Origin of the sequence: Paenibacillus periandrae (genome assembly GCF_022458865.1) — a bacterium.
Classification (GTDB): domain Bacteria; phylum Bacillota; class Bacilli; order Paenibacillales; family NBRC-103111; genus Paenibacillus_S; species Paenibacillus_S periandrae.
In genome coordinates this window covers 57,672-115,342 of the sequence record NZ_JAJNMU010000024.1, presented here as the reverse complement: position 1 = coordinate 115,342, position 57,671 = coordinate 57,672, and the positions used below count along the sequence as shown (strand labels likewise).

At 45.3% G+C, this 57,671-nt stretch carries 56 protein-coding genes and 2 pseudogenes (2 of these 58 cut by a window edge); 40 read left to right on the top strand and 18 right to left on the bottom strand.

Annotated elements, in window-relative coordinates:
• Positions 1–386, top strand: the final stretch of a protein-coding gene (locus tag LRL21_RS33750; protein ID WP_240420194.1) for an AraC family transcriptional regulator. 466 nt of this gene lie to the left of the window's left edge; the window shows 386 of its 852 coding nt (coding positions 467–852); its start codon lies off the left edge, out of view; the stop codon is at positions 384–386.
• 45 nt (positions 387–431) lie between these two features.
• Here LRL21_RS33750 and LRL21_RS33745 read toward each other — a convergent pair whose 3' ends face one another.
• Complete coding sequence (locus LRL21_RS33745) at positions 432–740, bottom strand: hypothetical protein (RefSeq protein ID WP_240420193.1); 309 nt, start codon at positions 738–740, stop codon at positions 432–434.
• A gap of 62 nt (positions 741–802) precedes the next feature.
• Here LRL21_RS33745 and infC point away from each other — a divergent pair, with 62 nt between their 5' ends.
• Together infC and trhA are read left to right on the top strand one after the other, a co-directional pair.
• Positions 803–1,279 carry a translation initiation factor IF-3 gene (gene infC / locus LRL21_RS33740; protein ID WP_240420192.1) on the top strand — a complete coding sequence of 159 codons (477 nt, stop codon included), beginning with the start codon at positions 803–805 and terminating at the stop codon, positions 1,277–1,279.
• A gap of 19 nt (positions 1,280–1,298) precedes the next feature.
• Positions 1,299–1,940: a PAQR family membrane homeostasis protein TrhA gene (gene trhA / locus LRL21_RS33735; protein WP_240420191.1), complete on the top strand. Its 642-nt coding sequence runs from the start codon at positions 1,299–1,301 to the stop codon at positions 1,938–1,940.
• Positions 1,941–2,017: 77 nt separating this feature from the next.
• On the opposite strand, the gene LRL21_RS33730 is transcribed toward trhA, so the two are convergent.
• Entirely contained in the window at positions 2,018–3,343 is a 1,326-nt protein-coding gene (locus tag LRL21_RS33730; protein ID WP_240420190.1) for a hemolysin family protein, read from the bottom strand.
• Positions 3,344–3,760: 417 nt separating this feature from the next.
• Here LRL21_RS33730 and pyrH point away from each other — a divergent pair, with 417 nt between their 5' ends.
• From pyrH to LRL21_RS33675, 11 genes are all read left to right on the top strand, one after another.
• Positions 3,761–4,501, top strand: coding sequence for a UMP kinase (gene pyrH / locus LRL21_RS33725; protein ID WP_240420189.1), 741 nt, complete (start codon positions 3,761–3,763; stop codon positions 4,499–4,501).
• Between the two features lie 24 nt (positions 4,502–4,525).
• Positions 4,526–6,052, top strand: a complete 1,527-nt coding sequence (locus LRL21_RS33720) for an NAD(P)H-hydrate dehydratase (RefSeq protein WP_240420188.1) — start codon at positions 4,526–4,528, stop codon at positions 6,050–6,052.
• A 113-nt stretch (positions 6,053–6,165) separates the two neighbouring features.
• Complete coding sequence (locus LRL21_RS33715; protein WP_240420187.1) at positions 6,166–7,011, top strand: STM4015 family protein; 846 nt, start codon at positions 6,166–6,168, stop codon at positions 7,009–7,011.
• Between the two features lies 1 nt (position 7,012).
• Positions 7,013–8,296, top strand: a complete 1,284-nt coding sequence (locus tag LRL21_RS33710; RefSeq protein ID WP_240420186.1) for an STM4014 family protein — start codon at positions 7,013–7,015, stop codon at positions 8,294–8,296.
• A gap of 7 nt (positions 8,297–8,303) precedes the next feature.
• Complete coding sequence (locus LRL21_RS33705; RefSeq protein WP_240420185.1) at positions 8,304–9,086, top strand: STM4013/SEN3800 family hydrolase; 783 nt, start codon at positions 8,304–8,306, stop codon at positions 9,084–9,086.
• An 18-nt stretch (positions 9,087–9,104) separates the two neighbouring features.
• A complete protein-coding gene (locus tag LRL21_RS33700) occupies positions 9,105–10,454 on the top strand; it encodes an STM4012 family radical SAM protein (RefSeq protein WP_240420184.1) in 1,350 nt (449 codons plus the stop codon).
• Complete coding sequence (locus tag LRL21_RS33695; RefSeq protein ID WP_240420261.1) at positions 10,448–11,326, top strand: STM4011 family radical SAM protein; 879 nt, start codon at positions 10,448–10,450, stop codon at positions 11,324–11,326. Before LRL21_RS33700 ends, LRL21_RS33695 begins: the two co-directional genes overlap by 7 nt.
• A complete protein-coding gene (cysC, locus tag LRL21_RS33690; protein ID WP_240420183.1) occupies positions 11,323–11,889 on the top strand; it encodes an adenylyl-sulfate kinase in 567 nt (188 codons plus the stop codon). The genes LRL21_RS33695 and cysC overlap by 4 nt, the downstream gene beginning before the upstream one ends.
• Positions 11,886–12,605: a metallophosphoesterase family protein gene (locus tag LRL21_RS33685; protein WP_240420182.1), complete on the top strand. Its 720-nt coding sequence runs from the start codon at positions 11,886–11,888 to the stop codon at positions 12,603–12,605. The genes cysC and LRL21_RS33685 overlap by 4 nt, the downstream gene beginning before the upstream one ends.
• Positions 12,606–12,631: 26 nt before the next feature.
• Entirely contained in the window at positions 12,632–13,198 is a 567-nt protein-coding gene (locus LRL21_RS33680) for a beta-class carbonic anhydrase (protein WP_240420181.1), read from the top strand.
• 78 nt (positions 13,199–13,276) lie between these two features.
• Positions 13,277–14,209 carry a manganese-dependent inorganic pyrophosphatase gene (locus LRL21_RS33675; protein ID WP_240420260.1) on the top strand — a complete coding sequence of 311 codons (933 nt, stop codon included), beginning with the start codon at positions 13,277–13,279 and terminating at the stop codon, positions 14,207–14,209.
• A gap of 91 nt (positions 14,210–14,300) precedes the next feature.
• On the opposite strand, the gene LRL21_RS33670 is transcribed toward LRL21_RS33675, so the two are convergent.
• Together LRL21_RS33670 and LRL21_RS33665 are read right to left on the bottom strand one after the other, a co-directional pair.
• Positions 14,301–15,155 (bottom strand): 1,4-dihydroxy-6-naphtoate synthase, encoded by an 855-nt coding sequence (locus tag LRL21_RS33670; protein WP_240420180.1) that lies wholly within the window; start codon positions 15,153–15,155, stop codon positions 14,301–14,303.
• Positions 15,152–15,793, bottom strand: a complete 642-nt coding sequence (locus tag LRL21_RS33665) for a futalosine hydrolase (protein WP_240420179.1) — start codon at positions 15,791–15,793, stop codon at positions 15,152–15,154. The genes LRL21_RS33670 and LRL21_RS33665 overlap by 4 nt, the downstream gene beginning before the upstream one ends.
• Before the next feature lie 166 nt (positions 15,794–15,959).
• Between LRL21_RS33665 and LRL21_RS33660 the strand changes: the two genes are divergently transcribed.
• The 9 genes from LRL21_RS33660 (at position 15,960) to LRL21_RS33620 (ending at position 25,858) form a co-directional block, all read left to right on the top strand.
• Positions 15,960–16,550, top strand: coding sequence for a TVP38/TMEM64 family protein (locus LRL21_RS33660; RefSeq protein ID WP_240420178.1), 591 nt, complete (start codon positions 15,960–15,962; stop codon positions 16,548–16,550).
• A gap of 52 nt (positions 16,551–16,602) precedes the next feature.
• Complete coding sequence (locus LRL21_RS33655) at positions 16,603–17,469, top strand: aldo/keto reductase (RefSeq protein WP_240420177.1); 867 nt, start codon at positions 16,603–16,605, stop codon at positions 17,467–17,469.
• Between the two features lie 112 nt (positions 17,470–17,581).
• Positions 17,582–18,106 carry a DinB family protein gene (locus LRL21_RS33650; RefSeq protein ID WP_240420176.1) on the top strand — a complete coding sequence of 175 codons (525 nt, stop codon included), beginning with the start codon at positions 17,582–17,584 and terminating at the stop codon, positions 18,104–18,106.
• Between the two features lie 242 nt (positions 18,107–18,348).
• On the top strand, positions 18,349–19,686 hold the full coding sequence (locus LRL21_RS33645; protein WP_240420175.1) for an ABC transporter substrate-binding protein: 1,338 nt from the start codon (positions 18,349–18,351) through the stop codon (positions 19,684–19,686).
• Between the two features lie 69 nt (positions 19,687–19,755).
• Positions 19,756–20,625: a carbohydrate ABC transporter permease gene (locus tag LRL21_RS33640; protein ID WP_076237915.1), complete on the top strand. Its 870-nt coding sequence runs from the start codon at positions 19,756–19,758 to the stop codon at positions 20,623–20,625.
• A gap of 58 nt (positions 20,626–20,683) precedes the next feature.
• Positions 20,684–21,532 (top strand): carbohydrate ABC transporter permease, encoded by an 849-nt coding sequence (locus LRL21_RS33635; protein WP_420832522.1) that lies wholly within the window; start codon positions 20,684–20,686, stop codon positions 21,530–21,532.
• Positions 21,533–21,662: 130 nt separating this feature from the next.
• Positions 21,663–23,450, top strand: a complete 1,788-nt coding sequence (locus LRL21_RS33630; protein ID WP_240420174.1) for a cache domain-containing sensor histidine kinase — start codon at positions 21,663–21,665, stop codon at positions 23,448–23,450.
• Between the two features lie 254 nt (positions 23,451–23,704).
• Positions 23,705–24,982, top strand: coding sequence for a BNR-4 repeat-containing protein (locus tag LRL21_RS33625; protein ID WP_240420173.1), 1,278 nt, complete (start codon positions 23,705–23,707; stop codon positions 24,980–24,982).
• A gap of 93 nt (positions 24,983–25,075) precedes the next feature.
• Entirely contained in the window at positions 25,076–25,858 is a 783-nt protein-coding gene (locus LRL21_RS33620) for a response regulator (protein ID WP_240420172.1), read from the top strand.
• 151 nt (positions 25,859–26,009) lie between these two features.
• Here the strand turns inward: LRL21_RS33620 and LRL21_RS33615 are convergent, their stop codons facing one another.
• From LRL21_RS33615 to LRL21_RS33605, 3 genes are all read right to left on the bottom strand, one after another.
• On the bottom strand, positions 26,010–27,668 hold the full coding sequence (locus LRL21_RS33615; protein WP_240420171.1) for an S-layer homology domain-containing protein: 1,659 nt from the start codon (positions 27,666–27,668) through the stop codon (positions 26,010–26,012).
• A 1,541-nt stretch (positions 27,669–29,209) separates the two neighbouring features.
• Positions 29,210–29,602 carry a hypothetical protein gene (locus LRL21_RS33610; RefSeq protein ID WP_240420170.1) on the bottom strand — a complete coding sequence of 131 codons (393 nt, stop codon included), beginning with the start codon at positions 29,600–29,602 and terminating at the stop codon, positions 29,210–29,212.
• Between the two features lie 543 nt (positions 29,603–30,145).
• Positions 30,146–30,343 (bottom strand): hypothetical protein, encoded by a 198-nt coding sequence (locus tag LRL21_RS33605; protein WP_240420169.1) that lies wholly within the window; start codon positions 30,341–30,343, stop codon positions 30,146–30,148.
• A 169-nt stretch (positions 30,344–30,512) separates the two neighbouring features.
• Between LRL21_RS33605 and bluB the strand changes: the two genes are divergently transcribed.
• The 6 genes from bluB (at position 30,513) to LRL21_RS33575 (ending at position 37,185) form a co-directional block, all read left to right on the top strand.
• Positions 30,513–31,160: a 5,6-dimethylbenzimidazole synthase gene (bluB, locus tag LRL21_RS33600; RefSeq protein WP_240420168.1), complete on the top strand. Its 648-nt coding sequence runs from the start codon at positions 30,513–30,515 to the stop codon at positions 31,158–31,160.
• Positions 31,161–31,305: 145 nt separating this feature from the next.
• The gene (locus tag LRL21_RS33595; RefSeq protein WP_240420167.1) at positions 31,306–32,700 is read left to right on the top strand and encodes a phospholipase D-like domain-containing protein; all 1,395 of its coding nucleotides are present in this window, start codon (positions 31,306–31,308) and stop codon (positions 32,698–32,700) included.
• Between the two features lie 209 nt (positions 32,701–32,909).
• Positions 32,910–34,031, top strand: coding sequence for an amidohydrolase family protein (locus LRL21_RS33590; RefSeq protein WP_240420166.1), 1,122 nt, complete (start codon positions 32,910–32,912; stop codon positions 34,029–34,031).
• A gap of 122 nt (positions 34,032–34,153) precedes the next feature.
• Positions 34,154–34,372, top strand: a complete 219-nt coding sequence (locus LRL21_RS33585; protein WP_338044715.1) for a helix-turn-helix domain-containing protein — start codon at positions 34,154–34,156, stop codon at positions 34,370–34,372.
• Positions 34,373–34,540: 168 nt separating this feature from the next.
• Positions 34,541–36,022 carry a protein adenylyltransferase SelO gene (locus LRL21_RS33580; protein ID WP_240420165.1) on the top strand — a complete coding sequence of 494 codons (1,482 nt, stop codon included), beginning with the start codon at positions 34,541–34,543 and terminating at the stop codon, positions 36,020–36,022.
• Between the two features lie 287 nt (positions 36,023–36,309).
• Positions 36,310–37,185 carry a DUF6612 family protein gene (locus tag LRL21_RS33575; protein WP_240420164.1) on the top strand — a complete coding sequence of 292 codons (876 nt, stop codon included), beginning with the start codon at positions 36,310–36,312 and terminating at the stop codon, positions 37,183–37,185.
• Positions 37,186–37,304: 119 nt separating this feature from the next.
• Here LRL21_RS33575 and LRL21_RS33570 read toward each other — a convergent pair whose 3' ends face one another.
• Complete coding sequence (locus LRL21_RS33570) at positions 37,305–38,477, bottom strand: GntR family transcriptional regulator (protein ID WP_275901036.1); 1,173 nt, start codon at positions 38,475–38,477, stop codon at positions 37,305–37,307.
• Between the two features lie 226 nt (positions 38,478–38,703).
• On the opposite strand from LRL21_RS33570, the gene LRL21_RS33560 reads away from it, so the two are divergent.
• The 8 genes from LRL21_RS33560 (at position 38,704) to LRL21_RS33525 (ending at position 49,184) form a co-directional block, all read left to right on the top strand.
• Entirely contained in the window at positions 38,704–41,538 is a 2,835-nt protein-coding gene (locus LRL21_RS33560) for an alpha-mannosidase (protein WP_240420163.1), read from the top strand.
• Positions 41,539–41,707: 169 nt separating this feature from the next.
• The gene (locus LRL21_RS33555) at positions 41,708–42,544 is read left to right on the top strand and encodes a class I fructose-bisphosphate aldolase (protein ID WP_240420162.1); all 837 of its coding nucleotides are present in this window, start codon (positions 41,708–41,710) and stop codon (positions 42,542–42,544) included.
• Positions 42,545–42,566: 22 nt separating this feature from the next.
• Entirely contained in the window at positions 42,567–43,724 is a 1,158-nt protein-coding gene (locus LRL21_RS33550) for a Gfo/Idh/MocA family protein (protein WP_240420161.1), read from the top strand.
• A gap of 2 nt (positions 43,725–43,726) precedes the next feature.
• Positions 43,727–44,956, top strand: coding sequence for a carbohydrate kinase family protein (locus tag LRL21_RS33545; protein ID WP_240420160.1), 1,230 nt, complete (start codon positions 43,727–43,729; stop codon positions 44,954–44,956).
• Entirely contained in the window at positions 44,953–45,501 is a 549-nt protein-coding gene (locus tag LRL21_RS33540; protein WP_240420159.1) for a D-lyxose/D-mannose family sugar isomerase, read from the top strand. The genes LRL21_RS33545 and LRL21_RS33540 overlap by 4 nt, the downstream gene beginning before the upstream one ends.
• A 14-nt stretch (positions 45,502–45,515) precedes the next feature.
• A complete protein-coding gene (locus LRL21_RS33535; RefSeq protein ID WP_240420158.1) occupies positions 45,516–46,538 on the top strand; it encodes a DUF4432 family protein in 1,023 nt (340 codons plus the stop codon).
• 47 nt (positions 46,539–46,585) lie between these two features.
• Entirely contained in the window at positions 46,586–47,350 is a 765-nt protein-coding gene (locus LRL21_RS33530; RefSeq protein ID WP_240420157.1) for a DeoR/GlpR family DNA-binding transcription regulator, read from the top strand.
• 145 nt (positions 47,351–47,495) lie between these two features.
• Positions 47,496–49,184 (top strand): methyl-accepting chemotaxis protein, encoded by a 1,689-nt coding sequence (locus LRL21_RS33525; protein WP_240420156.1) that lies wholly within the window; start codon positions 47,496–47,498, stop codon positions 49,182–49,184.
• A gap of 14 nt (positions 49,185–49,198) precedes the next feature.
• Here the strand turns inward: LRL21_RS33525 and LRL21_RS46980 are convergent, their stop codons facing one another.
• From LRL21_RS46980 to LRL21_RS33505, 5 genes are all read right to left on the bottom strand, one after another.
• Positions 49,199–49,402, bottom strand: a complete 204-nt coding sequence (locus tag LRL21_RS46980) for a hypothetical protein (RefSeq protein ID WP_076234228.1) — start codon at positions 49,400–49,402, stop codon at positions 49,199–49,201.
• A 63-nt stretch (positions 49,403–49,465) separates the two neighbouring features.
• Positions 49,466–50,581, bottom strand: coding sequence for a GerAB/ArcD/ProY family transporter (locus LRL21_RS33520; RefSeq protein WP_240420155.1), 1,116 nt, complete (start codon positions 50,579–50,581; stop codon positions 49,466–49,468).
• 25 nt (positions 50,582–50,606) lie between these two features.
• Positions 50,607–50,849: a hypothetical protein gene (locus LRL21_RS33515; protein ID WP_240420154.1), complete on the bottom strand. Its 243-nt coding sequence runs from the start codon at positions 50,847–50,849 to the stop codon at positions 50,607–50,609.
• Positions 50,850–50,851: 2 nt separating this feature from the next.
• Complete coding sequence (locus LRL21_RS33510; protein ID WP_240420153.1) at positions 50,852–52,021, bottom strand: Ger(x)C family spore germination protein; 1,170 nt, start codon at positions 52,019–52,021, stop codon at positions 50,852–50,854.
• On the bottom strand, positions 52,018–53,601 hold the full coding sequence (locus LRL21_RS33505; protein ID WP_240420152.1) for a spore germination protein: 1,584 nt from the start codon (positions 53,599–53,601) through the stop codon (positions 52,018–52,020). The genes LRL21_RS33510 and LRL21_RS33505 overlap by 4 nt, the downstream gene beginning before the upstream one ends.
• 220 nt (positions 53,602–53,821) lie before the next feature.
• Here LRL21_RS33505 and LRL21_RS33500 point away from each other — a divergent pair, with 220 nt between their 5' ends.
• Positions 53,822–53,959, top strand: coding sequence for a DUF3502 domain-containing protein (locus LRL21_RS33500; RefSeq protein ID WP_240420151.1), 138 nt, complete (start codon positions 53,822–53,824; stop codon positions 53,957–53,959).
• Between the two features lie 33 nt (positions 53,960–53,992).
• On the opposite strand, the gene thpR is transcribed toward LRL21_RS33500, so the two are convergent.
• Positions 53,993–54,565, bottom strand: coding sequence for an RNA 2',3'-cyclic phosphodiesterase (gene thpR, locus LRL21_RS33495; RefSeq protein ID WP_240420150.1), 573 nt, complete (start codon positions 54,563–54,565; stop codon positions 53,993–53,995).
• A 183-nt stretch (positions 54,566–54,748) separates the two neighbouring features.
• Positions 54,749–55,153 carry a CBS domain-containing protein gene (locus LRL21_RS33490; protein WP_240420149.1) on the bottom strand — a complete coding sequence of 135 codons (405 nt, stop codon included), beginning with the start codon at positions 55,151–55,153 and terminating at the stop codon, positions 54,749–54,751.
• 299 nt (positions 55,154–55,452) lie between these two features.
• On the opposite strand from LRL21_RS33490, the gene LRL21_RS33485 reads away from it, so the two are divergent.
• Positions 55,453–56,202 carry a YheC/YheD family protein gene (locus tag LRL21_RS33485; protein WP_240420148.1) on the top strand — a complete coding sequence of 250 codons (750 nt, stop codon included), beginning with the start codon at positions 55,453–55,455 and terminating at the stop codon, positions 56,200–56,202.
• A gap of 77 nt (positions 56,203–56,279) precedes the next feature.
• Here LRL21_RS33485 and LRL21_RS33480 read toward each other — a convergent pair.
• The 3 genes and pseudogenes from LRL21_RS33480 to LRL21_RS33470 form a co-directional block, all read right to left on the bottom strand.
• Positions 56,280–56,405: pseudogene (locus tag LRL21_RS33480) on the bottom strand (DUF4260 family protein); the annotation flags it as partial.
• A gap of 84 nt (positions 56,406–56,489) precedes the next feature.
• Positions 56,490–56,594 (bottom strand): annotated as a pseudogene (locus LRL21_RS33475) (tRNA-binding protein); the annotation flags it as partial.
• Entirely contained in the window at positions 56,581–57,492 is a 912-nt protein-coding gene (locus tag LRL21_RS33470) for a DMT family transporter (RefSeq protein WP_240420147.1), read from the bottom strand. The gene LRL21_RS33470 and the pseudogene LRL21_RS33475, both read right to left, overlap by 14 nt.
• 149 nt (positions 57,493–57,641) lie before the next feature.
• Here LRL21_RS33470 and LRL21_RS33465 point away from each other — a divergent pair, with 149 nt between their 5' ends.
• On the top strand, positions 57,642–57,671 hold the 5' portion of the coding sequence (locus tag LRL21_RS33465) for an AraC family transcriptional regulator (RefSeq protein WP_240420146.1). It continues 867 nt past the right edge of the window; 30 of the gene's 897 nt are visible here — the first part of the coding sequence; it begins with the start codon at positions 57,642–57,644; the stop codon falls past the right edge of the window.

Genomic DNA, 57,671 nt, shown 5'->3' with positions numbered 1-57,671 from the left:
TGCTGTTCTCCAGCCGTTATGCGGAGCGCAATGAAGCAGCGCCTTTCGAGCATGCAAGCCCCTTGCATCGCAAAATCTCGGAGATTGTCCAATACATTAATAAAAACTATGCGCAGCCGATGACATTGTCAGGCATGTCGGAGCAGTTTTTTATGAGTCCGTATTATATGAGTCGTACCTTTAAAGAAATAACCGGCTTCACCTTTATTGAGTATGTAAATATGACCCGGATTCGTGAGGCTCAACATCTGCTTCGTGAATCTACCCGTAAAATCATTGATATCGCCGATAGTGTCGGCTTTGAGAATATCGCCCATTTTGGACGTATGTTTAAAAAGCTGACCGAACTGACGCCGCATGAATATCGTAAGCTGCATCGGCAATAATCATGAAAATGAAGGTTTATCAAAGTAAGCTAATTATGTAAGAAATCATTTGGAACGCTGACTGCGTTGTGCGATTTCTTCGGTTACAATAAAAGCAAGCTCTTCATTGCCAAACAACGATAAAACACCAAGTAAGGTTTCGTCGGGAATATCACCGGCTTCTTCCTTCGGTACGATCAAATCTTGAACTTGCTGCAATAAAGGATTCGCTTCTTGATCAGGATAGGCCCGTCTGTACAGATCGGCAGGGTCGAGGTCGTGATTAACGCACCATTGGGCAAATATATGAACCATCAATGATTCGTCGCGTTGGTAATTGCGGATAAGCTGCTCTTCCAATTCTTTTTGGCTCATGGATAAGCTCCCTTCAATTTGATATGCTTAATCATTATAACGAAAGTTCAGGTGGTTGCCTAATGATCATGAATGAAAAGATAAAAGCATCCGAGGTGCAGCTAACCGGAATCGATGGCGAGGACTTGGGCGTGATGCTAACCTCACAGGCATTGGCACTCGCCAAAAAGCTTAAAGTGGATTTGGTATGTACTTCCATGATGAGCAGTCCGCCGCCTTGCAGGCTGGTGGGTGCAGGTAAGGCGAGGGAAGAGGCGCAGCAGCAGCGTAAGCGCGAGCAAGCTCCCAAGGTGAAGGAAATCCGGCTGACTCCGCATATTGAAGCTCATGATTATGATACGAAAAAACAACAGGCGGAACGTATCCTCAAATCCGGTGATGCTGTGCTGCTGGTCGTACGTATTCAGGGTAAGGAAGGACCACTGGCCAAGACGCTGCTGGAGAGTCTAATAGACGATTTAAAGCTAGCGGGACGTAAGCAAACGGGAATTCAACTGAGCGGCAAGCAGGCCGCGGTTCAATTGGACCCTTTAACATAATAAAGGAGGCAATTCACGAATGGCAATGACACATACGTATAGCAAAAGAGAAGAGCTTGCAAATGCCGTTACACACGGTATCGGAAGTTTACTTAGCTTGGTTGGACTTGTCGTGTTGATTGTGTTTGCTGCTTCAAAGGGAACAGCCTGGCATGTAACCAGCTTCACTATTTATGGTGTAAGCATGCTGCTGCTGTATGTTGCATCGACCATGCTTCACAGTCTTCCTGCGGGTAAAGCCAAGGATGTATTTGAAGTGCTGGATCATTCCTTCATCTATGTATTCATTGCCGGGACATACACGCCGATCTTGCTAACAGTTATTCATGGAACGCTCGGCTGGGCATTGTTAATTATGATATGGGCAATCGCCGCGGCAGGGATCGTATTTAAAGCATTTTTCACTAAAAAGTTTTTGTTTACCTCGACCTTGATCTACATTGCGATGGGCTGGATTGTAGTGTTTCTCTGGAATCCGATGTCTGCGGCACTCCCCACGGCAGGTATGACCTTGCTTGTCATTGGCGGTCTGTTATATACGCTCGGCACGGTGTTTTATGTATGGAGAAGCTTTCCTTATCACCACGCTGTGTGGCATATGTTTGTGCTTGGGGGATCCATTCTGCATTTCTTTATGATTTTGTTATATTTGCTGCCTTAGTTAACCTGACAGGGCACCTGTCTGCACGCCTCAAAAAAAGAGCCGAATCTCAGTTGAGATCAGGCTCTTTTTGCCATCTATTCAAGACTCTTGTGATCAACAGTAATCGGTTCTTTTTTGCCAAGCGGCTTGATTTCAATTTTGCGGAAGCTCAGTCCGTCCTTTTTCAAAATCTTGAAGTGCAGCACATCAAATTCCCATTCCATGCCTTCTCTTAAAAGCGGATGCTTGGCATACAGCCAGCCGCCGATAGTATCCAATTCGCTTTGATCCAAATCACTGCCGAAAATGTCATTGATGTCTCCAATAGGTACCTTGCCATCGACAATAATACGCTGATCGCCCATACGCTCTATCTCAGGCCGTTCCTCCGAGTCGAACTCATCACGGATTTCTCCGACAATTTCCTCCAGCACATCTTCAATCGTAATCATACCTGCCGTCCCGCCATATTCGTCGAGCAGCATAACAATGTGGGCATTTTGCTTCTGCATCTCTTTGAGCAAAGATTTGACAGGCATGGATTCAGGTACAGACACAACAGGATTGATCAGATCAAGCAGGTTGATTTGGGGAGTATCGATATATTTTAAGAAAAATTGCTTCGTATTGATCATCCCAATAATATCATCCTTACTTTCTCCAGCGACCGGGAATCGAGTGTATTGCTCTTCTTTAATTATATTCATGTTTTCTTCAAGGGTATTATTCAGGAACAAGCAGACCATTTCAGTACGGGGGACCATGATTTCTCTGGCTTTCAGCTCATCAAACTCAAAGATCCTGCTAACGTAACCGTATTCGGTTTGGTTAATTTCTCCGCTTTCCAGACTTTCGCTCAAAATAATCCGCAGTTCTTCCTCAGAGTGGGCATCCTCATGCTCATTCGCAGGTCTCATGCCGAACAGTCTGATAAATTGAGTAGCGGAGCCATTCAGCAGCCATATAAACGGATACATGATTTTGTAAAACCCGATCATCGGTGCTGCCAGCAGAAAGCTGATGGATTCTGCTTTTTGAATGGCTATCGATTTGGGAGCCAATTCACCTAATACGACATGACAGTAGGTGACAAGACCAAAGGCGATCAGGAAGGATAGTGTGGCTTCGACCTGAGAAGGCAGCCCCATAGGTCCGATAAGCGGATGTAAAATTAATTCTACAGTCGGTTCACCGAGCCACCCGAGACCGAGTGCTGTGATGGTGATGCCCAATTGGCATGCGGATAAATACCCATCCAAATTACTAATTACACGTTTAACGGATAGAGCCTTCTTGTTTCCTTCGGTAACGAGCTGATCTACCCGGCTTGGGCGGATTTTGAGAAATGCAAATTCTGCGGCTACAAAAAATGCTGTTGCTAATAGTAAAACCAAAATCATGACCAAATTTAGACCTATCATCGTTGTCCCCTCATTAAGCTATTTTGAACAGATGGTACATTTCTTCGTATTAATCATAACATGGAGATTATCATATCTCAAAATCGAATGACAGGATTAGTTTATTGACATCGTGACTGGAAGATTCAATGCGACTATCAACACGCAAAATTTGACGTTTTATAAGCTTCAATTTACAATAAATAATATACGAATTCGTCAAGCGGGAAAGGTGTGGGACTATGGACAGCCTTCTGAAGCCATATGAGATAAAGTCGTGTGGAGCAAGGCTATTTGTATTCATATTCCTTTCATTCCCTTTTATATTCCATTGGAGACACTACAGGCATTTATTGCTTGAGTGTCTTTTATTTTTATGTACCCTTAACAATCAGCAGCGCCCGAGCAGTATGAAAATTTATTGGAGGTGCATGGTTAGTGAAGTATAAAAGAATTTTGATCAAGCTTAGCGGCGGAGCCGTAGCTGGCAAGAGTGAATTTGGTTTTGATCCTGAGCGGCTAGAACATATAGCCAATGAAATTTTGACGATATTGCGTATGGGCGTCGAGGTCTGCCTCGTGATTGGCGGGGGTAATATATTTCGTGGAAATATGGGCGAGAATTGGGGTATTGAACGAGCGGAGGCCGATAACATTGGTACTCTGGCAACCGTAATTAACAGTCTGATGCTCAGAGGCGTTCTTAAAGCCAAAACGAGGTCTGAAGTCAGAGTGATGTCAGCGATTCCGGTTACCTCCGTGGCCGAGCCTTATATTCGGTTAAAAGCCATTCACCATTTGGAAAAGGGTTTTATTGTGATTTTTGCAGGTGGTAATGGACAGCCCTATGTCACGACAGATTATCCCTCTGTGCAAAGAGCCATCGAGGTAAACTGCGAAGCGATTCTGGTTGCCAAGCAGGGTGTGGATGGTGTATATAATCAGGACCCGAAGCTGCATAAGGATGCGCAGAAGTACAAGTCACTGCATTACAATGATGTAATTAGCCATGATTTGCGGGTTATGGATCAATCCGCTTTTATATTGGCACGGGACTTTCATTTACCGATTTATGTGTTTAATTTCGATAAACCTGGCTCGATGAAAGAGATTTTTGAGGGAACCAGTACGGGTACATGTATTAGTGAGAGCTCGGTATTGGCCTATTACGAGGATTGATGTTATAGAGGAGGGGCAACAAGCATGTATGTCGTCAATTCGCAGGAAATGAGAGCTATTGATCAATATACGATTGAACAAATCGGTATCCCAGCTATGGTGCTGATGGAAAACGCAGGAAGAGCGGTTGCCGAGGAGGTATCGCTTCATGCAGGTGAGCGGCTTCTACGTATTGCAGTGTTGGTTGGCAAAGGCAACAATGGTGCCGATGGACTTGTCGCTTCCAGGCATTTACAGGAAGCTGGCCATAAGGTGGAAATCATATACGCGACAGATCCGGAAGGTTTTGTGGATGAAGCTGCAGTACAGAGAGATATCGCCTTTAATTTGCAGATACCTTCCTCTAATTACGCAGAATTATGTGTTCAATGGCACAGCTATGACTTGATTATCGACGCATTATTGGGCACAGGCAGCCGTGGGGCACCGCGGGAAGTCGTTGCGAAACTTATTCTAGAGGCTAATGAGAGCAGTCTCCCTATCTATGCTGTCGATATTCCAAGCGGGCTGGACCCGAACACAGGATATGTGCACGATGCTTGTATTCGTGCCACCTGCACCATTGCATTAGCCTTCTCCAAGCGTGGATTGGAGCAGGAGCCAGGTGTAGAGCAGGCAGGGCGTGTGAGTGTTCGTTCTATCGGCATTCCGCAATTTGCAGCCGAGCAATTGAAGGTTCGTACCTACCGAATTGGAGAGCCTCTTCTCTCGGATGCACTAGGTCTGAGCAACTACAGACGGCGTGCTTCCAATTCCAATAAAGGTACCTTTGGGCATGTTCTTGTTGCTGCAGGGAGCCGCTCCATGAGTGGTGCAGGCTTATTGTGCTCCAAGGCAGCACTGCGAGCAGGCAGTGGCTTGGTGACCTGGGCGCTGCCAGAGAGTCTGCTTGATGGGATGCTGGGACAAATCCCAGAGATTATGATGCGAGGCATGGCTGATGAAGGCCGTGGTGATTGGGGTAAAATTCCCACACAATCGATCCTCGAGCTGGCAGCAAATAAGGCTGCGATCGTGTTCGGACCGGGTATAGGACGCTTTGACAATGATACTCATTGGCTGCGGGACGTCTGGGAACATACGACTTGCCCGCTTGTTCTGGATGCTGATGCTTTGAATATGCTGGGCTCCTCTATCGGACTAGATGCCCTGTCACGGCGATCGGCTCCTGTTATTTTGACACCACATCCCGGTGAAATGGCGCGTCTGTGCGGTAAATCAATTCCTGACATTCAAGGAGACCGAATTGAAACGGCACGCTCCTTTGCCTGGAAGTTTGGCGTTACCTTAGTTCTCAAAGGTGCGCGCACTGTCGTCGCTACTCCAGAAGGTGAGGTATACATTAATCGTACCGGTAACGCGGGAATGGCTACCGGAGGTACAGGAGATGTGCTGGCAGGAATTATAGCCGGACTGCTTGCTCAAGGCATGTCAGCCACACAATCGGCCGCTCTTGGTGTCTACCTGCATGGTTCAGCCGGCGATCGCGCGGCGAGCAGCAGGCCCTATATGGCTTCCTTAATAGCGAGTGATATTATCGATCAGCTGTAGAGGTGGCAGCGAGATTGGTAAAATTTGATTTGCAGAAGATCAGCAGGTAACATAAATAAAAGCAACACCGTAAATCAGAGTTCAAAAACCGCATTTCCAAGGAGGTACTATTAATGACTGAAGTCCGATTAGTGCTTGACTATGATGATCACGAACAAGGCCAGACGATGGAAAAATTAATCGAGGAGCTTGCCGCCAAACCAGAAAGTCGAGAGCTGCATTCCTTGATTATAGGTTCCTGGGGGGATGCTTACGAGAATGATTCAAGTGCTTTGGCACAGGCCATTATCCAGGCGCGTGAGCAATTTCCGAATTTGACAAAGCTGTTTATTGGCGATATGGAAGGGGAAGAGTGTGAGATTTCCTGGATCAAGCAATCCGATCTCACACCGGTGCTGGACGCTTATCCGAAGCTGCAGTCCTTTACCGTTCAAGGCAGTGAGGGTTTGCGGCTGACTCAGTTAAAGCATGCTCACCTGGAGGAGCTTATTATCATTTGTGGAGGACTGCCTCTGGAAGTGATCCAAGACATCCAGACTGCCGAGCTGCCGGAATTAAAAAAGCTGGAATTATATTTGGGCGTTGATGACTATGGATGGAATGGCAGCCTGGACGATCTGAAACCATTTATGAACAAAGAGCTGTTCCCCAAGCTTACCTATCTGGGACTGAAGAACAGTGAAATTCAGGATGAAATTGCGCTTGCTATCGCGGATGCTCCCATATTGGACCAACTTCATACCCTTGATTTATCACAAGGTACTTTAAGCGATGTCGGAGCGGAAGCTCTCATTGTCAGCAGCCGTATTCAAAAGCTCTCATTCCTCAATTTAAGCTATCATTATATGTCTGAAGCAATGATTAAGCGATGGAAGGAATCAGGCCTTCAGGTCGATGTTAGTGACGAACAGGGTGGTGCCGATGAGGATGATTGGCGTTATCCGGCAGTAACGGAGTAAAGTGCCGAACTTCTTGGAAGCGAACCGTCAGCTGATTGTTATCGGAAATCCAGGGAATAAAAGAACGTCTTTCTTACAAAAGGCTCGTACCCGTCTTGGGCTTCCTCCAGCTCATCTCATTTCCTATCTCGATTGGTTGAGGTATAAGGGAAGTCCAGGAGAGTTATTACGACCTTATTTACAGGACGGCAAGCAGCTGCCTCTAATTCGCCTAGATTCTCCTGGTGAGCAATTCGAAGTGGAACGGGAGTTGATTGCGCTTGGAGCGGTGTGTGCGGATGATGGGAATCGAATGGATCCATCAACAAAGGATTTATTTCATTCGGCAGCTGCTTCAGATGCCTTTCATCCGCTGCATTATTTCAGTATAGCAGCACGGATTTCCCCACAGGAGGCGCTTGATCTTGTTCAGGAGCAGGGACGTATTTACTATCCTGCCCAATGGTTTCGTGGTTTCTGTAGACTCCTGCACCAGATCAAGCGGCAGGCCGAAGTGCTGTCGCCATCCGTTCGTTGGATGAATGACCCGGCAGAAATTGCCCTGATGTTCGATAAACGCCGCTGTCATCAGCTTCTCACAGCTCATGGTGTTCCGGTCCCGCCCATACCCGCAGCTCTGGGCAGCCTCAGCAATTATGAAGAGCTGAGGGAAGCTATGCGGACCCGTCGAATGCACCGTGTTTTTATTAAGCTGGCCTTTGGCTCTTCGGCATCAGGTATTGCGGCTTATCAGATAAATCCATCCACGGGTGCCGAGGTTATGATTACGACGATCGGTCTGGAGTATCGCAACCACGAATCCGTTTATTACAATGCAGGCTCTCTAAGAAAATATACGGATAGCAAGAACATCAAAACTATAGTGAATTGGCTATGTGAGCAGGGTGTTCATGTCGAGCGCTGGATTGAGAAGGCTTCTGCCCCAGCTGCGCTGCACAAGCAAGTATTTGACATTCGTCAGCTGGTTGTAGGTGGGCAGGCTTGTCACAGGGTCGCCCGTCTGAGTCATACACCCATCACCAATCTGCATTTGCGCAATGATCGTGCAGACCCTGCTGACATAGGCCTTACACCGGAAACTACCGATCGTATTGAAGAGATTGCTCAGGCAACAATGGCTCTATTCCCATCTTCCTTCGTTGCTGGCATCGATGTTTTGTTATCACGCGGCTCCCTTAAGCCGTACATCGCTGACATCAACCCGTTTGGTGATCTTGTATATGATGTACAATTTAACGGATGCAGTACCTATGAATGGGAAATGACTTGTATCTATAAAGGATGAAAGCTTTATGATCAATATGAACGAGATTGTTGGCACACATGACATTCTGTTTATTACACTGGACACTTTACGTTATGATGTTGCCAAGCTCGAGGAGCACAACTGTCCGAACTTATGTGGATCAGGCTCCTGGGAGAAGAGGCACACGCCAGGAAGCTTCACTTATGCCGCTCATCATGCTTTTTTTGGAGGTTTTTTGCCGACACCGGCAACGACGAATAAAACGGAGCATACGCGGTTATTTCATTCCAAAGGAACAGGACTCAAAACACAGTCGAATACCTGGTTATTTGATACGCCCGATATCGTATCGGGGTTACAATCCGCTGGATATCGGACGATTTGTATCGGGGGCGTTATTTTTTTTACAAAAAAAGTACCTTTAGCCAAAGTGCTTCCGTCCTATTTTCAGGAAAGCTATTGGCGTCAAACCTTTGGTGTTACTCAACCCCGGTCTACCGAGCATCAGGTGAACCATGCATTGAAGCTGATTGACAAGTATGACCGGGAGCAGCGCTTGTTTTTGTTTATGAATGTCTCGGCTATCCATGGTCCTAATCATTACTTTGTGCCTGGAGCGAGACAGGATTCGCCCGAAACCCAAAGAGCCGCATTGCGTTATGTCGATGCTCAGCTTGGTCCACTTATGGACGCCATGCGAAGCAGAGGCCCGACTTTTTGCATCGTTTGTTCCGATCACGGAACCGCTTTTGGCGAGGATGGCTATAATGGTCACAGGCTTGCGCACGATGTTGTATGGACAGTCCCTTACAGGGAGTTTGTATTATAGTGATGAAAGGAGTACAACATGCTTCCTATTCAAAAAGAGCTTGATCTTGAGCTGTGGAAGAAACAGCTGATGGCTGATCCCTATTTATCCTATCTCTATGCCTACCCTCATAAAACAGCATATCGCGAGCTTGATCCTCCACTGTCCCTGCCCGAGCTGTGGGAGAAGGAGCAGGGTGAGTCTTTCTTTTTGTACATGCATATTCCTTTTTGTGCAATGCGCTGCGGATTCTGCAATTTATTCACACTGCCTGACCGTCGTGATGATGTACATGAGCAGTATGTTACGGCTTTGGAACGACAAGCCCGCCAGTGGGCACCGTTCGTTACTCATCGTCCCGCTTCGCGGTTTGCAATCGGCGGAGGAACACCGACATTATTGAACGAAGCGCTGCTCGATCGATTGTTTGTGATCGCCGAAGAAGTGATCGGATTGGACTTGAGCAGAACCTCGATATCTGTTGAGACTTCGCCGGATACAGTAACCGAGGGCCGCATAAGCCTGCTGAAGCAGCGAACGGTGGATCGCGTCAGCATGGGGATTCAAAGCTTTACCGATACGGAAACGACAGCCATACATCGTCCACAGAAAAAAGCGGAGGTTGTTAGAGCGCTTGAGCTCTTGAAGCAAGCTGAGTTTCCAATCCTTAATCTTGATTTGATTTATGGATTGCCTGGGCAAACGATGGTATCGTGGCTGTATTCGCTGGACAGTGCAATTGCGTACGAGCCTGAGGAAATCTTTATTTATCCGCTCTACACACGTGAGAATACGTTCTTGAAACCTGAACAAGTGTTGGCAAGCGGACACGATATTCGAATGGATTGTTACCGGGCGGCCTGTGATAGGTTAGCGAGTGCAGGATACGTCCAATATTCGATGCGTCGGTTTGCCAAACCGGATGTGGCCCCGGTTAAAGAGCTGCTTCCCTTCAGCTGTCAGGAGGAGGGAATGATCGGTCTTGGCTGTGGAGCCCGTTCCTACACAAGGAATGTACATTATGCTTCTAGATATGGTGTCAGCTACAAGGCTACGAAGAGTATCATTGCCGATTATGTAGCGACTACCGATTACACGAAGGCGGATTATGGATTTGTGCTGAATATGGCCGAGCAGAAGCGTCGATTTATTTTGAAAGCAATCCTGCATCGAGAGGGCTTGGAGCTTGCTTCCTATGAACAGCGCTTTGGGACGGGGGCATTGGACGATTATCCGGAATTATACCTGCTTATCGAAAGTGATTTGGCTCAAATCGCGAATGGCATTCTGCTGCTAACGGATCAGGGCTTGGCCTATTCGGATGCTATAGGAGATTGGTTTATTTCGGGTGAAGTCAAGGATTTAATGAAAGAGCATGTGTTATTATGAGTACACTCTATTATCGTGGTGCTTTATCCTCGTGCAACTATGACTGTCCTTACTGTCCTTTTAGCAAAACGACCGATAGTGCCGAGGTGCTTGCTCAGGACCGTGCTCAGCTGCAGCGATTTGTAGGATGGATCCAGGGGCAGGCGGGAAGCAGATCACGGTTTTCGATTTTTTTCAATCCGTATGGTGAAGCATTGGTTCATCGCTGGTACCGAGAGGCTATGGTTGAACTATCGCATATGGAGCATGTGGACAAAGTGGCAGTTCAAACCAATTTGTCTGTCAAGCTGGACTGGACGAGCGAATTAAATCGGGCTAAAGCCGCATTTTGGGCAACCTATCATCCTGAGCAAACGACGGAATCGAGATTTTTGTCGCAGGGGATGCAGCTGTATAAAGAGGGAATCTCGTTCAGCGTAGGTACAGTGGGGCTAAAGCCGTATTTTGAAGCTATTCAGTCCATGCGTAGATCACTGCCTGAGGATGTATACCTATGGGTGAATGCTTTTAAAGACAAACCTCGTTATTATACGGCTGAGGATGTAGCGATTTTGCAAGCTGTTGATCCGTATTTTGAGCATAATCTGGCGGATTATGCCAGTCTGGGACGGCGGTGCAGAACGGGTCAGGATGTGTTCTTCATATTGGGCTCAGGACAAGTCAAGCGCTGCTACAAGGATAAACGAATGATCGGACATTTATATCGGGACGGGCTGGCTGCATTGTCCAAGGAAAGGCCGTGTCAGCTCAAACAATGCGGCTGTTATATCGGGTATGTGCATATGCCTGAGTTATCGCTGCAAGCGGTCTATGGAGCCAGTCTGTTGGAGCGGATTCCCCAGTCATTCGCACATAAAGGAGTATTGTCTTGAAACAGGAAGCTGCACGAGAAGGCTGGGTATGCTGGTTCACTGGCTTATCCGGTTCAGGTAAAACAACAACGGCATTGGCTTTGATAGATGCCCTGCACAAGGATCAACGGAAGGTTGAACTGCTGGATGGTGATGAGCTTCGTACGATAATCGGGAGTGGGCTTGGATTTTCCCGCGAGGATCGTATGGAAAATATTCGACGTATCGTTTATATCGCCAAGCTGCTGTCACGCAATGGAATTATAGCTGTCGTATCGACGATAAGCCCTTATCATGAAATGAGACGATATGCTCGCAAGGAGCTCCAGCAGTTTGTGGAAATTTACGTCGATTGTCCACTTGAAGAGTGTGAACGCAGAGATCCAAAGGGGCTTTATGTGAGGGCCCGTCAGCATCAAATAGAACATTTTACAGGAATTACAGATGTCTATGAGGCCCCGGAGCAAGCCGAGATCACGATCAACACGATAAGTCAGACTCCGGAAGCGAATGCCGCGATTATTAAAAGCTGGCTGTATAGGAACAGAACCATTACAGAAACAGAAGGGAGGATAAAGGAATGAAAATCGCTTTTATTGCAGACATTCATGGTAACGCGCTTGCGTTGGACAATGTATTGGCTGATATCCAAAAGAAAGAGATCGATCGAATTTATGTGCTGGGTGATCTTTGTTATCGCGGCCCAGAGCCCAGGCGGTCACTGGATTTGGTTCGATCCCTGAACACAGAGGTTATCAAAGGAAATGCAGATGAATGGGTTGTCCGCGGCGTTCGTGAAGGAGAGGTGCCAGCTAAAGCCTTAGAAATGATGAACCGGGAAAGGGATTGGACCGTCTCTAAGCTTGAGGCTTCCGATATCGATTATTTAAACCAATTGCCGACAGAGCTCAGTCTCACTGTGGATGGAATCACAATTAAGACCTTCCATGCGACGCCGGATAGTCTATTTGATGTTGTTCCACCCGGCGCTGAGGATGCGTTGGTTGAATCCAAGCTCATGCAGGAAGCAAGCTCGCAAATTTTTATTTACGCACATATCCATAAGCCTTATATTCGATACTTAAATGGTAAGATGATTATAAATACGGGTAGTGTAGGTTTACCCTTCGACAAGCTGGCGATGGCTTCGTATGCAACGGTGGAAATTACAGAGGGAGTTGTTCAAGCTTCGATTGTACGAGTACCGGTGGATATGGAGCGAGTCGTTCAGCAGTATGAGGAGGTTCAATATCCCAATGCAGCTATGATGGCTAATGTAGTTAGAAACGCTAGTGTATAATCGGATTGAAGGAGAAGAGAGAGCATATGACGATAGTTTCAAATTTTTTAGAATTTAATAAGCAATTTGTTGAACAGAAGCAGTATGAAGCGTATTTAACGGACAAATATCCTGATAAAAAAATAGCGATTTTGACCTGTATGGATACACGTCTTGTTGAATTACTGCCCAAGGCACTGAATCTTCGCAATGGTGACGCGAAAATTATTAAAAATGCCGGTGCTATCCTCACGCAGCCCTTTGGCAGTGCCATGCGCAGTATTTTGATTGCTATCTATGAAATGGGAGCCCAGGAAGTATTGGTCATCGGACATACCAATTGCGGTATGACCAACCTGGATGCGGGAAAAATGGTTGATAAATTTCGTGCTGGCGGCATTTCCGATGACGTTCTCTCCACGCTGGAAAACTCGGGTATTCGGATGGAACGTTTTCTGAGGGGGTTTAACAGCCCAGAGGAAGGTGTGGAGCATAGTGTCAAAATTATTCGTAATCACCCACTGATTCCAGCACATGTTCCTGTACATGGTTTTATAATGGATGCCGAAACAGGAGCCTTAGAGATGATTATTGATGGATATGAGAACGTGTGAACTCTGTAAAACTATTGGAATATAACGTATTTAAAGGTATAATTAAATGGACAATTAATTTAACTGAGGAGTAAGATGATGGCAAAAACACTTATATTTGGACACAAAAACCCGGATACGGATACAATTTGCTCGGCAATTGCTTATGCGGATTTAAAGACAAGCCTTGGCTTTGAGGTTGAGCCTGTTCGGTTAGGAACGATCAGTGGAGAAACGCAATTCGCCCTGGATCATTTTCAGGTAAAAGCGCCGCGGTTGGTTGAAACTGTAGCCAATGAAACGGACAGCGTAATTCTCGTTGATCATAATGAGCGTCAGCAAAGTGCCAGCGATATTGATCAGGTACGTGTTCTTGAGGTTATTGATCATCACCGTATCGCTAATTTCGAAACGAGTCATCCTTTGTACTACCGTGCTGAGCCTGTTGGCTGCACAGCTACAATATTGAACAAGCTGTTCAAAGAAAATAACGTGCAAATTCGCAAGGAAATCGCGGGACTTATGGTATCTGCTATTATTTCCGATACACTTTTGTTGAAATCACCAACCTGCACTGAGCAGGATGTGGCTGCAGCACGTGAACTAGCCGAAATTGCAGGCATTAACCTGGAAAGCTATGGTTTGGAGCTGTTGAAAGCAGGAGCGGATCTGAGCGGCAAAACGATTGCTGAATTGATTTCCCTTGATGCCAAGGAATTCCAAATGGGCTCAAGCAAGGTTGAAATTGCACAAGTTAATGCGGTTGATACGAACGATATTCTGGTTCGTCAGCCTGAGCTGGAAGCGGCTCTTACTACAATTATTGCTGACAAGGGCCTGGATTTGTTTGTATTCGTAGTAACGGATATTTTAAATAACGATTCCGTTGCATTGGCATTGGGCGGTTCCACTCAAGCAGTTGAGCAAGCCTACAATGTAAAATTGGTCGATAACAAAGCCGTTCTAAAAGGTGTCGTTTCGCGTAAATCACAAATCGTACCTGTATTGACAGAGGTTTTTAACAAAAATTAATAGCTTGATGAACAGATTCCTTTAAATCAGGCTACATAACTTGTTGTAAACAGAGAGGCTGCCAGCGAATATGCTTGGCAGCCATTTCTCTTTAAACATCTTTAAACAACCGCAATGCCTTCCAATCCATCTGTGGAACCAAGCCTCCTTCGGCGGCACGCTTTAGCAGTGCAGTGATCGCCCCATATCCATCATCACCCAAATCGGCACTGAACTCATTGACATACAAATCAATGTGGGCTTGAGCTACTTCGGGGGCAAGCTCCTGGGAATGGCTTAATACGTAGTCGCGCGAAACCTCTGGGTGTGCCCACGCGTACTCCACTGAAGCCCGAATCCATTTACTGATGGCAGCCAGGTCCAAAGATCGATGAGCAATGATGGCCCCGAGTGGAATAGGCAAGCCTGTATCTGCTTCCCACCAGCTGCCCAGATCGACCAACATGTTCAAACCATAATTAGGATAGGTGAATCTGGCCTCATGAATGACAAGTCCGGCATCAACCAGACCATCCCGAACTGCCGGCATAATTTCATGAAAGGGCAGGATTACGATTTCACCTACGCCTCCAGGTACATGCTGAGCTGCCCAAAGTCGGAACAGCAGGTAAGCAGTGGAGCGTTCACTCGGTACGGCAACCTTAAGACCTTTCAATGCTGCCGGGTCTTTGATGGCGTTCACTCCACCAGCACTCAGTACGAGTGGACCACAACCTCTGCCGAGTGCTCCTCCACAAGGGAGTAGAGCATATTCTGATAAAGCCCATGGCAATGCCGCGTAGGAAATTTTCATAACCTCCGGTCCGCCTCCATGAGCCGCCAGACCATTTGTTATGTCGATATCTGCATACATCACATCAAGCTCTGGCGCACCAGGCAATAGGCCATGTACCCAGGCATGAAAGATAAAGGTGTCATTGGGACAAGGTGAAAAAGCGATTTTCATGTTAATACCTCCATTAATACATTGCTGGCTGATTGTAATGCTTGTAGTGCATCCTGGATTCGCCAGGCGCTGCGGTCCCTTGGACCAACTGGATTAGAAATTGAACGAAGCTCCAGAAAAGGAACTCCTCCATATTGGGCTGCTATGGCGACACCGTAGCCTTCCATGGCTTCGGCTGCTGCTCCAGGGATACGTGCAGCAAGCGCTGATGCGGTTGCTGTTGAACCCGTCACGGTGGATACAGTTAGAATAGGACCCGTGTGAACGGAAAGCCCTGCGTCCTGCAACGCTGCAGTGATTCGCTTGAGCCATTCTCCGTCCACCTGGATGCGGGATGAACCAAATCCAAGCTCATCGAGACTGAGAAATCCGTCTGCAGATTGAGCACCGAGATCCGCGGCAATGATCTCATCAGCGATAACGAGCGAGCCAATCTTGGCTATATCTGCAAAACCGCCGGCAATACCGGCACTAATGACCAGATCATAAGGTGCTGCAGCTAATAATGCTGCGGTTCGGGCAGCTGCCGATGCGGCTCCCACACCGGCAATGCCGACATGAAAGCTCGAACTATTATGTAGTCCACGTAACACCGCATCCCTCTCAACTTCAACTGCGGTCATCACAAGTATGTTCATTGTATGATCCCCTCTGGTTTTGTTAGCCGCTTGGCATCAAGGGCTTGTAATGGTCGTCCAACTATTTTAGTATACTTGATAGAGAGCTATGTGCAAAATGTCAAGTTAGTGAATGATAACCGATACGGATGAAGCAGATGCCTGATTGAAGAGGGGATAAGGTCACATGAACTGGATAGACCAGCTAGCAGGGTTAACTTGGGAAGACGTTGAGCACTACCTGAATCGTTACGAAGCGTTGGGTCCCTTACCTGGGATACTTGCACCCTTCATAGAGTCTCTGATCCCTGTGCTGCCGTTAATTGCGATTATAATCGCCAATGTCAATGCCTATGGTTTATGGGAAGGTGCTTTATGGTCATGGATTGGTGTTGTTAGCGGTGCGGTTTGTGTATTTTTGTTTTTTCGCAGGTTCGGGGTTCGATTCCGCAATTTTATTGAACGCAAATATCCTAAAGCCGGAACTTTTATCGGATGGCTGGAGCAGCATGGGTTTACACCGATTTTTGTGCTGGCCTGCTTCCCATTCACACCATCGGCTTTCGTCAATATTGTAGCGGGCATATCGAAGCTGCCGAGGCGAGTATTTCTGATAGCAACAGCGATGGGGAAAGCTGTGATGATCATCATCGTATCTGTGGCTGGACATGATTTAGGGAATTTGTTCAAGCAGCCTTGGAAAATGGTTGCGATCCTGCTTGTTTTTGCATTGATTTGGTATGCAGGTCGCAGGCTGGAGTCGCGTTACACCAAATAAATATAAGGTTTAACGAATTGCATGACCAATCTTTTTATACGGAGGTCTGACGATGACAACTAACCATAATATAACTGGTATACCACTTCGCGATGGTGCCAACGTGCCGAGGCTTGGGCAAGGGACATGGTATATCGGGGATCGCCCCTCTCACAAAAGCGAGGAAATCAGAGCTTTGCAGCTTGGCGTTGAGCTTGGTATGAATCTGATCGATACCGCTGAGATGTATGGTGATGGCAAGTCAGAACTGCTTGTCGGAGAAGCTATCCAGGGAATCAGGGACCGGGTATTTGTCGTATCCAAGGTGTATCCGCATCATGCCGGACTAAATCACATCGTCCAAAGCTGTGACAACAGCTTGCGGCGCTTGCAAACGGATCGTCTGGATTTGTATCTGCTTCATTGGAGAGGCAGTGTTCCTTTTAGTGAAACGATAGAAGGTATGGAAAAATTGGTTGAAGCCGGCAAAATATTACGCTGGGGTGTGTCCAATCTGGATACGTCCGATATGAAGGAGCTTACGCGTCTAAGCAAGGGTACGCATTGTGTAACCAATCAGGTGCTGTATCATCTGGGCTCAAGGGGAATTGAATACGATTTGCTTCCGTGGCAGCAAGAGCATGGAATGCCTGTCATGGCTTATTGTCCGCTCGCACAGGCGGGTTCCTTAAGAAAAGGTTTGATTGGCCATCCAACCGTTAAGGAAATTGCCGAGCAGCATCAGGTAAATCCTTTTCAGCTGCTTCTGGCTTGGTGTATTCGAAGCGGCCAAGTGATAGCGATACCGAAGGCATCCTCTGAAGCGCATGTCATCCAGAATGCTGAGGCAGCGCGTATCCAACTAACGGAAGAGGATTTAAGCAGGCTGGATGCAGCTTTTCCAAAACCGACGCGGAAAACTCCTCTCGATATCGTATAGGGGCTTACGTGTTTAGTTGAAAAGCTGAGGATATTATAGAAAATTTACTTTTAAACAAATTAGGCTGACGAAATGGTATACTGGGTAAAACCTTTGAGGAGAAGATTCATTCATGTCTATACGGCCTGCTTACGATGAGTATAACGAATATTATCAGATTTATGTGAAGTTGGTTCCAGATGGTAATATCCAAGAGATTCTTACTCAATCCCTCAAGCGTACTACGGATGTTTTTTCAACGATTACAGAAGATCAGGCCAATTACCAATATGCCCCTGGAAAGTGGAAACTAAAAGAAGTATTGGGCCATATTACAGATAACGAACGAATCATGAGCTATCGGCTGCTTCGCATTGCAAGAGGGGACAAAACGCCGTTGTCTGGTTATGATCAGGATGATTTGATGAGCGGTGCTTCCTTTGATATCTGCCCTATGTCAGATATTTTGGAGGAGTACACGATTGTACGTAAGGCTACGCTTACTTTGCTTCGTGGTCTATCTGAGGAGGCATGGGCCAGAAGAGGCATTGTTAATGGAAATGAATCCTCCACTAAAGCATGGGCTTACATTATTGCTGGTCATGAGCTTCATCATATGAACACAGTCAAGGAAAGATATTTAAACCAATCGTTGTGAATCTAATTAAATCTATGTGAATAGTTTCATGCACAGCTCCTGGCCCCGATGTGGGACCCAGGAGTTTTTTGTCGATCCTCTGCTTCACTTCTTATTGGATAAATAACGAAATCGTTCTATTGACACAAATAGTTCCAAGAGATTGTTCTACAATTCCAGAGAAACTGTTCATTATCAGGCTGCTGCTGTGAATGCTATAGTTGATTTGTGGAAATAACCATAATAGGTCCGGAGGGGTTTCAATGAAAAAGAATCGCACAATCAGCATGATCGCTGCCATAGCGGCATGTATGGTCGCAGCAACAGGCTGTTCGACGGGGATGGATAATTCATCTGGGGGAGCATCCAATACAGCAGCACCAGCTGCAGATACTGCGAATGCCAAGAAAGAAAAAATCACCTTAACGATGTGGGGCGGCGTACCCGCAGAGTCAGGCCCACAAGCCGTAGTAGACGCATGGAATGCCAAAAATTCCGATGTTCAGGTCAAATATGAGAGGTATGTTAACGATGATGCAGGTAATATGAAGCTGGATACAGCTTTGGCGACCGAGCAGGATGTAGATTTGTTTGTTAACTACACACAGACACAGCTGCAGCGCAGAATTGATGCCGGATTTACACAAGATCTTGGGACTTACACGGATTACAATATTGAAGAAAAGATTCAAGGCTCCGGTGAGTGGAAAATAAATGGTAAATATTATGCTATGCCGACCAGCAAAAGTCATTATTTTGTATGGTTCAACAAGGACTTGCTCGATCAAGCTGGACTCAAGGTGCCGACCGAATGGACCTGGGCCGAGATGAGCGCCTACGCGGACAAGCTGAAAAGCGATAAGCGATATGGTCTTGTACAGCACACGGAACCACTGCCTGACCCACTGGACTCTGTGTCCGTCAAGTATGGGTATACAAAGCCAGATGGTTCCTCGAATATGGACCATGCCCTGTATGGAAAATGGCTGGAAACGATGAAAGCGATGATGGCCGATGGCCGCGCGACACCTCCATATGCTGAGCAAATAACTTCAAAAATGCCAGTGGATACCGTCTTTCTGAAGGGTGAAGCTGCAATGCTGAATGCGGGTACCTGGATATTCCGCAGCTCCAATAATATGAAGGATAATCCGAGAACATTCAAAATCGCTTTTGCGCCAGTACCACGTTTAGTGGACAATGCAGCAGACTTCATCTCGCGTGGAGGTATCGGAGATTCAATATCGATCAATGCCAAATCCAAAAACAAGGAAGCGGCATGGACCTTCCTTAAATGGTATGCAGACGGAGGTATGCTTCCGATGGTACCTGGAGGACGTTTCCCGGCTTCCAAATCAGTAAATCAGGATGAGGTAATGAAGCTGCTGCTTGGAGATAATGCGGCAACGTATGATCAGGAGTCGTTAAAGAGGGTTTTATTCAATGACGTACCGAAATATGCACGCTCGCTTCCGAAGCAGGTCTTGGATTTACGTCAAGAGGAATATGAGAAATTTTTCACAGGAAAGCAGGATGTGAAGGCTACACTGGATTCCATAGCCAGAAGGCATAATGATTATATCAAACAAACAAAAAAATAAACGAATGAAGCGAGGGGGAGCAGCGACTCTTCCCTCGACATTCACTCATGACGGATTGGAGTGGAATCAATGGGAAGTAAGCAGCGATGGGTCGGATATGCATTTATTTTGCCTAACCTGATTGGGGTGCTTCTATTCTTTATCATACCGGCTATATTCTCTGCGGTTCTGATGTTTACGGATTGGCAGTTTACAAGCAAGACGTATCATTTTATAGGATTGGATAATATCAAGCGTTTATTTCATGATGAACTGTTTTATCTTTCGCTGAAAAACACGATTTTTTTCCTTATTAGTGTGCCGATCTCCGTCATATTAGCTTTTGTGGTAGCCGTTGTTCTTAATCGTTCCGTTTATATGAAATCACTGCTTCGCGCGCTCTATTTCATGCCATATATTACGAGCGGGGTGGCGGTGGCGTTCGTATGGATGCTGTTATTTCAGCCGAAGCAGGGTCCCATTAATATGATGCTGATGAAATTGGGCTTCGATCACCCGCCGGGCTGGTTAACTTCACCGGATACCGTTATGATCGCGATCGACATCATTTGGATTTGGTTTATGCTTGGCTATAACATGATCATTTATTTGGCAGCACTTCAGGAAATTTCACCGGAGCTGCTGGAAGCAGCCAAAATCGACGGCGCTTCGGTTAGACAAAGCGTATTCAGCATTATGCTGCCGCTCGTAAGTCCTACCACCTTCATGCTTGTGGTTACGGGATTAATTATGACGATCAAAACCTTTGGCATTATAGAAGCATTGACTCAGGGCGGACCGGGTAATGGCTCGCTGATCTTATCCTTATACGTCTATAAAACCGCGTTCCGCTATTATGAAATGGGTTATGCCTCCACAGTGTCCTGGGCATTATTTGCAGTGATTCTGGTCATTACGGGCGTTCAATGGTTTGGCCAAAAGAAATGGGTACATTATTAAGGAGGCTCGTCTGATCATGAATTCCAAGGCTGATTACACTATTCCACGACGCAGCCCGATGCTCGCCACAAATCGAAGATCCACCCTCATGGGTTTGCAAAAAGGATTGCTCACACTCGTGATGGCTGCTTTTGCTATCATTATGGTGCTGCCCTTTATATGGATGATTTCGACATCCTTCAAAACACCTGCAGCTGTGTTCGAATATCCGATTCAGTGGATTCCTACACACCTGGTATGGGAGCATCATATCAAGGTATGGACGGGAACGAACAGCTTTGTACCGTACTATCTCAATTCCTTAAAGGTTGCATTGATCAGCATGACGGGGGCGACGCTGCTCTCGGCACTGGCAGCCTATGGCTTCACGAAAGTGGAATTTAAAGGAAGAGATGCGTTGTTCATGCTGTATCTGGCGATGATGATGATTCCACCTCAGGTGCTGTTTGTTCCCAAATTTATTATGTTTAAATGGATGGGTATCTTCAATACACATTGGGCGCTCATTTTACCGGGTATGATTACGATATTTGGCGTTTTTATGATGAGGCAGTTTTTTATCTCGATCCCCAAGGATATTTCCGAATCGGCGTTTATTGATGGGGCCGGACATTTCAAGATTTTTACACGTATTATGCTTCCCTTGTCGAAGCCTGCGCTCGCTACTCTGGCGGTAATCGATTTCTCCTGGCACTGGAACGATTTTGAAAATGCGCTCGTTTTTATTATTAAACGCGAATTGTACACGGTGCCGCTTGGTTTGCAAAATTTCATTCTCGAATTTAACGTCGATTATAACGGGATGATGGCTGCGGCTGCAGCTGGCATACTGCCGATGCTGGTTGTGTTTTTAATCGGTCAACGATTTATTATTGAAGGTTTATCCAGTACCGCTGTAAAAGGATAACGAGATCAGATGCAGGAACAGGCCTTCTTGAAGGGGGCTTGTTTTTCTCGATTCCTAGAGTGATCGGACATGCTATAATAGCTTGTGATACAAATATAAGTCGGTTGATTTTCTGGAAGGGGTTGATTCCGTGTCGAGCAAGCTGTTTGCCTTATTTCCCACAACGCTCAAGAATCGCCTGTTTCTGGCATTCGTTATGTTGATACTGCTTCCTTATGCTTTTTTGAATGTTTACAATTTCAATAGTGTTGAAGGGGTCCTGAGAAAGCAGACCGCCGATCAAAGCCTGGATCAGATGACTACGCTGCAGAAGTCATTGGAGGATTTGCTGAACGTTGTCTACAAAACCGTAACGCTAATGGAGCAGGATGTGTTGGTGACCTCGATCCTTCGTGAACCTAATGAGCATGACAGTCTGCGAAGGGTATATATGATTGATACCAAATTCAAGTCGATCATCAACAGTCTGTTTATTAGCCTGTCGCCGGTATATTATACATTGTTGGATGGTTCCGGCAACGTCTACGCCTCCTATACACCGAATGAGAGCTTATCCTACAGCCGATTGACGCAGGAGCCCTGGTATACCTCAATCCTGCAGGAGCCTTATCGCTATGTCTGGAACTGGGACAAGAATTACGTAAGCCGTGATTTGTCACGAAGTCCGCAGCTGCTTACTTATTCAACACCCCTGCGGGACAGGGACGGGACCCGATATGCGGTTATGCGGGCAAGTGTTGACGTATATGAGTGGTTTCGTGCAGTTACCCAATTTAACGAAGAGACGTATTTGCTGCTGGAACCGGATGGTACGATACTTGCTGATAGCAAGAGCGGGAGAATCGAGAAGACGGAGAGGCTTGCTGGGGGCCATAAGCTGGATCATAAAGGCTATTATGTGGAGGGTGAGTACTTACACATTTATACGGAGCTGCCCCGAATCAATAAATACATGATGAAGCGTGTGCAGATGAATCAGATTTATGCTGAGGTGGATCGGCTGAAGAAGTCGTTTTTTACCGCATCGTTCACATTTACGCTGGCCTTTATTACGATCACATTGCTGATTGCGTCTACGATTACCAAACCACTGCACAATTTACAGCGCAAGATGGCCAATGCAGTAGACAATAGATTTCGTGTCCAGCTGCCCGAATCCAAATACCAGGGGGAAATCCTGCAGCTAACCCGTACCTTCAATCAGATGATGGCGGATATGGAGCAATTGATCCAGCGACTTAAGGAAGAGGAACGGAACAAAGAAGCGGTCAGGTTCCAAATGCTGCTTTCGCAAACGAATCCTCATTTTTTATTAAATACTCTCAACACGGTTAAATGGTTGGCATTGGTTGAGAATCAGCCGGATATCGCCGAGATATGTGTATCCTTGGGGAAATTACTTGAGGCAGGCTTAAATTCAGAGCGTGAATTAATTTATTTGAAGGATGAGCTTGGTCTGGTGGAGTCGTATATTTATATCCAAAATTTTCGTTACAAACAGTTGTTTGATGTGCAATACGAGGTGGAGCCAGGTCTGGAATATGCGCTGCTGCCGAAGCTAAGTCTACAGCCACTTGTTGAAAATAGTATTCAGCATGGCTTTATGGAAAGGGAGCAGAAGGGACTTATTACAATAAGAGCGTACGGAAAAGAAGGAAAGCTGTACCTAGAGGTTGAGGATAATGGATCAGGATCAGTAGAGAGGCCTACAGGCAAAACGATCAAATCGGATCGCCAACGAGGAGGTATCGGAATCAGCAATCTGAAAGAAAGACTTGGGCTGTTATTTAAAAGCAATGCAGGTCTGGAAATGGTCGTATTGGAGCAGGGAACTCGGGTGCGATTTTATTTTCCACTGCTGATATCCGAGCCGTATATTGACGAGCACAACATGTCTGCCCAAGCTGATGAAGGATAAATGGAGCATTGTGGAAAATGTTCTATTTGATCCTACAATACTAACGGAATCACGGGATATTGTTCTATAACCAGACGAATTTGGCACTTAACCCGTTCATTTCTCCTGTGATACGATGTGTTTGCAATCAGCTATGTGGAATCTATCTTGCTGAGGACTAGCTTGCAAACGCTTTTATCGTAAATCCAGGAGGTGAGTACACCCGTATTTGGTAGAAGTATAGGCTTCTTACTAAACAAATGGAGGTATGAACAATGAAATGGTTAACATTAGGTAAAAAGCTCGTGATCACCTCAGCTCTAATGACCCTGCTGTTGCCGGCAAGTACAGGCAGCGCCGCGGCGGTATTAACGGAAGTCCCGTACGCGATGGATTCCAGCAACCAGGCCGGCTGGTGGACACCACTAGATACTTATGTCACGGGAAACGAATACGCGTATATGGCCTATAATGCACCAGGCAGCACAGCGGGCACACATAAAATAAACATTGCCAGAAGAGACAATTCAGGAAGCTGGACGAATATTCCGGTGATGAACGGAGGGGTGGCTGCTGAGTACAGCGATGATATTGGGCATAATCAACCTTCTATGGCCAGAGACGGAAGCGGCAGGTTCCATGTATTTGGCTCTATGCATACGGACACCTGGCGATATTTTCGTTCGGATACAGTAGGAGGCAGTCCTCAATATCATTCACCGGATATGCCGGACTCGACGCTCAAGGTCACCTACCCCGTATTGACGACAGCACCGAATGGTGATTTGTATTTGATGGTTCGGGGAAGTGATGATGCCAATACGCGTCGTAATGGAGTCTTGTATCGCTGGAACAACAGTGCCAGTACATGGGGGAAAGTAGCTGTTATCGCATCAGCGGCGAACAAATCCGTATATCCGGATGATTTGGTCTTTGACTCCAACGGTGATCTGCATATTTTGTTCGAATGGTCGAACTTTCCTTCCAGTGGACTGCGTCATGAGCTATCCTATTTAAAATACAGTCCTTCAACTGGAATCTTCTCCAAGGCAAATGGAGCGGCAGTAACTCTTCCTGTAACGAATGCAACGGTTGATATTATTCAACCTCTTACTGGCAGCGAAATATACGTTGCAGACTCAGGGCTTCCAGACGGACCCGGCGTGCAGAGTGCCAAGCTGGCGGTGGATTCATCGAACAGTCCCAAGGTTGCTTACCGATATCGGGAAAGCGGCAGCTCGATTTTCTCCGTGAAGTATGGTTACGTGAGCAGTGGTGCATGGAATGTCCAGACGGTATATAATACAAGTCAAACGAAAGCTGCTATTGATATAACCTGGACAGGAACGGATAAAAGAGTATATTATGTAACCGATACAGGTACCGATAGAGCTTTCATGGCAGTCAATACGAGTGGATCGACCTGGACTTCAACCTCGATTGCTCCCGGGAAGCCCATAGAACGGCTGGCTGTAGAGCGGAATGCAAACGGGATCGACATATTGTACCTAGTAGATATCAAGAATTTAAAATTGTACTACGGCAGAAATTAATAGCCTGGGAAACGTGCGGATTGTTGACCGTGCTGCGGAACTTACGGATCAGGCGTATGTAGTTATTGTGCACACAATCAGGAGGTGAGGAACATGTGGACCGTATTGCTGGTGGAGGATGAGGTGTTCGTTCGGGAATCGGTCAGGCGGATTGTGGATTGGCAAAGTCTTGGCTTTCATGTGATCGGAGAAGCCGGGAACGGTGAAGAAGCACTAGGCTTTATTGAGCAGCATCTGCCTGATTTAATCATCTGTGATATTCTTATGCCCAAAATGAATGGTGTGGAGCTTCTGCAGCGGGTAAGAGAACTGGAGATCGGCAGTCGGTTTATTATGCTGTCCTGCCTCAGTGATTTTGATTATGTGCGGAAAGCGTTAGAGTATGGCGCTTCCAATTATATACTTAAGCTGTCCATGAATGTTCAGTCGTTGATGGATGCGCTCGTCAAGGTAGAGGTAGAGTTAAGCAAGCAGCAGGCTTCCGGACTGTCGATACCACCTTCACGGATGGATACACCTCAGCAGGCCGACACCGGGCACCGTGAGGTGGATAAGCTGATCTCTTACATGAAAGAAAATTTTCGCAGCATGATTTCATTAAGAATGCTGGCCGAGCACGTTTCTATGGATGAGAAATATATTAGCACCTTGTTTAAGAAAAAAACAGGAACCAACGTGATTCAATTTCTTCATCAGCTTCGAATTGATGAGGCCAGACGTCTGCTGGAGCAGTCCAATATGACGATTTCGGAAATCGGCACGCAGGTTGGATATGAGAACGATAATTATTTTATTAAAATTTTCAAGCGGTTTACGGCCATGACGCCGAACAGCTATCGAAGCCGTACTCGTCTTAGAGGAGAATTACAACAGTGAAGGATTAAAGAAATGAATTATTGCACAAAACAAAGAAGCACTCAGCGAGGCTGGAGCTTCTTTGTTTTGTATACGTGCAGTTCAGAGAATAGAATTTTAAACAATAATAAACGCTTCTATTCTGGTAGGCTAGCTTGATCGAGTCCCTTAGTTACTGGTTACTGCGAATAATCACATCCGTATAGGCTCTATTCCCATTAGGCAGGATAGCTACCAAAGTAAAACGGGTTACATTACCGGTAACAAGAACATTCCCAGCCGTATCCACTGTGACTGTACCGACATTTCCATTGCTAGGATTCCCGACAATACCCTCCAAATTGAATAATGTATTAAGTGCAAAGTTATAGCTTTGAGCTTCATTCTTCTCGTATTCAATACCATAATTGTCGATAATTTTCAAATCCATTGTATCATATGCGTTAAACTGACCGTAATAGACTCCTCCAGTTACTGTAGCCGTATGTGTATAGGTGGATTTTCTGGCTTCAATTTTTTGTCCTGCTACAGCATCGGTTTTGACCTGAACGGTAATAGATGTTTGTTTGCTCTCTCCATTCTGGGTTGTGTAAATGATATTTACTGTAGCTGTACCTGCTTTGTTACCAAGGATATATCCATTATGATCTGAAGATACGGCTGCCTTGACTATAGATGGCTGGGATGAAGTAATGGTTTGAATAATACCGGGTATGACTATTTGTTCACCTGATGAGTTAGTTGCATTCAATGTGATTTTCTTTGCAAATTTACTTGTTAGTGGGTTCTCAGCATCGGTTCTAGATGCATAACCTGACAAGCCTGTTGCGGCTTCCGTTATTCCGCTATCAATGACGTTACTTAAATCATATGAGCCTGAAAGCTCATAATTCAAATTACCTGATGCTGTTGAAGATCCGATAGCAAGTGTGCTGGAAGTGCCACGCATAGTTGAAAGGCCGTCACCACTTAACTTTATAATATAAGACCCCGGACTCAAAACAGTGTTAGCCGTCAAATTTAATGTAGCCGTCTTTTTATCGACAGACCAGGATACGGTCTTGGACAACTCCACACCTTCCTTGTTAATCGACCAAACTGCAAGATAGGGGTCAACTGGCTGATCTAGAGTAACGACTATCGATTGGTCACCTGATGCCTTGACGGAGAGGATGGCTGGACCTTGTGACTCATTTTGACCCTGACCCTGAGTAGGAGTCTTAGCCGCGTTGAATGCCTGTGAAGACCGATAGGCACCGACAACCAGATCAGAACGTGTCGCTACTGCGCTGCCAAGCTTATCGCCAGGATGAATGTTTAATGAGGTGGCTTGGTTGACGGCATCTGTGTACCATGGAGATGATGACGTATTGACGGTTTTGCCAAGACCTTTAACAAGGACAGTATCTAATTGTCCAATGGTTACATTCTCGCCTGGGGCAAAGGTGGTGTCTGTCATTCCATCAATGAGCCCTGCTTTTTTAGCGGCTTCGATGTAAGGAATAGCCCAGCCATTAGCAGCGTCACTGACACGAACATCTGCGAAGCTGGAGGTTTGGTTGGTTAAATCTATTGGAAGTTCGAAGATTAGTGAAGCGACTTTGGCGAATTGGGCTCTGGTCATATTTTGAGTGATACCAAAGCTGTCGCTGGATACACCCTCGAATACTTGCTTGGCCAGAAGCGAGTCAATCTTGGATTTTAGTGCACTATCCACATTCGTCAGGTCCTTGTAATCCGCTGTAGTTTTTAAAGTGTCAGCCATTGCTGAGGAAGCCATAATCGATAAGGCTAGAGTAGCAGCGGCGATCATAGAAATCTTTTTTTTCATTAGGGATACCTCCAAATTTGTTGTCCATTCAAGCATAACTAATTAGTTAGTTAGTATAATTATAAGTTAGTCTTAGTAAAAAATATATAATAGTCATTATACCCTTTAATATCAGAGTTTTCATTGTTTTCGAGTTTGGTAATTTTTTTAATATCACACAAAAGCTGTATGAGGAATTCAGTGCTTTCCATGAATGGGAACGTACATTCTTTATTTGTGTTTGAAAATATCCTTTGTTTTTTCAAAGAATTAGTTAGTTTGAGCCATTTGTAATGCGATTCTAATCACCAAGCCTGTTAAATGAATTGTAAAAAATAGCGTGAATATTTTTCAGATCTGGACCAGATAGATCAGCATGGATGGGCGTAGGTATAAAGGTTGTAAATAATTTGGGTATATACTCCTAACAAAAATACTATCTCGCAGATTAGGGCCGCATTTTATGGGCTTAATATTCCAGTACCAATTATAACTACCAAGTATGAAACAATCACAACTAAAACGAGCAAAATAAGCAGGCTGCACCCAAGCCTTTTATAGAAATACATGTTTATCTTTTCGTTTCGGCGATCTTTAACTCTATCCCTTAATGCAAAAAATAGGATGAAGAGCAGAATGAATACTATTATCGAAACCAGAATGATTAGGGACATGCGTAATTTACCTCAATGGGATTCATTTTTTTCTCCTTCTTGCCATTCTAACCGTGTCCATTATTAAATAACCAAACCAACCTGCCACTACAATAATTCCTAATACTGAAAAGAAGACTATAGCAATAATTTTAATCCAAAAATAATCAGGGAAAAACATAAAATCACTACCTTTCTAAACATAACTTACCAAGTACTGTTATTTTTTGATAGTACTATATTTGCATAGTACCGCTTGTAATATTTGGAGGAAAATTTAAAATAAACTCACATTTTTATGTGCGAGGCCAGTGAAGTAACAAATTAGTGATTGCGTTGTAACAACAAATATCGCTGCTACTTGAAGTATTTTTCTTGAAGACTACTTTAAAACCAAGATCGTTATCTAGTAAGCAGTCTAAGGCGGTGATAAGTAATGCATTTTGTTGCAAATCAAATCCTGAAGGGTAGAGCATTTCCGTTAAGGTGTGGAGAAATAATTCCGCGTGCGGATCCGGGTTAAAAGGGTTTCTTGTTCAGTATCAGTCGAACTGAAGGCGAAAGCGGGGTCAAAATATTAAGAAGGAAGAAATGACAAAATGAATAAAAATTAAGTTGGAGATAGGGAACTCGCTATAAGAAATCAGAATCGCTGTTATGCTGAAGCAGACTACAAGGACTAGAACAATTTGGATGATTTAGGACAAAGAGTGGTCTTTTGTCCTACGAGCGCTGGGGGAAGCTGCTTTAAGGGAGCTGCAAGACAATTAACTGGAAAATGTAAATAGCTTCTGAATTTTAGGCATATCCGGGGGCCTGCTTATTCGTTAACACAGGGAGGAAGGGACAGCGATGGAAAACGGCAAAGTAAAAAGAGGATTGCAGTTACGCAACCCTCTTAGAATTATATTATGGACTAATTCTCATCCATTTAGCTTGTGTATTGCTCCACTCATCATTGGAATCAGAAACATTAACAGTGACTAGAAGTGTCCGATTTGTTGGTAAAGTGGGAACATTAACGGATTTATGTGTGGCCGATTGATATTGACCGACAATTCCTGAGTCATAAATCACATTATAACTTGGGTCGTAAATAATGATCCAATACTCTTTAAAATACAGCGAATCAGCATCATATTGATCCCAAACTATAGGCGGTTGAACAGAATAAACAGATGGGTTTAATTCGCTAGTAGATGACGGAGTTGTAATAAACACATCTGGAGGAGCTGCAAATGCACTTGTGGCTGAAGTTAGCATCACGAACATAAGTAGAATGATAGAGAATAACTTTTTCATATAGTACCTCCAAATAAATTATTTATTGAAAGCTGGCCAGCTCTTCAATCGGCACAAAAAAGTAAAGTTAATATTACAACTTAAAATTATCATATATGGAATATTATGTATATAGCATAAAGTGCCTATATATTCGGGAAATTGTCGTTTGATGTAAAAGAATGGTAGAGGAACTCTAGCAAGGTAGGCCTACTTCCTTTTGTTTGTGTAAATCAATAAGAAAATAACAGAAAAATCACATTTATGTTGGTTAATTCTGAATAAGGAACGAATGAACCGACATTATAATGTGATTAATGCAACCGGATTACATAAGGAATTGTGAATGAAAATAATCTAAATATACAGGGAATGGTTTCAAATTTACGGAACATCGGTATGTTATTATTACGAACCGCATCTACTAAAAGATTGCTGGTTTTCACAGTAATGTATGTAGGGATCAGCAATCGCAGTTTCTTGACGCGATAAATGAAGCAGTAGCCTCCAGAGAAGTTGCAAGGCATGCTTCACCATCAATAAGATGCCATGAATTGTTGAAGATTAATCATTCGAAGCCATTTCATTTCTCTCAAGTGCAATCAAATGCAATACGGATGAAGCGTTATAGATGGCCTCGAATATTCTTTTTTCGGACAGTAGGTATTGTTCCTGTTCATATAAATATAAGGCTTCCGTTAGGTCTTTAAGGGCCAATTCCAAGCAATTTGCAGTGATTTTTGTATAATCAAAATGTTCCATATCCGACTCAGCTCCTTTTTAATATATGTTATGCAGCTGTACAAAGGTTGTACTAGACGAACCACTATTTTTAGAATAAGGAATAAGGGGATGCAGGGTTTCTTTACTTTTGATATTAATGCTGTTATTTTACTTCCATGTAGCTTAAGAAAAGAACGGAGGTAGTTGGATGTTTACTGATCAAGAAAAGGAAGCGTTGTACAAGTGCATTTATATGAGAAGGGATGTCCGAACCTTTTTACCGGATCCTGTTCCGGAAGAAACGATAATGAAATTGCTCAATGCAGCACATCATGGACCTTCTGTTGGGTTTATGCAGCCCTGGAATTTCATTCTAGTTACTAAGGAGCAGGTTAAAGAGCGTTTGGCTTGGGCAGCGGATAAAGAGAGAAGGGCGTTAGCAATCCATTATGAAGAGACACGGCAAGACGAGTTTCTAAGTCTAAAGATCGAGGGGATCAAGCAGGCCCCTTATACGATTTGCGTGACTTGTGACCCAACTCGAGGCGGCTCTCATGTTCTGGGAAGAAATTCGATACCTGAGACAGATATGATGTCCGTTGCTTGCGCGATTCAAAACATGTGGTTAGCAGCTTATGCAGAAGGTTTGGCAATGGGCTGGGTAAGTTTCTATAAAAAGAATGATGTTCGAGATATATTGGGAATACCTCCTCATATTGAACCCGTAGCCTTGTTGTCGGTTGGGCACACAGCCCATTATCCGGAGAAACCAATTCTGGAGACTGCCAATTGGGAAAAACGCAGGGGTCTGAAGGATCTGATATTTAGTGAAACTTGGGGAAATCCAAAAAGCTGACCGAAGTTGATAGTGCATGATACGGAAAATTAGCTGTATGAAGTTAGAAATATAAAGATTTGAAGAAGCTGGAGATGTACTGTTTGTATAAAGGTATAATTAGGATATCCCATTGATAAGCCTAAAAGGAGGAATCTCGTGATATATGATTCAATCCAAAGTCTCAATTACAGCTGATTCTGAGCCGCAAATACCCTATATCGCTTCTGCCACCTATCCGACGAGGCACGGTAATGTGGTTCGTCCTCTCATAGATAGCGCCCCTACCTTCCGTCGGATCTGCGAGGCAATTGAATTCGCTCAGCACAGTGTCTGGCTATCGATCACCTTCGCAGCACCGGATTATCAGATGCCTGATGGACGCGGCACTCTGTTCGATGTGCTGGACCACGCGGTTGCACGTGGGTTGGATGTACGGATCATTTTCTGGCGTCCTAATCCGGAGAGCAGCGGGTATGGTCAAGCCTTTGCGGGATCGCCTGCTGACCGTGAAATGCTTGCCGCGCGTCATTCACGCTTCCGCGCCCGCTGGGACCGTGCTCACGCCGCCTATTGCCAGCACCAAAAAATTTGGCTGATAGATGCAGGCGAACCGTCCGAAACGGCATTTGTTGGTGGAATTAATCCTACCTTCAAAGCCTTCGAGCCCGGCCACGTGGGAGAAGGCCAACGTCACGATGTCTATGTCGAAGTGATGGGACCGTCTGCAACCGACGTGCACCATAATTTCGTGCAGAGATGGAATGAGGCCAGCGAAAGAATGCTGGAAGACGGTGTGTGGGGTCACAACGGCGATGATGAATTGCCTTTTCCGATACACGTTACAGATCCACGAGGTGACAGCCTTGTTCAGATCCAACGTAATGTCTATACGGGCCGTTACAACGATAATCACCCGACTCCCGGAGGGCTACCTTACGATATCGTCGCAGGGGAGCGAACTATCTCCGATCAGTATATTCAGGCGATCAACGCGGCGCGCAATTCTATCTATATCGAGAATCAGGCACTCCCGATTCCAGAGATAGCGGCCTGTCTTGAAAAGGCTCTAAAGCGTGGTGTAGATGTTGTTATCCTCGTTCCAGCTGAACCTGAGGAACATGTGCGCACAGCCCGCCGGAATCCCGATCGCAAAGATTTCCTTGCTCACATAGAAGCGCTTGATGAATACAATAATTTCACGCTTGTTGGAATCGCTGGACCTAATGGTCAGGGTGGGCGCAGCAATATCTATGTACATGCCAAAATCATGCTGGTCGATGACACATGGGCGACAATCGGGTCCTGCAATCTTCACTCGAATTCGATCTTCGGTCATACGGAGATGAACGCTGTCATATGGGATCCGAAAGTGGTGCGTGCGTTACGCCATCAACTTCTGTCTGAACACCTTGGCCAGGACACCTCCTTGTTGGACGACAGAGATGCGCTTCAGCTCTATCGAAAAGCTGCTCAAGAAAACCGACTCAGAGGAGAGTGCGGTGACTTCAACTGGGAGGGTCTTGCATTTCGTCTGAATCCGACGACTTACGGCGAATAACAGTACATATTGCTTGGACTAATCATTTTAATAAACTGAATATCTCAAACGAAAAAAGCTATCTTTTATGTACAAAAAGAATAGCTTTTTTTGTGCTGTAGTGAATACATAGTTTGTGACCAACAATACTTCTTTACAAAAGTATTTATTAATTTTAAAGTAAAGGTAATAAATGTAATTTTCATATTACCAAAGAATGGAGGAATAGAGTGCGGTCGAAAAAAAAGATCTCTTATTTGTTACTCATCCTATTTTTTGCATGTATCGGTGCTGCGCTTTTAGGTAAGGTGCTTTTTTTGAGTGATACTACAGCAACGCAGGAAATAATTCCTATAACAGAACCCAAGCCTGTCACAACCGAAAATACGGCTCCACTAGCAGCTAATAAAAGCTTACTAGAGTTGGTTAAAGCATATGGGGGCATCCCTTTGATCGATGCTCATAATCATGATGCCAGCGGTTATAAATATATCGGGATGAAAAATATTTGGGAGAAGAACGCTGTGGATCGAATCGTTTTATTCGGTGACGTCTCCGAGCCCTCGGCAGTAAAAACCGACGAAATTGCATGGGAGGCCTATCGTGATCGCCCGGATGTCATTATACCCTTTTTCTCCGGAATCAACTTGCTTGAATCTTCTGGGGTGGATGCCACTCGCACAATGCTGGAAAAAGGTTATTTCGGAATTGGTGAAATAGCAGCCGCGTCCACCAATTCACCGGTTTTGTCCAGGGTTGCCTGGAAAACAAAACACCCAATGGATGGCTTCTTGCCACAAATTTATGAACTGTGCGCCGAGTACAAAGCTCCCGTCTTGCTTCATATCGATCCTCCTAACGGATTTGTAATAGAGCAATTCAAAGATGCATTAACGTCCTATCCGAACACGACTTTTATTTTCGCGCATGCAAATGCCTTTAATTCACCGGGCAATATCCGTGAGCTTTTGAAGACATATCCTAATGTGTACGCTGATTTTTTTGCAGGTTTTACAGCATTTAACCCGGAAAGCTCCAATAAGCTCAAAGATTTTATACCCGTTATGAAAGAGTTCCCTGACCGGTTTGTGCTGAGTACAGACTCGGGTTTCGGTTTGAAAAGTGAGGAACAAGCGATCGAAGGTATGTACCGTCTCATTGACGAGCTTGACGATAAAAAGATTGCCACAATGATTGCCTATGATAATTTGTATGCCCTAATTCACGATCAACCAGCCACAAAGACACAAATTGAAGCTATCCATAAGCTGGATAATGGAAAATTTCAATCACTCAATTTGGACAAGTTAACAAAGCTGGAGGCAGGGGAAATTCTATTTGGTAAAAAATAAGAACGAAAGTCAAACAGTAGAAGTGGATATGGACGAGCGAGTGTTAAGATGAATGGTTCGAATTGAAATAAGCTGTATGGGCAAACATATCTGATATACACATTGTACCTTTCAGGAGGTGTATGATGAAGTTTGAGTTGGGTCGTTGTTTGCTTCAGGAGCGCTTGAACGAATCAGATATGACATTAGAGGAACTCTCACGTCAGCTTCGTTACAAACCGGAACGCATTTTAGATTATATGGATAACAAAAGAGTGATGCCTTTAAAAACAGCAATTTCAATAGCCAACTCAGTCGGGTGCAATGTACAGGATTTATATGACCTAAAGCCTATAGACTGATGAAACTTATTATAAAATATCGGAGGCAAGTGGCTCTCACCGTACAGGTGGGCCTTTTTCTATTTTGCGTGTATTTCATAAAATGCTACAATATGGGGAGATTAAATGAGTTAGATTTAACGGAAAAACTGAAATTCTAAAAAAAATATGGAATTATAAGGAGATACAATGACAGAACATAAAGCAATACCAGAAAAAGAAACAGGATGGAAATTCGACAACAGCTACGCCAGTCTGCCGAATTCATTGCATGCCAGAATCAACCCGACACCTGTACGCTCACCAAAGCTGATCATTCTAAATGAACGACTGGCCACATCAATGGGGTTGAACGCCGAAGCTCTGAAAAGTCATGAAGGTGTAGAGATGCTTGCTGGCAACCAGATTCCAGATGGAGCTTTGCCGCTTGCTCAAGCGTATGCCGGGCATCAATTCGGGTATTTTAACATGTTAGGTGACGGCCGAGCTGTGCTGCTTGGCGAACAGATTACACCATCAGGTGAGCGGCTGGATATTCAGCTCAAGGGATCAGGCCGAACACCATACTCACGCGGAGGCGATGGTAGAGCGGCGCTTGGACCGATGCTGCGTGAATATATCATCAGTGAAGCTATGCATGCGCTAGGTATTGCTACCACACGCAGTCTTGCAGTTGTGACAACAGGTGAAATCATAAACCGCGAAATCGGGCTGCCTGGCGCAATTCTGACCCGAGTGGCTGCCAGTCATCTGCGTGTCGGCACTTTTCAATATGTTGCAAGATGGGGGACTGTCGAGGAGCTGCGGGCTTTGGCTGATTACGCATTACAAAGACATTTTCCAGAAATTGGAACTGCTGATAATCTCTATTTGAGCCTGCTTCAAGCAGTGATCAAGCGTCAGGCTGTGCTGATTGCCAACTGGCAGCTTATGGGCTTTATTCATGGGGTGATGAACACCGACAATATGGCGATTAGCGGAGAAACCATTGATTATGGTCCTTGCGCCTTTATGGATACCTATGATCCAGCGACTGTATTCAGTTCGATTGACAGTAACGGCCGTTATGCCTATGGTAATCAGCCTCATATTGCTGCGTGGAATCTTGCGAGATTGGCTGAAGCTCTATTGCCGCTGCTGCACGTTAACGAGGAGCAGGCTGTCAAATTGGCTGAAGGTGCGATTTCGGATTTTGGCGAGCTGTATCATCGGAATTGGCTGAAGGGAATGAGGGCCAAGCTCGGAATGTTTAACGAAGAGTCAGAGGATGAATCACTGATTGAAGACCTGCTGGTTATGATGCAGAAATATCGTGCCGATTACACGAATACGTTCCGTGCTTTAACCATGGATCAACTGGATGACTCGGTCTTGTTTGGCACAGAAGAATTTGCTCAGTGGCACGAGCTGTGGCTGGCGAGACTCAGCAGGCAGCAGGAACCACAAGCTTCCTCGCATCAGCTAATGAGAAACAGCAATCCCGCGATAATTCCGCGCAACCATCGGGTCGAAGAAGCACTGGAAGCTGCCGAGCAACAAGAAGACTACAGTGTGATGGAACGACTGTTGGATGTGCTTTCAAGCCCATTCGCGTACTCCCCAGAACAGACGGATTACACCACACTGCCTGCGCCATCAACCCGACCTTACCGAACCTATTGTGGTACCTGATCACAGAAGCAATATATGAGACATGTTGAGAGACGAGGGCATGCACTTTAATGCAATACGTACACTAATACGATTCACAGATAAAAGCTTGTAAATACAGATCGATAGCGATAATTCCGAGTCCATTTAACGAAACAGCTATTGCCAAAATCTAAGACCCTGCTTCAGGGTCTATTTGCATTGTTCATGAAGTTTTCATGCTGGGAGGATTTACCGTTTAGTTTTATTTGATAGGGGTAAATACATAAGGTACATATTATATAGAGGAATTTTGGGAGGGAACTATTTTGAGAAAATGGACATCGATGTTATTAACCGTTCCGTTGCTGCTGAGCATCACTGCATGCGGGCAGAAGGGTGAAAGTACGCCTACAGGGGCCAGTCAGCCGGCGGCTGGCATGAATCAACCAACAGCAACAAGTAAAGTTGAAACAACTAAAGGGGTGCCAACAGCCGAAGAACTGATTACAAAAACATCGGAGGCCAGTCAAAAGCTGAAAAGCTATACCATGGATACGAAGATGGATCAGAATATTTCCGTCACCGTGGACGGCAAGAAGCAAGATCAGAAAGTAAATATGAATATGAAAACAGATGTGATTCAAGAACCGATTGCCATGTACCAGGAAATCAAAATGACGATGCCAGGCAATGATCAAACTCAAGATATTAAGCAATACATCACAAAAGACGGAATATACATGCAGTCGCAGGGGACCTGGACTAAATTGCCTGACAATACCAAGGATCAATTAATGGCAACGATTAAAAATCAGGCAAGCCCGGATAAGCAGCTGGAGCAATTCAACTCTATAACCAAGGATACCAAGGTTACAGAGGATGGAGGCAATTATGTGATGAGCGCGACGATATCCGGCGATAGCGTCAAAGAGCTGGCTAAGAAGCTGATGAACAGCTCAGGCAGTAATAATCCGCAAATGAATGCGATGATGGATCAGATGAACATTAAGAGTATGAAAATGACATACGCTATTAAAAAGGATGAGTACATCCCCGTAAGCATGAATGTCGAAATGACCATGGATATGGACCAACAAGGACAAAAAATTTCCATGGATATGAAAATGGACAATACCTTTTCCAATCATAACAAAGTAGCTGAGATTAAAGTACCTGCAGAAGCTCTGAAAAGTGCCAGCTAAGCATTTACATTAGCTATGTGACATTACGGATCACCAAAAGCCACAATGCGATAACTCACGCTTTGTGGCTTTTTCATGCAGCAGTCCCACTGACAAATCATGCTTTCAGGGGAAACTTATTATGACGGCCTCACCCGGGCAGTAGATTTCCGAAGTACCAATTGAGTCGGCAGCGTCAATTGTTTGCGCTCCAGCAGCGGATTTTCAATGACAGCCATGAGCAGTTGTGCAGCAGCAGAGCCGATTTCTTTATCCTGCTGAACGACGCAGCTGGGCGGGATACGGGAAAGTGTAGAATGCTCGTAATCGTCGAAAAATATGACCGACAGCTGTTCCGGTACCTTGATGCCAAGCTCCTCTGCCGCTTCGAGCACGGCAATTCCGCTGCTGTTTGTCGCCGCGAATACGGCGGTTACATCGGGATTACGTTCCAAAAAAGATCGAACGAGAGATTTATGCTCAGCGAAGGTGCTGCGTTGTTCAGCCTTTGATGGATGTTCGCCAAACAACTCGATCAGACAGCGGTGATGGTCAATCGGAATGTGATGCTGGGTCAGCGCTTTTTCAAAACCTGTCAAACGGTCTTCCAGGCTCGTAGTTGACCGATTGTGCAGGGCGACGAACGCGAGGTTGGAATGACCGAGTTCAATAAGGTGGGAAGTCGCGTCATAGGCACCGCCTGCATTGTCCGAACAGACGCAATTCGTGTCGACACCCCGCAAGTAACGATCGATGACGACAACCGGAAATTTATTCAACGTCAGACGCAAAATATCCTCATTATAGGATTCACCGTCAACCGGTATAATCATGAAACCTCTGGCTCCCATTCTGGAGCACTCCTGGAGCAATTGCCGCTCTTTCTCCTGATCATTCCGTGTTGAACGGAACATGATGGGATATCCATGCTCGGACAATAGCTCTTCAGCTCCAGCCAAAATATTCGCAGACAAGGAGCTTTCAATACTCGGTGTCAGAAAGACGATGGGTCTGAATGCACCTACTGCTCCCGCCGCACTAACAGTCCGTTCCTGAGGTATCGAGATGTTATCCTGATCAGCTACCGCCTGCGATATGAAAGAGCCTTTACCTTGAATGCGGTAAATCAACCCTTCCTTAACCAAATCGGACAGTGCGTTTTTGACGGTGAATCGGCTGACTCCGAACTGCTTGGCCAGCTCTGCTTCCGTGGGTAACCGATCATTCGCCAGCCATTTATGTTGATGAATATGTTCAAGGATGTAGTCTCTGATTTGCGAGTACAGCGGAGCGCGTTTCGCTTCACGTATCATAATGTAGGGCCTCCTCTGTCCAAATATACATACACATCCTATCAAAAATAATACCAATATACAAATTTATTTTGTTGTATTTTTGTAGTGAACAGCAGGGATATCTGATGGTTGAAATTGAAAAATAAACCTTTACAAGTATATTTGTTAGATTTATATTTAGATTGTAAGATTTGTATATTTGTATGTTTGATATGTTCTAAATCAAAATAGTGGAGGGAATTACATGAAATCGATTGACGCCCGGCTTAGGAAGCTTCTTGGAAATGCGCCTAAAACCTATTGGGAAGAAAAAATAAGCTCAAAACCAGGCTATTGGGGAGAACGCATATTGTCGCAGCTGGTTTTTGCGCATGAAGTTTCTAAAGTGGAGGGGTACAGGTACAATGAGCCGATTGAAGCAGCTTTGTCCTATGTAGAGCAACAAATCGCCGAAGAAGGTGTCATTGGCAAGCATACTGCGCTGCACGCAGAGAGCATGCTGAGCGAGCTTGCTGCGGCGGCGAAAAGTTACGATATCATCTGCGCTGCACACGCCCACATCGACATGAACTGGATGTGGCCATGGGATGAGACGGTCGCGGTTACGATCGATACGTTACGAACGATGCTGAATTTACTGAACGAGTACCCCGATTTTACATTTTCCCAATCACAGGCGTCCATTTATCGAATCGTCGAGCAGTACGCACCGGATATGATGGAGGAGATCAAGAAACGTGTTAAGGAAGGGCGCTGGGAAGTGACGGCGTCACATTGGGTGGAAGCTGACAAAAATATGCCGAACGGTGAAAGCCTGGCCAGGCATTTGCTTTATACAAAACGATACTTGTCCCAGCTATTTGACTTGGACCCGGACAGCCTGAATCTCGATTTTGAGCCGGACACATTTGGGCACAGCGTCAACGTGCCGGAAATATTGGCGAACGGCGGCGTTAAGTTTTATTACCACTGCCGTGGTAATGACGGACACATTTTATATCGCTGGCAAGCACCGTCCGGCAAGTCGGTTATCGTATATCGTGAGCCAACGTGGTATAACGATAGCGTACAGCCCATTCTCGGATCGTATGTCCCGGAAATTTGCCGCCAAACCGGCTTGAAAACCTATTTGAACGTTTACGGTGTTGGCGATCACGGTGGCGGCCCGACAAGACGCGATTTGGAACGTATCATGGATATGAACGACTGGCCGATTTATCCTCAAATCCGATTTGGCACCTACAGTGAGTATTATAAGCTCGTCGAGCCGCTTGCCGACAAGCTGCCTGTCGTGACGGGTGAAATCAACTTCGTCTTTACCGGCTGTTACACGTCACAGACAAAAATCAAAACGGCAAACCGGATTGGAGAAGCGACGTTAAATGAAGCCGAAATGTTCAGCTCGGCGGCGGCGGTTGCAGCAGGGGCCACATATCCAGGAACGGCGTATGAGGAAGCTTGGAAAAATGTGCTGTTCAACCAGTTTCATGATATTCTTCCCGGCTCCGGTGTTATTGAAACCAGAGAGCATGCACTCGGTCTGTTTCAAAATACGATGGCGATCGCGGGCACGAACCGTAAGCTAGCGCTTGAAAGCATTGCCGCGACGATCGATACGTCACAATTGGGCGGGCTTCAAGACAAGCTTACAGTGTCAGAAGGTGCTGGAGTTGGTTATGGCACCCGTGAGTTCAAAATTACGCAAGTCGAACGCGGCAGAGGCAATACGCGAATTGTCCATTTTTTCAACCCTTCGGCATACGACCGGGAAGAGACGACGGAAGTCGTGCTTTGGGATTGGAATAGCCCTCTCCAAACATTGATTGTCAGGGACAGCGAAGGCAGAGATGCTGCACATCAAATGATTGATGAAGGCTTTAACCCATATTGGGGACATCATTACACGCGGTTGCTCGTATATGTCAAAGCACCGACATGCGGTTATAGCACATATACCATTTCAGAGGGTGAAGGATCGGTGAATCCTTTTCTGCCAACTGATCCGAGGGTGGAACGAGAGAATAGGTATGTGCTTGAAAACGATGTACTACAGGTGATTTTTCATCCCATAGATGCGACGGTCATTTCGATGATCCATAAGAAGACAGGTGAACAAATGATCGATGCATCCCGCCCCGCTGGCTTGTTCCGTCTGATTCAGGAGGATACCGGAAAAGGGATGAGTGCTTGGTATGTTGGTCGCTACATGAAGATCGAGAATGCGCATAGTAACGTGAAATTAAAAATGATCTCGGATGGCAGCATACGACAATCCTTACAATACGAGCTCGAATGCGGCGCTTCCAAATTGAAAGTCATCGTATCGCTCGACCGGAATAACCCACGTCTCGATTTTCAAGTAGAGTGCGATTGGCACGAAATCGGCAAATCGGGCATCAGCATTCCACAGTTGAACTTCCATTGGCCGCTTGCCTACGAAAGCGCGACTTATAAATATGATGTGCCATTTGGTACGATTCTGCGCAAGCCGCTTGACATGGACGTTCCGGGAAATAGCTGGGCGCTCGGCGTGCGAGATGCGGGCAAACCATCTGTCATGCTGGTGACAAACAACAAATACGGGTTTCGCGGGACGGACAATGCGTTGTCGGTTTCATTAATCCGCAGCTCTTATGATCCGGACCCGTACCCGGAGCTCGGCAATCATCACCGAATCAGCATTGGGGTATGCGTTGTGGAATCGGCCTGCGATCAAGAACTGATCGAAACCGCACACCGCTTCAATCATCCGTTCAACGTATTGTCCGGTACTTCGCATACAGGTACTAGGCCGCTTGACGCAAGCTTTTTGAAGCTGACGGAAGGCTCGGTGGTTGTAGCCGCTGTAAAAATGCCGGAGCAAGATGCGGGCAAACGGTGGATCATCCGAGCTTACGAAACAGCGGGAGAGCGAACGACAGCAGCGCTCCAGCTGTTCCGAACCGTATCGACAGCTTATTACGTAGATATGAACGAACGCAAAGTAACCAACAAGGGATCGATTCAGGCAAGCGGCAATACGGTTACGTTCGAAGTGCCAGCCTATTCGGTTGCATCTATTTGCCTGGAATTCGAATAATGTAGGGGCATTTATCGATAGTGTTATTAATAGATCTCCCTGATTCTTTCAGGGTGATTTTTTTGTAGACGAATGTTATAAAATAACGTAATATAATGTTATAAATAAACATTTGAAGTTATAATCGAACTTTAATATTTAAATTATGAATTTAAGGGAGTGGATTTAATTGTCGCTACAACTAAAACCAAGATTGAATCGAATGTTCAGTGCGCAAGGTAAATGCTTTGATGTGGCTGTTGATCACGGTTTTTTTAACGAGTATGGATTTTTGGCTGGAATTGAGAATATGAAGCAAGCGATCGCAACGATTGTGGAAGCAGGTCCCAATTGTATTCAGCTAAGCATCGGCCAGGCTGGACATCTGCAATCGATCCCTGGCAGCCAGAAGCCTGGGCTCGTGCTTCGCACAGATGTGGCTAATATTTATGGAAGCGTGCTGCCGCGTTTCTTGTTTAGTGAGCTTATCGATAAGGCCATCGAGCAAGCTGTTCGCATGGATGCGGTGTCGGTGTGTGTAAATCTTTTGCTGCTGCCTAATCAGCCAGAGCTGCACCACCAATGCACTAAAAATGTTTCTCTATTAAAAACAGAATGTGAAAAATACGGCATGCCCCTGATGGTGGAGCCTTTGGTTATGGCGAGTCAAGATAAGGGTGGTTATATGGTAGATGGTGATATTCAGAAAATATTGCCGCTTGTGCGCCAGGCTGTTGAATTAGGTGCAGATGTGATAAAAGCTGACCCTTGTGACCATGTAGAAGAATATCACCGTGTCATTGAAGTTGCTTCCGGGATTCCAGTACTTGTTCGTGGCGGTGGAAGAGCCAGCGATGAGGAAATTATAAATCGTACCGTAGAATTGATGAAGCAAGGCGCTTCAGGAATTGTATATGGCCGTAATGTGATTCAGCATCCGGATCCAGCGGGTATGACCAAAGCCTTGATGTCGATTGTTCACCACGGAGCCTCTGCAGAGCAGGCCCAGGCTTTACTATCTCGGTAACATTGAAAAGGGGATTATCAAAATGTCAAAAAAAATCATTCGCTTTGGAGTTATTGGCTGCGGATTAATGGGGAAAGAGTTTGCCAGCGCGGCAGCCCGTTGGAGCCATCTGACCGATGTTGATTTTGAACCGAGAATAGTGGCTGTATGTGATGCGAGCTCTGCGGCGACGGAGTGGTTCCAGACTAACATTACAAGCGTGGAAGCCGCATACACCGACTATAAGGAGCTTCTTGCCAATCCTGCTGTAGATGCCATTTATTGTGCGGTTCCCCATCAGCTTCATGCGGAAATTTATGTCGATATTATCAACTCAGGCAAGCATCTGCTGGGAGAAAAGCCGTTTGGTATTGATCAGCAAGCCAATCGACTGATTTCAGAAGCCATTATGAATCATCCAGAGGTCATTGTTCGCTGCTCCTCTGAATTTCCATTTTACCCGGGAACTCAACAAATCTTTCAGTGGGTCCAAGACAATAAATTCGGTAAAATTATTGAAGTCGAAGCGGGTTTCTGGCATTCCAGCGATCTTGACCCAACAAAAGTGATTAATTGGAAAAGGCGAATCGCTACCAATGGCGAATATGGATGTATGGGGGATTTAGGCATGCATGTCCTGCACCTTCCGATGCGTTACGGCTGGAAGCCAAAGTCTGTAAGAGCCTTATTGTCCAAAATCATACCCGAACGACCGGATGGCAAAGGAAACATGGTGCCCTGCGAAACGTGGGACAACGCCATCCTTGCTTGTGAGGTTGAACAGGAAAACCAGCAGTTTCCTATGATTCTATCAACCAAACGGATTGCCCCAGGTCATGCGAATACGTGGTTTATCCGGATAACAGGTACGGATTTCTCGGCAGAATTTACAACGAAAAACCCTAAGCAGGTAGCTTCCTTGCCCTATAAACCGGGTGGTCCTCAAGCGTGGCATGTAGTGGATGCTCCTTACAAATCAGCTTATGGCACAATTACTGGAGGTATCTTTGAGTTTGGCTTCTCAGATTCGATTCTCCAGATGTGGGCAGCATTCTGTGATGAACTGGCGCACAATAACGATATGCAGCAGCCGTTCTACTGTGCAACGCCAGAAGAGGCAGCAGGCAGCCATAAAATTTTTACAGCAGCATTGGAATCCAACCGGACAGGACAAACGATATCGATCGACTGGAGGGATTAGCTTTGAGTGGCAACGAAGCGGAAGTGATCGTGGCGGGACATATCTGTCTGGATATCATACCGACTATCTACGAGAAGCAGGCTGGAATGGATGCTTTGCTGGTTCCAGGTAAATTGGTGGATATAGGTCCTGCTGTCATTTCAACTGGAGGTGCTGTCTCCAATACGGGAATAGCGCTTCACCGGCTGGGCAGCAAGGTGAAATTAATGGGTAAAATTGGTAAAGATCAGTTCGGTGATGCTATTCTAAACCTATTAAGACAATATAGCCCAACATTAGTCGAAGGTATGATTGTGTCTCCTGACGAGCACAGCTCGTATTCTATCGTGATTAGCCCACCACACATCGATCGAACCTTCCTGCATGCTACAGGAGCTAACGATACGTATTCGGCTTCAGACCTAACTCCAGAACAGCTCCAAAGTGTACGCTTGTTTCATTTTGGATACCCTCCTTTAATGCGCAGGATGTATGAGAATGATGGTGCTGAATTGGCCTTATTGCTCAAAAGGGTCAAGGATAGCGGGTTGACGGTATCGCTTGATTTGGCTAAGCCTGATCCTGAGTCTGATGCGGGTAAAGCCGATTGGCGTGCTATATTTACAAAAGTACTCCCCTATGTCGATGTGTTTCTGCCGAGCTTTGAGGAAATTCTTTACATGCTGCATCCTGATTATTATAAACAGTTTCAACAAGAATCTGTGTCTGGGGATCTTTTACCCTTTGCAAGTGGAGCCCTCTTATCTGAAATATCGGAGCAGCTGCTCGATATGGGTGCAGCCATCGTAGGGCTAAAGCTTGGCGAGCATGGCTTGTATGTGCGAACAACGTCCAATAGCAGTCGTCTGTTGGCTATGGGGCACTGTGCTCCCACTCAAAACCATCTCGAGAACTGGACGAATAGTGAGTTGATCACATCTTGTTATCAAGTAGATGTCACAGGGACTACAGGCGCCGGGGACTGCACAATTGCGGGATTTTTACTTGGTTTGATGAGAGGCTTGACTATAGAAGATACACTTCATACCGCTGTCGGTGTTGGTGCGTGCAATGTTGAGCAGGCTGACGCGACAAGTGGCATTCCGCATGGATCAGCCGTATGGAGTCGAATAGACGGCGGTTGGGCAAAGCGTGAAATGAAGCTTAATTTGCATAATTGGAGCATCAATCAGGACAGCCTCTGGGCTGGACCTCATCACAAATCTGTAGATAAGGGAATGGATCATTTATGAAACGAAGTGAATTTGGCAAAGCACAGGAGCGTGCAGCCGCGATGTTGAAGTCTAGCGGTATAGCATTAACAAAGGAGGAGCAGGAGCATATTGAAATAGCAGGTTTTGGGCTAGGTGAGCTTGACATTCAAGGCTTGGAGCTCATCACATATGTCAATAATGACCGTTACTGCGCTAAAGAATTAGTATTGTTCCCTCGTCAAACATGCCCGGAGCATATACACCCGCCAGTCGGCGATGATCCCGGCAAAATGGAAACCTTTCGCTGCCGCTCGGGAAAAGTATTCCTGTATGTCGATGGCGAAGCTGCGGCAAGCATTCAGTCAATAGTTCCGCCTGGGAGCGAGCCTTATTATACCGTGTTTCATGAGATCGAATTGCTTCCTGGTGAACAATATACAATTGAACCTGGTACTAAGCATTGGTTTCAAGCGGGTGACTCGGGTGCGATTGTATCCGAATTTTCCAGCACAAGCCGTGATGAGTATGATATCTTTACAGATCCCCGAATTGAACGGATTCCAATCGTTACGGAAGATGAATAAAAGGATACCAGCCGATGAAATTGTATGGGAAAAACTGGTCGAGGCGTGAGCTAGAAGCACGGGTGGGTAAAATTGAACAAATTGCCGGCATTAGGAGGTTCATCGGCACAGAGGGTAATGAAACGGGTGTTGAGCAGATTCAGGTACGAACGGGAGCGGGCTTGAGCTATTATGTAACCCCATCCAAGGGCTTGGACATTTCGCTAGCCGAATTTCATGGAGTACCCATTAGCTGGCAATCTCCCAATGGTGATACACATCCTGCTTTTTATGATGCTGTGGGCAATGGCTGGCTTCGTACAGCATCCGGTGGTTTACTGATGACCTGCGGTTTGATGCAAGTAGGCTCATCTGGCGAGGATGATGGGGAAAGCCTTGGTATGCACGGTCGAATCCATCATACGATCGCAAGGCAGGTCTCGGCTGTAAGCAGCTGGTCGGATGACGAAATGGAAATGAACATTTCTGGCGAGCTGGAAGAAACCTCGATCTTTGGAGGGTGCCTTCGCTTATCGCGGCAAATTATTAGTCGCCTCGGACAGAACGAAATAATCATTCAGGACGAGGTGCGCAATATGGGCTTCCTGCGCTGTCCGCACATGATCCTGTACCATTTTAATTTCGGATTTCCATTGTTAAGCGAGGGAACTGAACTCCATTTCAAGGATACTTATGTGCAATCGCGGGAACACGGTAATTCGATTCAGGGGTATAAGGATTGGCAGGCTCCTGATGCAAATTATCAAGAACAAGTCTACTATCACCGAATGCAAGGCAAAGCGGAAGTGCAAATTATCAATCCCCATTTCCCTTTTCATAACGGAGATGCTGAGGTTCAGGCTACCCTTCAATGGTCTTCAGACACCTTGCCCAAGCTTATTCAGTGGAAAATGCCAGGAGCCGGTACCCATGTGTTAGGCATCGAGCCTGCTAACTGCCATGTGGAAGGCCGCCACAAAGAGCGTGAGCAAGGAACGCTTGTTTTTCTGGAGCCCGGTGAGACGGTGAAATACAGCTTAAGGTTGCTACTGACCTGAGTTCCATGGATAATAGAGGGAATGAAGAAAAGTAACGGGGGTTCACCATGACGCATAACCCAATCATCAACCAACGTCAGCAGCAAATTTTGGATCGAATGGCTTTGGACGGCGAAGTTAAAATTGCCGAATTGAAGGATATGTTTGACGTTGCCGAAATGACACTGCGCAGAGATTTGGAAAAGCTTGAGTTCATCGGACTGCTTAGACGTACCTTTGGAGGCGCTATTCTCGTTGGCAAGGATATTGCGCTGCAGGATCGTACAGGTATCATGATGGATGAAAAAATGAGCATTGGCCAGCAAGCCGCCCAGCTTGTTAAGTCTGGCAATTCTATATTTCTGGATGGCGGTTCAACAACACTGCAGGTAGCCAAATATTTGAAATCCGATATGAACATTACCGTCGTCACGAATGCTCTTAATATTGCCGCTGAGCTTCAAGCCAAGCAAATTGCTACAATCGTTGTTGGAGGCATGCTTCTGGATAAAACATCGACTTTGGTCGGTCCTATTGCAGCAGGCTCCATTGCACAAATGGCATTTGACCGTGTTTTCATCGGCACCACTGGCGTATCGATCAAGCATGGCTTTAGTAATTCCAATATGCATGAAGCCGAAATTAAACGGCTTGTCATCGAGCAAGCCTCAGAAGTGAATGTTGTCATGGATCATACGAAGTATGGCTTGAAGGATTTATTCTCGTTCGCGTCTCTGGAAGCTATAGATCGAATTATTTCAGATCGGCGTCCTGATCAGGAATTGGATCGTATACTCAAAGAAGCCTCTGTGCAAATCGCAGTCAACAGCTGATTGCCCAAAAGAAAAAATGCCAAGCCTTGGAATCTTTCAGGCTTGGTGTTTCTTTTTTTAACACAAACTTTACATGCAGTGCGGTAAGATATGTAAAGCACAATCTAGTTGTTCTTATACGAATTTGGACACAGGGGGTTACAAGTTGAAATTGTCCATTGGTAAACAAATCATCATCGGTTTTCTGATCGCTCCGCTTTTGCTCGGCGTTATTGGAGGGATGTCTTATCGGTATTTACAGACGGTCAACGAATCGTATACGGCACTGGTGGAGGTTCAGGCACGGGCTGCCTTCGATTCACATGTCATCCAGTTCGATGCGGCTCAGCAAATGAACTTCCTTAACGCTTATTTTGTAGTCAATGAGAGCCAGTATTTGCAAGGGTTTCAATCGACGAATGCAGATCTGAACGAACTGGTGGGGAAAGTGTCTAACAATTTGTCGGAGGAAGGGAAGGTAACGGCCAAAGAGATTTCGAATTTGAATAAGCAGCTGCAGTCGCAGGCTGATAAAGTTGCAGCACTCTTGAAATCAGACCCGAAAGAAGCGAGAAGGCTCATTAGCTTGGAAGTGCTCCCAACCGGCTCGGAAATCAAAAATGTGACCAAAACAATCGTTGACCAGCAGGAGCAATTGATGAATGCAGCTTATCGGACGAATGCGCAGCTTGTTGAGTCAACACGTCAAATGATTGTCATTGCCAGTGCCGCCGCGATCCTGATAGCATTAACGTTCGGGATCATATTGGCCGCTCGCATTTCCCGACCTTTGGCAGTAGTTAACCGCCAATTGAAAGATATAGCGGATGGAGAAGGCGATCTGACCCGACAAATCATGATCAGATCCAAGGGTGAATTTGGAGAGCTGGCAGGATCATTTAATCAGATGGTGTATAAGCTTCGTGAGCTTATTCAACAAGTGGGCACCCATGCGGAGCAATTCGCAACGCATTCCGTACAGTTAAATTCCAGTGCTGCAGAAACAGGAGACGCGTCAGAGCGAATTGCTGCCACAGTGCAGGAGGTTGCAGCCGGGTCGGTGAAGCAGCATATAAGCGTAGCAGAGAGCTCTCGCATCATCGATGTGATCTCCCGACATGCCGAGAGGATTGCCGTCAAATCCAGTCATATGTCCTTGACCGTAGACCATGCAAAGGAAGCGGCTTATCAGGGTCATGATGCGATAAGAACAGCTATGAAGCAGATGACCGAGGCTCACGAGGTGATGACTTCGATGAATGAAGTCGTTGGCGGGCTTCAGGTTAGAGCATTGGAGATTGAGAAATCGATCGAGCTCATCACGGATATAGCCCGTAGAACGAATCTGCTGGCATTGAATGCAGGGATTGAATCCGCACGCGCAGGTGAACAGGGCAGAGGATTTGCAGTTGTCGCAGGGGAAGTACGCAGCTTGGCTATTCAATCGGCACGATCGGCGGAAACAATCGTAGAGCTGATTGCAACAATTCGGGAAGAAACCCGGAAAGCGGCCATGCTCATGAACGAAAGTACGAAGGTTGTCGATTCCGGGCTGCAGGACGTGAACCATGCTGGTGCGTCGTTCAGCTTTATCGTTCAATCCATCGGTGAGATTGATCAGGAAATGACCGAGGTCACCGAGGTATCCGGACAGATGGAAACAGACACGGTTCACGTTGCACAAGCGATCCATGCGATTGCCGAGGTTGCCGCAGCGAATGCGGACGGCACGCAGCATATTCTTGCCTCAACACAAGAGCAGCTTGCCTCGATGGGACATATGACAGGCTCAATCCGGCATTTAAGTGAAATGGCAGGTCAACTGCAGCTGTCTATCGACCGGTTTAAAGTATAGAGGGCACACTTCATTTACACGTAGGCTCTTCCGCGGGTTAATATACAAGGAACGCCTTTACCAATTGCACCAGGCTGGGACATCTCCTCCAGGTAACGACGACCACGCTCGCATTTTTTACATCGGCTGCAGACATCGGAGGTAACTACCTTCATATTAAATTTATATTTATCTATCGAAGAGGGTGGCGTGTTTTTCTTTGTTGCTTTTTTACTCACTATACTCACCTCAAATGTTGGTTTGAAGTATAGTATGCTGTTCGTCGATGATTGGACACCTGCTTATACATCTTGATTTTTGCTTCTTTTGATGCGCTGCCGAATGAAAGTAATTATGAAGATCAGAAGCAGTGGAGCAATGTAAGCGACATTATTAAGCAGGGGCCATGTTGTGTTGACGATCTCTTCGAGTGCCGATTCCTTGGTATAGGTCGTGAGTGACAGCAGAAGGCAGATAAAAGCAACGGGAAAGACCAGAAGGCGATCGTTCTTCAATCTAAGCAATTGTGAAAGAACGCGCATAAGAATAAGCAGCAGAATGGATGCTTTGAAGTAAAAGCCGATAATAAGCGAGAATCCGATAATTGACTCGATTCTTTCGATGATCTCTTGAATAAAGATTAACCGTGCAAGCTGATATATCGAATATTTGAGGTCACCGGATAAGGGGCCCAGCACCATAATGCTGCAGATGATCGAGGCCAACAGCGTCATGGCATTAACAACGAGTGCGAGAAACAGGTGCTTCCCAACCTTAGCCGTGTCCTCTTGTTGTACGTAAGGCAATATGATGGAAAAAACGACTAGCTCGGCGTAGGGAAATCCATATACAATATATGCAGCTTTAAGGATGGGTCCAATCCCGTTCGGTATGACAGGAAGAAGATATTCGGGATGGTATAAGTTCCAGACGAGCACCCAAATGATGATGATGAATCCAAACATCAGAGCCATTAAAACAGCCGCCATTCGAGCCATCACCTCAATGCCGGCAAGTGCCGTCAGGGCTATCGTCACGAAAAGCAGAGAGTTTACGGCATAAGTAGGCGTCTCTTTTAACATCGTGCTTTTAAAGAAGGTTCCGATTTCAATGACTATGCCCGCTACATGCCAGAACATCACGCAAGTGAGTGGAATAAGCAGCACCGTGGTCAATACGTTCCCTAGCGTGAAGCGACTGTATTCAATAAGTGATTTGTTCGGATATTGCCGATATAAATAAAGAACGCCTGCTAATAGGAGCATTCCCATTGCCAAGGCGATCAGAAGAGAAATCCATGCTCCATTGCCAGCAGCGTTCGTCAGGGGTGCAGGGATAATGACGATGGAAGAACCTGTTATAAAGAAGAGGAACAGCATGGTCATTTGGACTGAGCTAATACGTTCTGACTTTTTCATAGGTTCCTCCTGATTCCAGGTTGGTTCAAGAATTTGCAGGATCGAGCCAATGGATGATTTGCTTGGCTGGACCATGCAATAGATCGAAGATGGTGTCAAGATTAGGCCACGGCTTAGCGGTAATAAATACCAAACCGAGATACAGCAGCGGTGCGAGCATCGCACCATAAACAAAGCGATCACGGGGGCACGCTTCTTTGAACTTGGGTATGTCGGAGGCTAGCATAGCGGCAGCCAGCAACAAAAAACAGACTAGTTTACCAATCACGGCTACTTCTCCTTTGTTCCAAAGGGTGTTCCTACATTTAAGCCGGTACTCAATACTTCAACATCTACATCGATATGGTAACGAGCTTGGGCAAGCAGCTTGTTCCATGTGGGCTCAAGCTGCTTCCAGAGCTTCGGGTTTTTCCTGTAAATTTGATTGCCGATACCTATAGCGTCCAGCTCTTGTCGCTTGAAAATCGAGATTGCGTGTTGAAGTTGTTGTTTGACCTGGTCACTGATGGTAAGCTCGAAGCGGTCTACATCTTCTTTTGTTTTTAAAAAGGAGCATCGCAGTTCTCCAACCGTGCCTTCGATACGAATCTTAACCCCTATCGACACGACCTCATCTTTAACTGTTGGTGTTACTACACTGTTGAAGGCGAGAACTTCAAACGATTCCTTGCTTTGCACTTGCTCTTTTGTGCTGCTGATGCATGGAAATTCTAAAGTCCCACTAATGTACTTATTTGTCAGCATGATGAACGATTCCGTATCCGCTTCGTCAAGGAGGTCAACCAGCTTGCCGTCTTTAATGAACGCCACCCCGGACACCTCCGCTTTATTTTGCGAGCTGCTTTTATGAATGTAGGGGATGGCGGACGTTTTGGAAGGACTTTTCAATTGAATCGCCAGCTCATACAGCGGGATGCTGGAGGTTTTGGCGGAATAAAGGGAGCCGCTGGTTTCCATTTTTTTAAATTGCTGGCCAACAGTCTGCTCAATAAATGGTTGAATTTTCAAAAAATCTCCGGCTGAGCCTTGTGCTACCAGGGGGAGAACCGTGCCGCGTGGCTCATGGTCTCTGGAGAAAAAATCAAGGACCTCACGTATATTTTGGGTTTTGGCCAGCTGTTCTCCGATCAAAATAACTCGCATATGATCCCATTTGGGCTTGCGTCCGAACTTCTTTGAGATGTCCCGAATGGCTTCGAAGATCGTTTCTCCGCTCGTTTGGATGTTAATGCCCTTCTCGGCAGTTTTGCTGGTTGTACCCATATCGATCTTGTTAGAAGGATTGTAGAAAAGGGTCGTTAACTGGATGAAATCGTCTTTCGTCCGATCAATGGCCACCGCCTGGACATAACCGTATTCGTCCAATTCATTATTATCCCAGCATCCAGCGGTCAAACCAAGGATCACCAAGGAAACGAGAATGGAGTATAACGACTTCACTGTATTTTCTTCCCTTCTGAGCTCTTTTTGAGCAAGTGTCGATTGCGCGGCGAATGAAGCAGCACCCGTCGTGGCAACACGATAATGGCATCTCTCAGTCTTTTCATATCCAGTGGAGCTATTGACGATAGGTACGGCTGTCCCAAAGATGTCAAAGTAGCCAGATGGAGGTAAATGAGGATGAAGCCGATCATAATCCCGAGCCCTCCGAACGTTGCGGCTATGATCATTAACGGAAACCGCAAAATTCGAATGGCAATCGCCATATTGTATTGAGGGAGCGCAAAGGAAGCAATGCCCGTTAAGGCGACAACAATGACCATCACCGGGGAAGTAATCTGCGATTGAATAGCTGCCTGACCGATAACGAGAGCTCCGACAATGCTTACGGCAGAGCCTATCGGTCGAGGCAGCCTTATGCCTGCTTCCCTTAGCAGTTCAAAGAAAAATTCCATAATGAGCGCTTCAATCACAGCCGGAAACGGAATTCCCTCCCGCGTGTTTAATATCGCAAGAAGCAGAACAGTCGGAATGAGCTCGGAATGGAAGGTAGACAAAGCGATATAGGTACTCGGAAGCATTAGCGCAATAATAAAAGCTGCGACCCGAATCAACCGGATTAATGAAGAAAAAATCGTTCGATAATAATAATCCTCGCTTGTCATGAAGAACTCTACGAAATTGCCCGGACAAATTAACATAGAGGGGCTCCCGTTCACCATACTGATAATTTTGCCATCCAGCAGAGCAGTAATAGCGGTATCTGGACGTTCTGTATATCGAACCTGCGGAAAAGGTGAGTATCGTGAATCCCCGATCCACTCTTCAAGGTAGGAAACCTCAAGAATTTCTTCCTTATCAATTATGGCAATCCGATTTTTGAATTCGTTTAACGTATCAGGATTCACAGTTCCTTCCAAATAGCCGTACGATACCGTTCTCTGACTCTGTTCCCCGGCTGTAAAAAACTCGAATTTAAGCTTGGGCGATTTAAGCAGGCTGCGAATGACGCCGATATTGCGATCAAGACTCTCAATGAAGCTTACGTGAGGACCTTGTACTGTAGGTTCTGTAATGGGTTCAGAGGCTTGACGCTGTTCAACGTTGAGGGCAGCATAACCAATCGCTTTATTCCATCCATTAAAGAAGATTATGACTTCTCCATCCAGAATTCTTTTGACGGCTTGATCCATATCTTCCATCAGTTCAGCTGAAGGGGAGGACACGCCATCGTTTTCAAAAAAATCAATCAGATTGTCGATCGTAACCGAGGTAGCGGGACCGATTTCGTGAGGGACGAGATTTTGCAGTGTCTCTTTAAGGTGATTTTTATGATCAGGCTTGATTAGCGTTTCGAAATAGACAGAAAATGCCGTTTGCTCCAGCTTCGGACCGTAGCCCCAAGGGAAAATTTTCAGATCGTGGCAATTGGCAAAATAATTTTGGATGCGCTTCAAATTGTCTTCTAATCGCGAAGAAATGGCGTTCGAATCCAGGTTATCTGATGAAGAAGCACAAGCTAACTGTTGAGCGGACGGATGACTGGGCTGTAGGTTGTTATCTTTTGGATTTTTCCGCATGCTGTACTCCTTGCAAAGAAGAGACATAAAGTATTTACATTATTTCCATATATATGGGAGTGTATGCAAGGAATCCATACCTACAATCTACTAGTGAATATTTGGATATTCATAGACTTGCGATAATGGACAGACCTTTAAAAGGGATTTTTTGACAGTTAATAGATGGTGTGCTGGAGTGTTTTGTGCGATCAGGTTCAAAACGAACTAGGCCGGTCGATTGAGGCGTGGTGCTGTTAAGGATGCGGATAAAGCGGTAAGCGAGTATATTGAGAAGCAAAAAGCAGCAGGCTTGGGCCGGATTATTGTTGAGGTGCAAAAACAGGTCGATGCTTTCATCGCTGCAAAGAAAAAGTAAGGTAAAGGGTCGCTGTACAGAACGGCGACTCTTTTATTTACTGAATGTAAAAGAAGCAATGGGTTCGTACATTGGTGTTTTTTTAAGATGGCTTTTATAAAGCTTAAATTCGTTGATCGTCCCGTACATAGCAGATTCCGATACGTGTGGGACCAAATTTGTAATAGAGAATGGGGTAGAGTCACCTTGATAGCGTCGAGCTATGGTCAAGTGAGGGTGAAATTCACGATTTTCCTTGGGGAATCCAAGTATAGTCATACGATTATCTATATTTTGCTGTAAGTTCATTAATGGTAATAAATCACCTCCCACACCTGCCCATAAAATACTGGGTGAAGCATGAGGGCCAAAGGTTCCCCATTCTGTCAGTGTTAATTGAAATGGCCGGGTTGTTTCAGCAGCATGGGTTAACAGCTTAGACAGCTGTTCGTATTGTTCAACAGAGGTATCCCCTAAAAATTTCAGCGTAATATGGTAATCCTCGGGGTGTGTCCATTTTTGAAAAGGAAGCTTGGATTGGAGGCTTGTCATTTGTTGAGTCAATTGTTGTCTCCATTGTTCGTTTATAGGAATGGCGATAAATAAACGCGATGATTCGTTACGCATAGGCTGCATGATCTCCTAACGGATTGTTCTAGGATGGGATGATTCCGCCACTTTCAATGATCTACTTATTATGCTTGATTTCACCAATTCTTATGTATGTAAGAGGCTGTCATTAGCAGCCTCTTTGCAGTGAGTGTAGTTAATAAATAAGAGCCGGAATTGACTGTAATCATAGAAGCCATGTTAATCGGTTATATTTTTGGTGTAGTATTCTATAATATCTTTGCGGCGAATAATACCGATAAACACACGATCATCGTTTACGACAGGTACAAAGTTTTGATCAGCCGCCAATGCCAGCATGTCCTCCATCTGTGCATTAATCGAAACACATTCAATCTTGAGGCGTTTTTTGATGTCAATTACGGAGACACTATTCATATTGTCAAAAGAAAGACCAGCAGTATTTTTCAGCTTCCATAGCAAATCGCCTTCAGATAGGGTGCCTATATATTTCCCTTCATTGTCAATGATGGGGATTGCCGAGTATTGGTGATGCTCCAAATGTTCCATAGCTTCTTTCATGGACATTGAGGTGGTGATATAAGCAACTTGATCTTTAGGAAATAAAAAAGAAGATATTTGCATAGGTCAGGACTCCTTTACTCTGGATTTATATAGGCTACCTTAATTATTACATAACCTCAGGTGGAATGTAATGTTAAATGGTAGCAGCTTGGGCAATATAGAGGGATTCAGGGAACATATAACCAAGTATGCAGCTGAAATGACAATAAATTGCTTGATACTACTGTAATACGAAAGTAGGGTGAAGTGCAATTCCTCTTGAGTTCAAGATCGATCCTGACAAGGATACACAGGAAATCAGTCAAAACGTCCAAACACAGCATAACATTCCGCATATAACTAAAAAGTGGAGATATCTGATGATTTGGGGTGATGACTTGAAATATTGGAATAATAAGCTGGGGAAATATCGGGCTATGTTGAATAATAAGGAATTGTCCGATCACTTGCCACCGACGAGACTTGTCAATAAATCCAACGTAAAAGGCATGCTCGATAAATATCGTGCTGTCTATCTTAAACCAAGTCATGGAACTGGAGGCTTTGGGATATTTAAATTGTCTAGCAGTAAGAAAGGGTATCGACTTCAAAATGGCACACGAAGCCGTTCCTTCGCTACCTTCGATGGGGCTTACGCAGCTTTCTCCAAAGAAAAGGGGAAGAAAATCTATCTCGTTCAAAAAGGCATCCCATTACTCCACTTCCAGGGCCGTCCGTTTGATCTACGAGTCATGGTACAACGCAGCCCAGAGCGAAAGTGGGAAGCAACAGGAATTGTGGGGCGCTTGGCTCGACCTCATAAGGTCGTGACCAACTATCATAGCGGTGGGAGGCCGATGCCTGCCCATGAATTGCTGGCCCCTTTCATGCCCAAAAACAAGCAAGTATCCTATGTAGCTGGATTAAAGACGTTGGGTGTCAAGATCAGCAGACATATGAGAGGCGTTTTCCCACGGTTTCGGTCATACGGGGTGGATATAGGAATTGATAAAGCATTAAAGCCTTGGATTATCGAGGTCAATACATCGCCAGACAAATACATCTTTAATGCACTTACTGACAAGAGGATGTTTCGCACCATCATGCGTTACTCGAGGCTTGGGAAATAAGAATGCTTTCAACTTAGTGGTTAAAAGTAGCCAAAATAGTAATAAGGCTGTCAAGTAGACAGAATACTAAAGACACGTTATAGCCTTTGGATATGCGTGTCTTTAAAATCCGTTTCGTATTTCAATCCATAGCCCATCATTCGGTCCATTCCGATATGAACCATCCAGATGAAGCCGATCATAATGAGGAAGTCGATCGAGAAAAGCCAGTCCCGCGCTGGGCTTGGGCCACGTCCGCCTTGGCCGCTATGTGTTTCAAGACCATTGTAATTTATGCTCCAAAATCAAATATGAAGTTGAATAGCAGGTGTTTTGGCTTCTCCAAAAAATTCAGCTTTGATTATCGTTCCGACACGAATATCGAGGTTCAAAAAATCATCATTTGCTGCCAGCTTTCATTCCCCCACTTGAAGATTTTGTCCAAAAATACATTCCCATACCGAATAGAGTCAGCATACCGCCTAGGAACTGAAATAAACTAATGGTTTCTCCTAATAACAGATACGCAAGTATTATGGCAAGAACAGGTTCACCAATAATACCTACTGAGACAGTAGTAGCCCCAATTGATTTTAACAACAGATTAAAAATATATTGTCCCAAAATAGTCGGAATTATAGCAAGTAACATAAAGTAAGTCCATTCGGTTGAGTCATATCCAATTAAAGAGAAGTTATTTATCAAATTGTAGATGAGTAAGACAGTGCCACCAATAAAAAAAACGATGAAGCTGTACACATTTGCATCGATTTTGCGGCTTACTTTCTGCCCCACCAACAGATAGACTGAAATGAAGAATGTGCCAATTAACGATAAACCGTCTCCAATTAGCGCTTCTTTCGAAATCCCTATATCTCCCCAAGCTATAATAATTGAACCTGCCAGAGCAATGATCAAGTAAACAACGGTTAGCAAATTCATTTGTTCCTTGAACAAAAAATATGAACCGATCATTACAAATAAAGGCTGTAACGCCAAAATAACCATGGAGCTGGCAACTGAGGTATAGACCAGTGATTCCATCCAGAATAAAAAGTGTAACCCTAAAAAACAACCGGCTAAAAGTACGATGCTCCAATCCTTTTTATTCATCTCTATACAACGAAGCATTTTCCAAGGTACAAAAGCGAGCATTATGATTACGGAAATAAACAATCTGTACATCCCAGCCACAGAAGTAGGTGTATCTGAAAATTTTATCATGATGGAAGAGATAGAAACGGACAATATACTGATAAATAACAAAATAAACGGACGAGAAGATAAAGAAGATTTATTTAATTTAACCATAGTTCCTCCAAGCTGTTGGACAATTACCTGTGCACAGGATTGTAACGAGATGTCGAAGATTGATATAATAATATCATCAAAAACTTTTATTTTGTGTAACTATATCTTTAATTTATATTGATATATCGTCAAATAAAGGAGACTATATTTTGAGAAAACAATTATACGAAGCCATTCAG

Excerpts from the sequence above, each read along its gene's own strand:
- LRL21_RS33745 (WP_240420193.1), bottom strand. The coding sequence starts at position 740 with ATGAGCCAAAAAGAATTGGAAGAGCAGCTTATCCGCAATTACCAACGC.
- infC (WP_240420192.1), top strand. The coding sequence starts at position 803 with ATGATCATGAATGAAAAGATAAAAGCATCCGAGGTGCAGCTAACCGGA.
- trhA (WP_240420191.1), top strand. The coding sequence starts at position 1,299 with ATGGCAATGACACATACGTATAGCAAAAGAGAAGAGCTTGCAAATGCC.
- LRL21_RS33730 (WP_240420190.1), bottom strand. The coding sequence starts at position 3,343 with ATGATAGGTCTAAATTTGGTCATGATTTTGGTTTTACTATTAGCAACA.
- LRL21_RS33720 (WP_240420188.1), top strand. The coding sequence starts at position 4,526 with ATGTATGTCGTCAATTCGCAGGAAATGAGAGCTATTGATCAATATACG.
- LRL21_RS33715 (WP_240420187.1), top strand. The coding sequence starts at position 6,166 with ATGACTGAAGTCCGATTAGTGCTTGACTATGATGATCACGAACAAGGC.
- LRL21_RS33705 (WP_240420185.1), top strand. The coding sequence starts at position 8,304 with ATGATCAATATGAACGAGATTGTTGGCACACATGACATTCTGTTTATT.
- LRL21_RS33700 (WP_240420184.1), top strand. The coding sequence starts at position 9,105 with ATGCTTCCTATTCAAAAAGAGCTTGATCTTGAGCTGTGGAAGAAACAG.
- LRL21_RS33685 (WP_240420182.1), top strand. The coding sequence starts at position 11,886 with ATGAAAATCGCTTTTATTGCAGACATTCATGGTAACGCGCTTGCGTTG.
- LRL21_RS33680 (WP_240420181.1), top strand. The coding sequence starts at position 12,632 with ATGACGATAGTTTCAAATTTTTTAGAATTTAATAAGCAATTTGTTGAA.
- LRL21_RS33675 (WP_240420260.1), top strand. The coding sequence starts at position 13,277 with ATGGCAAAAACACTTATATTTGGACACAAAAACCCGGATACGGATACA.
- LRL21_RS33670 (WP_240420180.1), bottom strand. The coding sequence starts at position 15,155 with ATGAAAATCGCTTTTTCACCTTGTCCCAATGACACCTTTATCTTTCAT.
- LRL21_RS33665 (WP_240420179.1), bottom strand. The coding sequence starts at position 15,793 with ATGAACATACTTGTGATGACCGCAGTTGAAGTTGAGAGGGATGCGGTG.
- LRL21_RS33660 (WP_240420178.1), top strand. The coding sequence starts at position 15,960 with ATGAACTGGATAGACCAGCTAGCAGGGTTAACTTGGGAAGACGTTGAG.
- LRL21_RS33655 (WP_240420177.1), top strand. The coding sequence starts at position 16,603 with ATGACAACTAACCATAATATAACTGGTATACCACTTCGCGATGGTGCC.
- LRL21_RS33650 (WP_240420176.1), top strand. The coding sequence starts at position 17,582 with ATGTCTATACGGCCTGCTTACGATGAGTATAACGAATATTATCAGATT.
- LRL21_RS33645 (WP_240420175.1), top strand. The coding sequence starts at position 18,349 with ATGAAAAAGAATCGCACAATCAGCATGATCGCTGCCATAGCGGCATGT.
- LRL21_RS33640 (WP_076237915.1), top strand. The coding sequence starts at position 19,756 with ATGGGAAGTAAGCAGCGATGGGTCGGATATGCATTTATTTTGCCTAAC.
- LRL21_RS33635 (WP_420832522.1), top strand. The coding sequence starts at position 20,684 with ATGCTCGCCACAAATCGAAGATCCACCCTCATGGGTTTGCAAAAAGGA.
- LRL21_RS33625 (WP_240420173.1), top strand. The coding sequence starts at position 23,705 with ATGAAATGGTTAACATTAGGTAAAAAGCTCGTGATCACCTCAGCTCTA.
- LRL21_RS33620 (WP_240420172.1), top strand. The coding sequence starts at position 25,076 with ATGTGGACCGTATTGCTGGTGGAGGATGAGGTGTTCGTTCGGGAATCG.
- LRL21_RS33615 (WP_240420171.1), bottom strand. The coding sequence starts at position 27,668 with ATGAAAAAAAAGATTTCTATGATCGCCGCTGCTACTCTAGCCTTATCG.
- LRL21_RS33610 (WP_240420170.1), bottom strand. The coding sequence starts at position 29,602 with ATGAAAAAGTTATTCTCTATCATTCTACTTATGTTCGTGATGCTAACT.
- LRL21_RS33605 (WP_240420169.1), bottom strand. The coding sequence starts at position 30,343 with ATGGAACATTTTGATTATACAAAAATCACTGCAAATTGCTTGGAATTG.
- bluB (WP_240420168.1), top strand. The coding sequence starts at position 30,513 with ATGTTTACTGATCAAGAAAAGGAAGCGTTGTACAAGTGCATTTATATG.
- LRL21_RS33595 (WP_240420167.1), top strand. The coding sequence starts at position 31,306 with ATGATTCAATCCAAAGTCTCAATTACAGCTGATTCTGAGCCGCAAATA.
- LRL21_RS33585 (WP_338044715.1), top strand. The coding sequence starts at position 34,154 with ATGATGAAGTTTGAGTTGGGTCGTTGTTTGCTTCAGGAGCGCTTGAAC.
- LRL21_RS33580 (WP_240420165.1), top strand. The coding sequence starts at position 34,541 with ATGACAGAACATAAAGCAATACCAGAAAAAGAAACAGGATGGAAATTC.
- LRL21_RS33570 (WP_275901036.1), bottom strand. The coding sequence starts at position 38,477 with ATGATACGTGAAGCGAAACGCGCTCCGCTGTACTCGCAAATCAGAGAC.
- LRL21_RS33560 (WP_240420163.1), top strand. The coding sequence starts at position 38,704 with ATGAAATCGATTGACGCCCGGCTTAGGAAGCTTCTTGGAAATGCGCCT.
- LRL21_RS33550 (WP_240420161.1), top strand. The coding sequence starts at position 42,567 with ATGTCAAAAAAAATCATTCGCTTTGGAGTTATTGGCTGCGGATTAATG.
- LRL21_RS33540 (WP_240420159.1), top strand. The coding sequence starts at position 44,953 with ATGAAACGAAGTGAATTTGGCAAAGCACAGGAGCGTGCAGCCGCGATG.
- LRL21_RS33535 (WP_240420158.1), top strand. The coding sequence starts at position 45,516 with ATGAAATTGTATGGGAAAAACTGGTCGAGGCGTGAGCTAGAAGCACGG.
- LRL21_RS33530 (WP_240420157.1), top strand. The coding sequence starts at position 46,586 with ATGACGCATAACCCAATCATCAACCAACGTCAGCAGCAAATTTTGGAT.
- LRL21_RS33520 (WP_240420155.1), bottom strand. The coding sequence starts at position 50,581 with ATGAAAAAGTCAGAACGTATTAGCTCAGTCCAAATGACCATGCTGTTC.
- LRL21_RS33505 (WP_240420152.1), bottom strand. The coding sequence starts at position 53,601 with ATGCGGAAAAATCCAAAAGATAACAACCTACAGCCCAGTCATCCGTCC.
- thpR (WP_240420150.1), bottom strand. The coding sequence starts at position 54,565 with ATGCGTAACGAATCATCGCGTTTATTTATCGCCATTCCTATAAACGAA.
- LRL21_RS33490 (WP_240420149.1), bottom strand. The coding sequence starts at position 55,153 with ATGCAAATATCTTCTTTTTTATTTCCTAAAGATCAAGTTGCTTATATC.
- LRL21_RS33485 (WP_240420148.1), top strand. The coding sequence starts at position 55,453 with ATGATTTGGGGTGATGACTTGAAATATTGGAATAATAAGCTGGGGAAA.
- LRL21_RS33470 (WP_240420147.1), bottom strand. The coding sequence starts at position 57,492 with ATGGTTAAATTAAATAAATCTTCTTTATCTTCTCGTCCGTTTATTTTG.